The sequence below is a fragment of the Gemella sp. GL1 genome, assembly GCF_013415365.1.
GTDB lineage: Bacteria > Bacillota > Bacilli > Staphylococcales > Gemellaceae > Gemelliphila.
In genome coordinates this window covers 1-57671 of the sequence record NZ_JACBYB010000009.1, presented here as the reverse complement: position 1 = coordinate 57671, position 57671 = coordinate 1, and the positions used below count along the sequence as shown (strand labels likewise).

Below are 57671 nucleotides of genomic sequence, written 5' to 3'. Positions count from 1 at the left end.
TCAAGAATTATTGAATATGGGTGGAAGATACAATAAAATGTATAGGACACAAACAAATTCATAATAGATATTGTTTAAGTTTTTGATGAGATAGTGCTTAAGATCTGTAGATATTTTAATGAAGACTAAGATAAGCCAGCTTATCTGAAAACATAAGATAAAATAAAGAGAGTGGATTACTCTCTTTTATTTTGTTTATATATGCCAGTATATGTTAAAATATACTAGTTATATTATATTTTAAATAGGTGTTTTATGAATGGAAATAAAGAGTTAAAAGAACTTCTAGAAATCCAAGAAGTTAAAGTGTATTATGAAAAAATAAAAAAAAGAAAAATATCTTTAATTGCTAAGAAAATATTTGATAAATTTTTAGCATTTTTTATGTTACTACTAGTCAGTCCTATATTTGTTTTTATCGCAATTTGGATAAAATTAGATAGTAAGGGTCCAGTATTTTATAGACAGCCAAGGATAACGCTTTATGGAAAAGAATTTAAAATATTTAAATTTAGAACCATGGTAGAAAATGCAGATAAACTAGGGACAGCAGTAACTTTACAAGATGATCCTAGAATCTCTAGGGTAGGTAGAAAACTTAGAAAGTTAAGATTAGATGAACTGCCACAATTAATAAATATTTTATTAGGAGACATGTCTTTTGTAGGAACAAGACCGGAGATTGCTAAGTATGTAGATAAATATTATCCGGAAATGTATGCAACTTTACTATTACCTGCTGGAGTGACATCGAAAGCAAGTATCAAGTATAAGGATGAAGATCAAGTCTTAGAAAAATGGATTAGCCAAGGTATGGATGCGGATCAGGCCTATATAGAAAAAGTTTTACCAAATAAGATGAAATATAACTTAGAATATTTGGAAAATTTTTCATTTATAGAAGATATCAAAATAATGATAGCTACATTCTTTGGAGTTTTAAAGTAGGAGGAAGAATGACAAAATTAACTATACCATTTTCACCGCCTGATATAAGTCAAGCTGAAATAGATGAAGTAATAGCGAGCTTAAAATCAGGCTGGATTACAACAGGACCAAGAGTAAAAGAACTTGAAAAAAAATTATCAAACTACAGCAACACAAGTAAAACAGTATGTTTAAATTCAGCAACAGCAGCTTTAGAGATGATACTTAGACTATTAGGAATTACTTCAGGAGATGAAGTAATTGTTCCGGCAATGACTTATACTGCATCTTGTTCAGTAGTTTATCATGTTGGAGCAAATCCAATAATGATAGATATAGAAAAAAATTCTTTTGAGATGGATTATGATAAATTAGCTGATGCAATTACTGAGAGAACCAAGGCAATTATAGCAGTAGATCTAGCTGGTATTCCTTGTGATTATGACAAATTATTTCAAATAGTAGAAAAGAAAAGATCCTTATTTAAAGCGAAAAGTGAATATCAAGAAAAATTAGGAAGACTAGCAATCATTGCAGATGCAGCCCATGCTTTGGGTTCTGTATATAAGGGGCAAAAAGTAGGATCTATTGCAGACTTTACTGCTTTTTCATTTCATGCTGTTAAAAATTTTACTACAGCAGAAGGAGGGGCAGTAACTTGGAAAGAAAATTCTAATTTTGATGATAATAAATTATACAAGGACTTTCAAATCTATTCTTTACATGGACAAACAAAAGATGCTTTAGCCAAAACAAAAACAGGATCTTGGGAGTATGATATTTTAATTCCAGCCTATAAATGTAATATGACAGATATAGCTGCTGCTATCGGACTTGTACAATTCGAGAGATACCCAAGTTTGTTGCAAAGACGTTATGATATTGTAGACAAGTATGACACTTTACTTGCAGGAACAAATATTGAATTTTTAAAACACAAGGGAGAAAACTATTTATCATCTCATCATTTATATATTACCCATGTGAGAGGTGCTAATTTAGAACAAAGGAACAAAATTATTACTTTAATGGCAGAAAGAGGTATAGCTACCAACGTTCATTATAAACCACTTCCTTTATTAACAGCTTATAAAGATAAAGGTTTTGACATAGTAGACTATCCAAATGCCTATAGATACTTTGAAAATGAGATTACTTTACCACTTCACACGAAATTAAAAGATGAAGATATAGAATATATTGTTGATAATTATAAAGAAGTAGTTATGCAAGTACTAGGAAAACAAGATGGACTTAATTAGTGTTATAGTTCCAGTTTATAAGGTTGAAGACTATCTAGAGAAATCTGTAAATTCAATAATAAATCAAACTTATAAAAATTTAGAAATAATTTTAGTGGACGATGGTTCACCCGATAGGTCCGGTCAGATTTGTGACCAATTAGCAAAGAAAGATGATAGAATAGTAGTTTATCATAAGGAGAATGGTGGAGTTTCAGCGGCTAGGAATTTTGCCTTAGAGAAAGCTAGGGGAGCTTATATTAGCTTTGTAGATTCAGATGATTATCTTGAGTTGAATATGCTAGAAGAGCTTTATAATATTGCTATTAAAGAAGATGCAGATTTTGTAGAATCTAATTTTAATTTAATTTTGAGAAGTAAAAAAAGAAAGTATACAGAAGAAAATTACTATTTGAGATTAGATAAGAAAGAATATTTGAAAGAATATTTATTGATGGATAAATTATTTGGTGCATCATGGGGGAAAATAATAAAAGCAGATTTGGCCAAGTCTATTTTATTTCCTATAGACCAACCCATATATGAGGATATGGAATATCAATATCAATTGATAAAAAAATCTAATAAGATAATTTTAACTAGTCAGCAATATTATAATTATGTTGTGAGAAAAGATAGTGAAACAAATTCGGATTTTAAGGAGAAAAATATGTATTTATTGGATATCTTGAATGAGATAAAAGACTATACCCTATCAAATTATCCAGATTTAGAAAATGAAGTGAGATCTAGAGAAATGTATGCATATTTTGGAATTTTTAATCAGATTATTATGCTAGATAATTACAAAGAAAATAAATATTACTATCAAGTAAAAAATTATCTTAAAAAAAATTTAATTTATATTTTAAAAAATCCTTGTATTAAAAGAAACAGAAAGATATCAACTTTATTATTAGTAGTCAGCACTAGATTATATAAAGTAGTCTTAAAAACATATGGAAGGTTGAATTGATATGTCTGAGTTAATTAGTATAATCGTCCCTGTATATAAGGTGGAAAAATACCTAGAGCGTTGCGTAAATTCGATATTAGAACAAAGTTATACTGAACTTGAAATAATATTAGTCAATGATGGATCTCTAGATAATTCGGCAATAATTGCCCAAGAATTGGCGACTAAAGACGATCGTATAGTGCTTTATCACAAAGAAAATGGTGGTTTGTCAGATGCCCGTAATTACGGAGTATCCAAAGCCAAGGGGGCTTATATAGGTTTTGTAGATTCTGATGATTATATCCATGAAGATATGTATAAAAATCTTTATGAATTAATAAAATCAGAAGATACGCAAGTTGCAGAATCAAATGTAGTGAGAATATATGGAAATCAGGAAAGACCACATTATTTAGGAAAAGATTATAGAAAGACTATATCCTCTAAGGAATATCTGAGAGAATATCTTACTATGGAAAAAGTCTATGGTTCTGTATGGTGTAAATTAATAGATGCTAATTTAGCCAAGGAATTGACTTTTCCTAAAGGTAAATATTATGAAGATATTTATTATAATTATGACCTAGTTCAAAAAGTAGATAAGATAAGTATTACAAGTGAGCCATATTATTACTATTACATTAGAGAAAATTCAATAACGACTGAAAAATATAGTCCTAAGCAATTAGACCTTATTGAAATAGTTGAAAAATTGGATATGTATGTAGGAGAAAACTATCCTGAATATAAAGAAGAAAGTTTTATAAGGCTGGTCTATGCATATTTGTCTACATTCAATCATATGATTGTGGAGGATAATTATGAATCCATAGAAAGTTTTGATAAAATTTATAATTTTTTTAAAACTAATAAATCTAAAATTTGGTCAAGTAATAAAGCAGAGAAAGCATTAAAATTATCGGTGCTATTATTAAGTATAAATCTTAGTCTTTATAAATTTTTATTTAAAAAATATAAGGCAAGAAGGATTTTGAATTTATAGTGAAATACAAGTTCTAGCTATAATTGAAAAATATTTTAGACTAAAAATTAATAGATCATAATAGTAGTAATTAAAGTAGCAGAAGTTATTTTATTAGAAACTTATTTTTCTAAAGAGGAATTGATATTTGAGAAAAAATAGGAGGTGAAAGTGTGCTGAAAGTAATCAATAATAATTTTAACAATATTGTAAGAGTTTATCTAGCGGTCAGTATTTTTGCATATTTAATATATTTGATAGCTCCTTTAGTGTCCTTGATTATGAATACGCAGTTATATAGCTTTCAGAGATATCTGGCTGTAGCTGGAATAGGGATAATAGTCTATGATTTATTGTTTTTTAGAAGTGGATTTAAGACTAAGTATGCAATCTTTCTATATGGACTGCTTGTATCTGCTGGGATATCTTCAGTTATGGCTATTGAATATGGTATTAAGGAGAATTTATTTGATATTATTTGGCTGTTGATTTATATTTACATATACTATTCCTATGCTGAAAGAGTGGGTCTAGAGCAGGTAAGAAAAGATATAGACTTTATGTATAAGCATTTTCTTATAATTTGGTTTATAGCTGTAGCTTTTTCTATATCTACTTATCTTTTCAATACATCATTTAGAATTTCAGCCAATCCTTATAACAGCTATCTTACAAGGCAAGGTTTTATGGAAAATAGATTATTTGGTATCTTTATGCCCTTAATCATATCTGCTATGCTATCAGGAATTTTAATAATATATGGAAGTATGAGATATCCCAAGAAAAAGTTGATAATTTTTGTTAACTTAGTATTTTTCATACATATAATATTGACAGGATCAAGGGCAGCTTTACTCTCTTTAATGACGGTATTTGCTTTATTGATTTTTTATAAGGTTTTTACAAAATATTTCCTAGGAAAAAAAACTATATATAAAATATTTATGTCTTCTATAATATCCCTTGCTCTGCTAGGGGGCTTGTTTTTAGGGACACAAATTTTAAAAACAACTTTGTCTTATTTACCAACATTTACAGTATTTAAGGATAATTCTATGTCTTTTAAATCATTATTAAGTAAGCAGCCGAATCTTATAGTAGATGGTTTAGAAAATGAAGGTTCAGAGAGTTTGAAATCTCATGTAAATGCAGAAGAATTGCTAGATAGAAAAGATATTGATAAATCTAATATCTCTAATGGAAGATTGAGTATTTGGGGAGACTATATTAATATGTATAAAGATATTTCTATTTTCGGATTATCTCCAAGTAATTATTCAAAATATATTCATGAACACTATCAAGATTTATTTATAGTTCAGTTTATTAAATCTAATCATCAAGATACTTATAATGTTGGAGGGGTCTATCATCCACACAACACCTATTTAATGGCTTATGTGACGAGTGGTTTAGTAGGTTTAGTATGTTTTACTCTAGTATTGTTATTAATGGTAAGAGATACACTTGCTAGATTATTTAAAAAAGAAAATGCTTATTTATTATTAGTTACAAGTATACTTGTATTTTGCCTTTTAAATGGTCTATTTGATTCTATAATATTATTTTCTAATGAAATAGTAACAGCCATAAGCTGGATATTTTTAGGTCTATTGGCACATATATTAAAAGAAGCTAAGTAATAAATAAAACTACTTAACTTCTTTTTAATTTATTCTTTATAGTCTTTAGTATTTCTTTAATAATAGAATCTCTAATAAAGTATAAAGATAAGAAGTAGGTTAGACTAGATAGTAATATTTTAGAAGAAACATTCAAGATATATTTTAAAGATAGATTAATATCTACAACTATAAGCTGGTCAATTAAGAAAGAAATTAGTATAAAACTGATAGAAATAAGCAAATATTTGTATAAGTTATGGAAAATAGGTTTTATATTTGCTAGTTTTTTTCTTTTTATGAATATAATATAAAAAATTAATACCAAGCTTTCTGAGATAAATGTAGTTCCAATATAATATTCTGCTGAAAAAATAGATGATTTGTATAGAAATATTTTTAGCAATAGATTGAGGAGTCCGGCAATAGAAACAAAGATGGTTATATATTTTTCATATCCTTTTATAAAAATTATGTGCACACCTAGTATATTATATAAGGCTAGCATAATAGATCTCAGAGAGAAAATTGCTATTACAATTCCTGCACTCAGAAATTTTTCACCACCATATATAAGTGCAATATCATCTGATAGAATAAATATTCCCATTGTCAGTGGTACAGTGAAAAATAGGAAAACTTGAGCTCCTTTATAAAGAAGTTTCTCGTATTCAATGTTATTGTTTTCTCCAAGATAGTAAGATAATCTGGGGATATTGACAGAAATAGCTCCAGTAATAATACCGGTTATAATCATAACTATATTTTGAGCCATTACATAATCAGCTATATAGATACTAGATTCAGCCTTGGATAAAAATAACCTATCTAGAGTAGAAAATAAGATGCTAATATTGGCTAATATAAGCATAGGTAATAAGATATAGAATAGTTTTTTTAATCTTGAAAATGGAACTTTAACAAGTTTAACATCTCGCTTTATCCATATAAATGATAATAGTAGATTTAAAACTTCGGCAAGAGTCATTACAAAAGCATATGCAAGTAAATCGTCAGGATTTCTAATCATGATGAAGGTCAGAGAAAACATAGTTATCCTTACTATAATCGTCTTATAGAGAATAAAGCTATAGTTTTCAAATGCTTCATTAAGCCATTCTATAGATAAGAATTGACAAAATAACTGAAAACCTAAAATATAGTAAGTATAAAGCAAACTAGTATAATCAATATTGCTAAAAAAATTGATGTAGATAAGATAAAAAGAAGACATCAAAAAAGTAGCAATAGAAGATACATAAAATAACTCAGAGAATAGTTGGTTTATATGTGATTTATCATTTTTAACTTTACTTATATTTCTTATACCATAGTTATAGACTCCTAAAGTAGCTAGGGGTACTAAAAGTTGAACTAATATATTTGCAGAGTCAAAGTAACCAATATTTTCTTTAGATAAAGTTCTAGCTATATAAGGCCCAGTTATTAAAGGGAATACTATATTTAAAATTCTAACCATTATTGCAGCTAGAGCGTTAAGTTTTAGACTTTTCATACAAACTCCTAATTTTTATTATTAAAATTATATCATAAAAGTTAAATATGATATAATTAATAGATGATATAGATAAGTAATAAATACAGTGAGGGGGAAGTAGATGGAAAAAATTGATATAGTTGTTACTTGGGTTGATGGTACAGATCCTAAATGGCTAAAAGAAAAATCTAAATATGTTGCAGAAAAAAGTTATTCAGAGGCAGATAGTAAGAATCGTTATAGTCCATCTGATTTGTTTAAGTATTGGTTTAGAGGAATAGAAAATAATATGCCTTGGATTAATAAGGTATTTTTTATTACTTATGGGCATATACCAGGATGGCTTAACAAGAATCATCCTAAATTAAAAATAGTAAGACATGCAGACTATATACCTAATGAATATTTGCCTACCTATAATTCTAATATTATAGAACTGCACCTACATAGAATTAGAGAATTGAGTGAGAAGTTTATCTTATTTAATGATGATGTGTATGTAATTGCTAAGCTGGAGAAAGAGGATTTTTTTGTGGGAGATAGGGTAAGGGATTTAGCCATTTATAAACCCATAATTCCTTACGGAAGTTTTAGTCATACGCAAATTAATAATACAATTATTATGAATAAATATTTTAGTAGTAAAAATGAACTTAAGAAAAATCCATTGAAATTTTTTAGATGGGGAAATGGAAAACATAATATAAATAATTTAGTAGCCTTGTTATATCCAGGTATAATAGGTTATATGGCTTCTCATATAGCACAGCCTCATCTTAAATCAACTTTCAAGAAAGTGTTTGAGTTAGAGAAAGATATACTACCAGAAGCGGAAAAATCAAGATTTAGAACGGAAAAAGATATATCACATTATCTAATGTCCCATTGGAATATAGAAACAGGTAAATTTCTCCCTAGAGATTCAAATTTTGGAAGATTCTTTTTAAACAGCGAATTAGAAGATATAAAATTAGCATTAAAGAATAAGAAGTATAAGATTATTTGTATAAATGATGATTTAGAAATGGATGCTCGAAAGAGTGATAAGGAATTAGAAGAAAGTTTTTCTAAATTGTTTCCTAATAAGTCGGAGTTTGAGTTATAATTGATTTCTTGAATGTCTATGATAGAATGAAAAATTGAAAGAGTCGGCTTGTAGCTAGGCCCAAGTAGAATAGGGTTTAGATAATAGTTTTGAACATATGTATAAGAATTCCGTCATTTTTTAAACAAAAGTTTAGACGGTTTTTTGTTATGTATAGTACAATATAAAATACCAAGTAGTTAGTGTAAGGTATCTGTATAGCAAAATATAGATAAACTCTATTTTATTGATTATTATGAACAAAATTTAGATGTTTTCTTGGATGCCTATCTATAAGGTTACCCTAGGCTCAAATAACATTAAAAACTTTTATTCTACGAGTAGATTAGAAAATATTAGAATTTAAAATAAGAGAGTATAATTATAGAAATATTTAAAAAACATTGAAATAAAGGTGAATAGATGGAAAAGTATGGAATAAGTGTTCTTCTTTCGGTCTATAAAAAAGAGAATGCAGAGTATTTAAGAGGGGCTATATATAGTATAGCTAGACAGACTAGAATTGTGGATGAAATAGTCATAGTAGAAGATGGTCCACTTACTGATACCTTATATGCAGAGCTTGAATATTTAGAAGAAAGATTTGGAAGATTAATAAAAAGATATCCTTTAAAATCAAATGTGGGATTAGGCCTTGCTTTGAAGTATGGAGTAGAAAGATGTGCTAATGAACTTATTGCTAGGATGGATACTGATGATATAGCAATAAGTAATCGTATAGAAGTTCAAGAGAAGGCTTTCCTAGAAGATCCCTTTTTAGATATAGTTGGAGGGCATATTGAAGAATTTGATACAGATCCAGAAAATCCTCATTCTAAAAGATTGGTTCCCTTAAGTCATGCAGAAATAGTGAAATATCAAAAGAAGAGAAGTGCTTTTAACCACATGACAGTAATGTTTAGAAAATCAGCAGTATTAAGAGCAGGAAATTATGAAGATGGACTTTATATGGAAGATGATTTACTATGGCATAATATGATAGCGACTTTTTCAAAAACTAAGAATATAGATATGATTTTATGTAAAGTGAGAGTCGGAAACGGAATGTATGAAAGAAGAGGTGGATTAGACTATTTTGAGTATTATAAAGAAGCTAGAGAAAAGATGTTGGCTAGAAAGCAAATTTCTTATAAAGATTATATCCTAAGTCTAGCTATTCAGCTAGGAGTGGCGATAGTACCTAACAATGCAAGGGAATTTATCTTTAAGAAGTTACTTAGAAAATAGAATTGTAATAAAGAAGACCTTTAGAAGTTTATACTACTGGAGTTTTTTTATTTGGGAAGAGTGAGATTAAAGCTACAGAAATATAATTTAAGTTATTCTTAAATCTAGGTATCATAGAAATTAAAAAATATGTACTAAAAAATAGATGTTTATAAATGTGTATAAACAAGTTGTTGAAAATTAATAAAATCTAACTGTCCGAAAATTTACTTTAAATAGATTGGAGAAAAGATCGGTGAAATTATTGATATATTGATGCCAGAGTGATATAATTAGTTGGGTTATTATATGGAAAAATTAGGAGGAAAAAATGGATTACAAAATAACCAAAAGAGTTCTAAGTATAGTACTAAGTGTTCTATTGATAATCATTACGTCACCTATTATGCTTGTTACCTATTTGCTAATTCAAATTTCAGGTGGAAATGCAGTTTATACACAAGATAGAGTAGGGATTAATGGAGAAAAATTTAAAATATATAAATTTAGAAGTATGGTTAAAAACTCAGATTCAATCTTAGAAAAAAGAATATCTAGTGGGGAAGTCGATGTGCTTGGAGTAAAGGATAAAAATGATGATAGAATAACTAAAATTGGAAAAATTATTCGTACTACATCAATAGATGAATTGCCACAGCTTTTCAATATTTTAAAAGGAGATATGGCAATTGTGGGTCCAAGACCATTAAATGAAAATGAGACTGAAAGAATTAGTAAATTTTTAGATATAGAGAAGAAAAACTCAATTAGACCAGGACTTGTTTGTTATTGGCAAGTAACGAAGAATAAAAATGACATGCTGTTTGAAGAGAGAATGGCTTTAGATATGAAATATATTGATGAAGTAAGTCCTATAGTTGATATTAAAATATTTATACAAGCTATAAGAGTAGTACTTTCATTAGGAAATCATTAGGAGAAAATTTTAATGGATGTGAAAATCTTAGTGGGAGCCCACAAAGAAGTGGACGTGCCTAAATCAGATATTTATTTACCTATACAAGTAGGAGCAGGGCTAAATAATATAGTGACAGAATATCAGAAAGATAATGAAGGAGATAATATCTCTGCAGATAATCCTTATTTTAGTGAACTAACAGCTTTATATTGGGCTTGGAAAAATTTAGATATTGACTATATAGGTCTAGTTCACTATAGAAGGTATTTATCTACAAGAAAACACAAGTATAGTCCGAATAAAAAATTAGAAGAACTTATTGTTAGGAAAGAAGATTTAATTTCATTGCTAGGTGAGGATAATATCATAGTTCCGGCAAAAAGAAAATATTACATTGAGTCTTTATATAGCCATTATGCTAATACTTTTGATGCTAAGCATTTAGATAAAACAAGAGATATTATAAGTGAAACTTGTTCAGATTACTTAGCTAACTTTGATAAGGTTATGAAACAAAATCATGGATATATGTTTAATATGTTCATAGCTAACAAAAAATTAGCAGATCAATATTGTGAATGGTTATTCCCAATTCTATTTGAACTACAAAAGAGAGTGAGTGTTGAAGGTCTAACTCCATTCGAAGCAAGGCTATTTGGTAGAGTTAGTGAGAGATTATTCAATGTTTGGTTAGATAAAAATAATATCAGAACAACAGAACTACCTTTATATGACCACTTTAAAGTAAATTGGCTAAAAAAAGGCTCGGCATTCCTAACAGCTAAGATATTTAAGAAAAAATATGAAAAGAGTTTTTAGGGGTACAAAATGATAAGAATAGATATAAATAAATTACTGTTCACGATAGGATATGTAGTAATTCTTATTAAAATTTTTATAGATTCATCGACAATCCAAGCAATCCCTTTTTTTGAACTAATAAAAAATAACTATACTGCACCAGCTACGATAATATTAATAATTTTATCATTATTTAAAATTAATTATATAAGAAATATAAGTTTAAAAAATCTTATAGGGCTAATTTTAGTATTTTCTTCATTGCTTCTAAGTATTTATTTTTCTCAATCATCTTCTTTGCGATATCTTATGTTTTTAATATTTCTAGCTTTCAATATAGAGTTAAGATACATTGTAAAAACATTTTTAATAATTAAGCTACCAATTGTTGTATTATTAATAAGCCTAAGTTTATCGGGAGTAATAGAAAATTTTGAGTTTATTGACAAAAATAGAGGTGCTAGATATGCCTTTGGAGCTATATATGCAACTGATTTTGCTGCTTCTATATTCTATCTTCAAATGGCCTACTACTATTTGAGAAAGAATATAAATATATTGGAAGTATTAGTAAGTAGTGTGATTACATATTTAGTATATATATATACAGGAGCAAGGGTAAGTGTTATATTGATGACATTAGCTATAACAATTTTTTATTTGGCTGGAACAAGGTTTTCTTGGATAGTTAAGTCTATTTTTAAAAATAAAATTATGTCCTTCATTTTTGTAATTGGCTTTGCAATTTCAACAATATTAAGTTATACATATTCTTATACTGATAAGACAATGGTATTATTAGATGAATTCTTATCAGGACGTCTAAGATTGGGGAATTTAGCTTTTAATAATTATGATATAAAACTTTTTGGGCAAAAAATAATATTGCAAGGAAACGGATGGACACAGCATGAATGGGATTCTAGCATAGGATACAATTTTATAGATGCTTCATATTTACAGTGGTTATTTATCTATGGAATAGCAGTAACTGTTATATTATTAGTTCTATTAGTTTTAGTATATAAAAAGGGAGTAGAAGTAAATAATTTACCTTTAATTATGATTTTAAGTTTGATAGCAATTTCAGGTGTGATTGATCATCATTTACTAAATTTGGGAATGAATCCATTTATTTTTGCATTGGCAGTAATTATTTTTAACAGGGATAAGGTTGATAAATTATGGGCTTAAAATCACTAAAACTTAATTTTATTATGAATATGATATTAACGGTTTCTAATTTCTTATTTCCTTTAGTGACATTCCCTTATATTTCTAGAGTTTTACAAGCAGAAGGTGTAGGTAAGGTAACTTTTATTGCTTCTGTTATCGCTTATTTTGCACTTTTCGCACAATTAGGTATACCAACATATGGAATTAGAGCCTCTGCAAAAGTAAGAAATAATAAAGAAAAATTAGCAAAAACGGTTCAAGAAATATTTTTGATTAATTTAATCATGACAATTTTAGTGTATACTATATTAGCTGTTGTTTATTTAAAAGTAGATAGAATAAGTCAAGATGGTACTTTGTTTGTAATAACAAGTTTGACTTTGCTATTTAACTTAATTGGAATGGAATGGCTATACAAGGGGCTAGAGGAGTATGCTTATATAACTATTCGTTCAATTATATTCAAACTTCTTGCAGTTATATTTATGTTTCTATTCGTTCACGATATAGAAGATTATGTAATTTATGGTGCCATAACTATTTTTGCTGCGTCAGCATCGAGCATATTAAATTTTATTAATATTAGAAAACATGTATCTTTCTATTCAATAAGAAAAGATTACAATTTAAAGCAGCATATGAGGCCAATTTTAATATTCTTTACCTTGTCTTGTGCGACAACTATATATACAAATTTGGACACGGTGATGCTAGGTTTTATGCACAATGATATTGCAGTTGGTTATTACACTACATCAATCAAAATAAAATATATTTTATTGAGTATTGTTACTTCATTAGGAGTAGTATTACTCCCAAGATTATCATTTTATATTCAAAATGGTGATAAAGATAAATTTATGGAATTGTCTAATAAATCCTTCCAATTTCTAACGATTATTGGATTTTCCATAACATTATATTTTATAATTTATGCAAAAGAAGCTGTATATTTCTTAGCGGGAGAAAGTTTTAAGGAATCAATACTCCCCATGCAAATAATACTACCTACAGTAATTTTGATTGGTATTACAAACTTATTTGGTATTCAAATATTAGTACCATTAGGAAAGGAAAAGTTGGTAGTTTACTCTGTTATAGCGGGAGCAATTATTAACTTAATATTGAATATTTGGTTAATTCCTCAATATTCATATTTAGGGACAGCTTTTGCTAACTTGATAGCAGAATCTGTTGTGCTTTTAGTACAGATGTATTTTATACGTGACATGATAAAAGATATAGTTAGTGGAAATAATTATATATCAATTATTTTTTCTCTAATATTGGCATCTATAACGTCAATAATGAGTGTTAGCTTTATAGATAGTGATTTTTCTATTCTAATTGTATCAGCTGTGACATTCTTTGTGACTTATTATGTAATTTTACGAATGATGAAAAATAAGTTCGTATTAGATATTGAAAAACAAATTTTTAGAAGATTTTAAAGGAGGTATTCATTATGTATGATTATTTAGTAGTAGGAGCTGGTCCTTACGGAGCGGTCTTCGCACATGAGGCAACAAAAAAAGGAAAGAAGGTTTTAGTAGTAGAGAAGAGAGACCATATTGCTGGTAATATTTATACAGAGAGGGTAGAAGGGATTAATGTTCATAAGTATGGTGCACACATATTCCACACGTCTGACAAAGAAATTTGGGATTATGTAAATAGTTTTGTAGAATTTAATAATTATATAAATGCACCTGTTGCAAGATATAAAGATGAACTATATAACTTACCTTTCAATATGAATACATTCTCAAAAATGTGGAATATTAAAACACCGAAAGAAGCTAAAGATATCATTGAGAAGCAAAAACAAGAGATTACGGGAGAGCCACAGAACTTAGAGGAGCAGGCTATTTCCCTAGTAGGTCGTGATATTTATGAAAAATTAATCAAAGGATATACTGAAAAGCAGTGGGAAAGAGATTGCACGCAAATACCGGCCTTTATTATTAAGAGATTACCAGTACGTTTCACATTTGACAATAATTATTTCCGTGATAGATATCAAGGTATTCCAGTGAATGGATATACAGAGTTAGTTGAAAAATTATTAGAAGGAATTGAAGTGAGAACAGGTGTAGATTTCTTAGAAAATAGAGAAGAATTAAGAAAACTTGCTAAGAAAGTAATTTATACTGGACCAATTGATGCTTACTTTAATTATGAATTAGGAGAATTAGCATATAGGTCTATTCATTTCGAAAACGAAATCTTAGATACTGATAATTTCCAAGGGAATGCAGTAGTAAATTATACGGAAAGAGAAGTTCCTTATACAAGGATCATTGAGCACAAGCATTTTGAATTTGGTGAGCAAGAAAAAACTGTAATTAGTAAAGAATATTCAAGAGAATGGAAATTAGGAGATGAACCATACTATCCAATAAATGACGCTAAGAATAATGAGTTATATCAACAATATAAAGCGTTAGCAGATAAAGAGGAAAATATCGAATTTGGTGGACGCTTAGGAGAGTACAAGTACTACGATATGGATAAAGTAATTCGTTCATCATTAGATTTTTGTAAAAAAGAATTAAAATAATGTTATGAAAATATTAGATATTAATGGATAGATTATTCGAAAGTCTAAATGATAGAACTAGTAGTATATGTTCTTCTAAGCTATATAAATTGAATGAATTCCAGTCTGATAGTAGATGGGTATGGATTTTAGTATAGTTACTGTATACAATCCATATATCTATATTTTTACCCTATTTGGGCTATTTTTAAACCTTTAAATTTATTTTCTTGGCAGATATATATAAGGAACTTTTAGATATATCTATATATGTATAAGGGATTTTTTCATTAATAGGATTTATGTTCATTTTTGTAAAGAATAATTATTAGTAATAACATCTATGTAAATAATTGTGTTATACAGAATTAAACTAAAATAAAGAGTTAAGGAGAACAAATATGAAATTGTACCAAATTGTTGATACGATTGATAATAGAATGCACGCCGGAACTAAAGCGGTATCAGATGTAGTTAATATTCTAGAGAAGATTAACTTTGATTCGATTTTTATCTCTAGAGGACAGGAAGAATTAGATATTTTTTCAAAGATAAAGAGACAGATTGGGTTTTATAAACAGTGGAAAGGTGTGTATAAAAAAATTGAAAATGATTCTTTGTTACTTATTCAACACCCCAATAACACTATGCAATTTGGAAAAAGACAAATACTTGATAAGTTAAAAAAGGAAAAAAATGTAAAAATTGTATTTATTATTCATGATATAGAAACTTTACGTTTTAAATTAGATTTCTATGCGCGTGAATATAAGGATATGGTAGATTTTGCAGATATTATTATTGCACATAATCCTGTCATGAAGTCATGGTTAATCGGACAAGGAATAGATAAGGAAAAAATTGTCTCATTAGAAATTTTTGATTACCTAATACATAAATTTGATAAAAGCGAAACAATTTTTTCGAAAAGAGTTACTATAGCAGGAAACTTGGATGTTGAGAAGAGCCCTTATGTTTATAAATTAGCAGATTTGAAAAATATTCAATTTGACTTATTAGGTGTTAATTATAAGCAAAAGAATCAAATTAGTAATATAAATTATAAAGGTTCTTTTCCACCTGATGATGTACCAAATCAATTAGTTTCAGGATTTGGATTGGTTTGGGATGGAGATTCATTGGAAACTTGTTCGGGAGTTACAGGTAACTATTTACGTTACAATAACCCACACAAATTGTCTTTATATCTTGCATCTAAAATGCCAGTAATTGTTTGGGCTGAATCAGCAGAAGCAGCTTTTGTAAAAGAACATAATCTCGGTATCAGTGTTCATTCTTTAAAAGAGTTAGAGGACATTTTAGGTAATATGACAGAAAAAGAATATAAAAATTATGTTAATAGTGTTGAAGAAGTGTCTAAGAAAATTCGAGCGGGACATTACTTAACTCAGGCTATATATAATTCCATAGAAAAACTATTAAAGAAGACACAGTTCTAAGGGTTATCTCTTAGAACTTTTTTATATTAAGTTTAAATGAAACTATATAATTTATAGAAATATAATCGATATAATGGTATAATTAAAAGATATAATGTGCAATTTTATGAATAGTAAGAAAAAATATTTTTAAAATATGAGGAGTAATATAATGAATAAAGCTCTAATTTCAGTAATAATTCCTGTGTACAATGTAAAAGATTATTTAGAGGACTCTGTAAAATCAGTTAGAAATCAAACTTTAAAAAATATAGAAATAATTCTTGTTGACGACGGTTCAACAGATGGTTCTTCTGAATTATGTGATAGGCTTGCTAATGAGGATGCTAGAATAAAAGTTATTCATAAAGAAAATGGTGGAGTGAGTGATGCCAGAAATGTAGGAATGGAAGGATCAAATGCAGAATATATAGGTTTTGTAGATTCAGATGATTTTATAGAGCCAAATATGTATGAAATTTTATATAGAGAAATTGAAGATAGTAAAGCAGATCTGGCTTATTGTGATTATCAAAATGTAGAAAATATCACGGATAAACCTAAATATAGTGAAAAAAAAGAAAAGTTTGTTTACAGTGGAGAAGAAATTATAAAAAATGTATTGTATTCTAATAATATTACAATGCACCTATGGACAAAATTATATAAGAAAGAAATTGCCTTAAAGCATAAGTTTCCTGTTGGAAAAACATATGAGGATGCTTTTTTTACGATTCCTTATTTTCTGGATTGTAAAAAGGCAGTAGAAATAAGACAACCATTATATAGATATGTAAAAAGACAAGGAAGTATTGTCAATTCTCCGTATACTAAGTCGGATTTAGCTGTTCTTGAGGCGCATAAGATTAATTATAATCTTTTAAAAAATAATCCCAAATTTTTAGAAGGAGCAGAATATAGATTATATTGGAGTAATTTTTATATTTTAGATAGAATGTTAAAGACTGACAACTTTGATGATTTAGAAAATAAGGAAAAGGTTATAAAATTTTTAAAGGGAAGGTATATTGATATTTTAAAAAACAAGTATGTTAAAAATCCTAGAAAATTGGCTATGACAATGCTTATGATAAATGAAAATTTATATAAATTATTATTGAAGCTTAAGTAATTTAATTTAGAAGGTATGTGTAATGGATAGTATAAAAACAATACAAAAAAAAGAAGTAGGAATACTTTTGGAGTTTATAAGAATTTGCGAAAAACATAATTTAAGATATTATGCTCTTGGTGGGACTTTATTAGGAGCTGTAAGACATAAGGGGTTTATTCCTTGGGATGATGATATTGATTTAGGAATGCCTAGAGAAGATTATGAAATTTTGATGAATTTACCCGAAACAGAATTTAAGAATCCTTATAAATGTATATCTGAAAAAAATACACCATCATTTACAAAAGCTTTCATAAATATTCAAGATACAAGTACAAAGATTAAAATGACTTATAGTAACGTAGCTCATCTACAAAGCATATGGATAGATATATTTCCAATAGATGGGATGCCGGAAGGTAAGTTTTCTAGGTTTATTCATGAGAAGACGTACTTGTTTTCTAGAATGTTGGTTCAATTGTCACAGTTTGATAAAATTGTTAATCAGAACAAAGATGATAGACCTTTTATTGAAAGAGCTTTGATTAAATTTGCTGAAGTAACCAAGATAGAAAAGATACTACCTTATGAAAAGTGTCAAAAATATTATATAAAGACATTGTCAAAATATAATATGACAGAAAAGTACTCGGGTAACTTATCGGGTGCTTATAAGTTAAAGGAAATAGTACCTACATCACATTTTGGAAAGGGGTCTTATCTAGATTTTGAGACTGTTAAGATAAGGGTACCTGAGAAATATGATTTGTATTTAAGTGCTATATATGGTCCTAACTATATGGAGCTTCCACCAGTAGAAAAGAGAGTACCACATCAATATGATATAATTGATTTAGGAGAATAAAATACAATTTAGGAGAATTTTATGAATATAGCAATAATAATAGCGGGTGGTTCGGGGTCTAGAATGGGCCAAGATATACCAAAACAATTTATAAATGTATATGATAAACCAGTAATAATTTATACATTAGAATCATTCCAAAGAAATCCCTTAATAGATGCAATAGAAGTTGTGTGTATTGATGGTTGGCATGATGTATTATGGGCTTATGCAAAGCAGTTCAATATTGATAAACTTAAATGGGTTATTTCTGGTGGAGAAACAGGGCAGGAATCAATTAGAAACGGGGTATATAATTTAAAAGATACAGTTTCTGAAGATGATATTGTAATTATTCATGACGGAATAAGACCTTTAGTGGACGACAGTGTATTAGAAGATGTAATTGCTAAAGCTAAAAAATATGGAAATGGAGTAACCTCATTACCTTATAATGAACAAATTTTTGTAATAGATGAAGATGATGAAAATACTACTCAAAAATATGTTGTAAGAGAAACCTTAAGACGTGTAGCAACGCCACAAGCATATAATTATAATTTATTATATACTAAGTATCAGGAAGCATTTGATAAAAAGATAGGGATTTATGGTTCATCATATACTAATACTATGATGGTAGATTTAGGAGAGAAGTTATATTTTGCCAAGGGATCTGATAAAAATATTAAGCTAACTACAAAAGATGATTTAGAAATGTTTAAGGCATATCTAAAATTAGATAAAGATAAGTGGCTTAAATAGGAGAAGATTATGGGGATTTTTAAACATAAATTATATTTAGATGATGTTAACTATGTAGCAAACTTAGACCTGGATTGGTCTAAGTTTCAAGACTCATCTATTTTAATATCTGGAGCAACAGGTCTTTTAGGTTCATTTTTAGTAGATGTTATAGCTGAAAGAAATGAGAAAACAGGACTTAATTGCAAAATATATGCATTAGGAAGAAATGCAGATAAAGCTAGAGAAAGATTTTCTTATTTTGATAAAAAATATTTTGAGTTTATACCTTATGATATTAATGAGCCACTTAATTTTAAGGCTGAAAATTTAGGATATGTAGTTCACCTAGCCTCTAATACGCATCCATTACAATATGCCAGTGATCCAATAGGAACAATAACTACTAATATTATTGGTCTAAAGAATATGTTAGATTTATGTGTAGATTTTAAGGTTAAAAGATTTGCTTTTGCATCTACGAATGAAATCTACGGAGAAAATAGAGGTGATGTAGAACTTTTCGATGAAGATTACTGCGGTTATATAAATTCTAATACCTTAAGAGCAGGATATCCAGAATCAAAAAGAGCTGGAGAAGCACTGTGTCAAGCTTATAAAGAACAAAAAGGCTTAGATATAGTAATACCTAGATTTACACGTTCTTACGGACCAACTATTTTGTCAACAGACAGTAAGGCAATAAGTCAATTTATCTTTAAAGCCATAAATAATCAAGATATAGTACTTAAAAGCGAGGGTAATCAATATTACTCTTACACCTATGTAGCGGATGCTATATCAGGATTATTAACAATTCTTACAAAGGGAGAATCTGGAGAAGCATATAATATTGCAGATAAATCATCGGACATCACCTTAAAAGATTTAGCAAACTTAATAGCAAAACAAGTAGGAAAAGAAGTTATTTTTGAATTACCTGATGAAATAGAAAGCAAGGGATTTAGTAAAGCAACTAAGGCTAGATTAAATGGACATAAACTTTCCTCTATAGGTTGGAAACCTAGATACACTATAGTAGAAGGTATACAAAGAACTATAGAATTGTTAAAATAGAAATTATTTTATACTCTCTTATCATATGTACATTTATGCTTGTACAGTGTATAGTTATTGACCAACAATTCAATTTTGTTAATCCTCTTGTTGGTTGTAAAGCCATATTAAATATTTTCCAAATAAAACATCTCAATATTTGAGGTGTTTTTTATTAATAATTTACATTTCATAAATTCAGGAATGAAGTAAATTATTAATTATCTTGGTGAATTTTTTATAGATGTATAAAAATAAAAAAAGCCCGAAACGGGACTCATATAAAAATATTTGATTACGGTCTAGCCTTATTTTAACACGTTATGTTATTTGGAATATTTCCAATAACTATATTATAGCATAAAAAAATTAAAAGTCAAATGAAATTTATAAAAATGCTTACAAAAAATAGCCTAGTATGTGCTATAATATAATTAATTATAGTAACATAACAAAGGAGAGAGTTATATGATGGTAAAAGAAAAATCATATTCAATAGGATTAGATATTGGTACAAGTTCGGTTGGTTGGGCTGTTCTTGATCAAGATAATAAACTAATAAGTAAGAGATTTACTGTTAGAGGAAATACTGATAAAAAAAGTATTAAGAAAAATTTAATAGGTACTTTATTATTTGATTCTGCTAATACAGCAGAAGATAGGAGGATAAATAGAACTGCTAAGAGAAGATTAGAGAGAAGAAGAAAGAGAATTATCTGGTTACAAGAACTTTTCCTTAAGGAAATGTCAAAAGTTGATGAAAATTTCTTTGTTCGTTTAAATGAAAGTTTTTATGTTCCAAAAGACAAAAAGTATGATAAGTATCCTATTTTTCAAACTAAGAAAGAAGAAGTTGAGTATTATAAAAAATATCCGACAATTTATCATTTAAGAGATGATTTGGTTAATTCAAAAGAAAAGAAAGATTTAAGATTGGTCTATCTTGCTCTTGTCCACATTATTAAATATAGAGGGCATTTCTTACTAGAAGGAGATATTGACTTAGATTCTTCATCTGTAAATGAAACTTTTGTAAACTTCATTAATGAATATAATAGTGTCTTTAGTGAAAGAGATGATTTTAAATCAATAGAACTAGCTCAAGTTGTGGATGTTGAGGCTATACTTAAGGAAAAATTATCTTCAACTAGAAAGCAAGAAAAAATTGTAGCTACTCTATCATTAAATAAAAAGAATGATAAGTTATTAATCTCCTTCTTGAAACTTATTACAGGACTAGAAGTAAATTTCAAGACAGATTTTTCTTTAGAAGAAGATTTTAAATTTAAGATTGCATCAGATGAATATGATATGAAGTTAGAAGAATTGTTAGGGAAAATAGGTGATGAATATTCAGACTTATTTGCTTTAGCTAAATCTGTTCATGATGGGGGAATTTTGTCAAATATTATTTCAGGTGCGAATAAAAAATCTAAGGCGAAAGTTTCATCTGCCATGATTGATAGATACAATACTCACAAAAATGATCTAAGATTATTAAAAAAATTCTTTAGGAAGAATTTTGAAGAAATTTATGTAGAGTATTTCAAAGATGAAAGTAAAAATGGATATGCTGCTTATATTAACGGAAAAATAAGTGAGTTAGAATTTCAGGCATATACAAAAAAGTTTCTTCAAAAATCGGAATCTGCAGACTATTTTTTAACAAAAATAGAGCAAGGAGATTTTTTAAGAAAACAAAGAACTTATGATAATGGAGTAATTCCTCATCAATTACATCATAAGGAATTAGAAACTATACTAAAAAACCAATCTAAGCATTATCCATTTTTAGAAACAGAGTTTGATAAAATTAAGAAGTTACATACCTTTAGAATACCTTATTATGTAGGACCATTGGCACAAAAGGATAATAAAGGAAATTTTGCTTGGATAGAGAGAAAATCTGATGAAAAGATTAGACCTTGGAACTTTGAAAAAGTAGTAGATACTACAGCTTCAGCAGAAAAATTTATTACTAGAATGACAAGTTTTTGTCAATATCTACCAGAAGAAAAAGTTTTACCTAAAAAAAGTTTAATTTATGAAAAATATATGGTTTTTAATGAATTAACTAAGGTCAAATATGAAAGAGATGGAAGAGTCAACAATTTAACAAGTAAGCAAAAATCAGAAATATTTAATAATATCTTTAAACAAAAAGTGAAAGTTAAGGAAAAAGATATAGAGAATTTCTTGTTAAGTGAATATAATCTTGATGATATTAAAATTATAGGTTTAGATAATGGTAAATTTAATTCTTCTTTTGCAACATATCATGATTTAAGAAAGATTGAATCATTGGCCAATATTATTGATAATGCCGAATATGAAGAAGTGATAGAGGATATTATAAAAACTTTAACTGTTTTTGAAGATTCTTCAATTATTAAATCACAATTAGATAAGTATAAATCACTTATTTCTGATAAGGATATTAACACTTTATCTAAGAAGAAATATACAGGATGGGGAAGATTGTCAAAAAAATTATTAGTAGGTTTATATGACAGGGAAAGTGGTAAGAATATTTTAGACTTCTTAATAGATAATCAACCTGATAATCGCAATTTGATGCAGTTAATTAATAGTGATGACTTGGATTTTAAGAATGAGATTACTAAAAATCAAAAGCTAGAATATCAGAAAAACTTCTCAGAAATAGTTGCTAAACTACCAGGGTCACCAGCTATTAAAAAGGGTATCTTGAATGCTCTAAAAATAGTAGAAGAAATTATTCAAGTTATGGGAGGACAAGCGCCTAAGGATATTGTTATAGAAATGGCTAGAGAAGTTCAAAATAGCAGTAATAGAGCCCCTCAAAGATTAGAAAAATTAAAAAAAGGTATTGATGAGTTGGGAAGTGATATACTTAAAGAATATCCAGTTACTAACGCTGAATTGCAAAAAGAAAAATTATATTTATATTACTTACAAAATGCCAAAGATATGTATACAGGGGATCCTATTGACTATAATGATTTTAATAGTTATGATATAGACCATATTATACCTCAATCATATATTAAAGATAATTCTATTGATAATAAAGTATTAACTTCTTCAAAAGAAAATAGAGGTAAAACTGATGATGTTCCTAGTAAGGAAGTAGTGACCAGAATGAAATCTACTTGGGAAAGGCTACAAAAAGCAGGGCTTATTAGCGAAAGAAAATTCTTAAACTTAACTAAAACTGAAAGAGGAGGAATAAGTAAAGAAGATAAGGAAGGATTTATTAATAGGCAGCTAGTAGAAACGAGACAAATTACTAAATATGTAGCAAGTATATTGGATAATAAGTTTAATTCTGCTCATTATAAGGATAAATCCAATGATAGATTGGTAAATATAATTACCTTGAAGTCGGAAATGATATCTAGATTTAGGAGATCTTTTGGGTTTTATAAGGTAAGAAGTCTGAATGATTTTCATCATGCTCATGATGCATATTTGGCTGTTTTAGTGGCATCTAGTCTTTTAACTGCCTATCCAAAATTAAAATCTAGGCTCCTTTATGGTGATTACAATGCTTATAGAAGTTATGGACGTAATAAAGCAGATTACGAGAGAAAATTCTTGGATAATATTTTAAAATTCTTTGAAATAGATCCTAAGAAAGAAGCAATATCGGAAGGGAAAAAATATAATATAAGTTTCAATAAGTATGTAGAAAAAGTATTGTACAATAGTCAAATTAATATTGTTAAGAAAGTAGAAAAACAAAAGGGTTCTTTCTCAAAAGAAACTATACTTTCTGCTGGAGATTCAGATAAGTTAATAGCAAGAAAAACACGTGATTTTTATTTATCGCCAAGCAAATATGGGGGTGTTAATACTCCTGTAATAGCCTATACACTAGCTCTAGTTGGGTACAAAAAAGATAAATCTAAAAATCTCGTGAAAGAATTATTGGGTATTAGTGTTATGGATAGGACTAAATTTGAAAAAAATCCTATCGAGTATTTGAAAGATAGAGGATATTCGGAAATCAAAGAATATATAATTCTTCCTAAGTATAGTCTTTTTGAGTTAGATAATGGTAGAAGAAGAATGTTAGCTAGTAGTAAGGAACTTCAGAAAGGAAATCAATTTAGATTGAATAAAGATTTAGTTGAATTATTATATCTTTCTGAGAATTACTCTAGGATAAGTGATAAAGCAGTACTTGAAAAGGTAGAAAAATCTCGAAATATGTACGAGGATTTACTAGAAGAAGTTATAAAATTTGAAAATAAAAATATCCTAGCAGATACTAATATGGAGAAAATAAAAACTACTTTTGAAAAAAATAAAGATGGAGATATATCTTTATATGCTGAATCTTTTGCTAATTTATTGAAGTTGACATCTATGGGAGCGCCGTCTGCTTTTAAATTTTTTGGAGAGAGTATAGGTAGAAGAAGATATACAACTACAAAAGATATAAAAGAATGTCTGGGGGCTACCTTAATAAACCAATCAATAACAGGTTTATATGAAACAAGGATTGATATGTCTAAATTAGGTGAGGATAAGTAAAGTGGGATGGAGAACTTTGTTGGTTAATACACATTCTAAATTAGCATATCAGAATAATCATTTAATATTTAAATCTGTTGATAAGACGGAGATGATACATCTATCAGAAATAGATACTCTTGTCCTTGAGACGACAGATATTTCTATTACCACTATGCTTATTAAAAGGCTTATGGATGAAAAGGTATTAGTAATTTTTTGTGACGATAAAAGATTACCTATTGCTAATATATCTCCATTTTATGCAAGACACGACTCTAGTTTACAGATTTCTAAACAATTGAGTTGGACTAATGAAAGAAAATCTATTGTTTGGACTAAGATTATAGCTAATAAAATATCTAATCAGGCCGAATTTTTAAGAATTAATGATTTTGAAGAAAAAGCTAAGTCCTTAGATAGATTATATGATGAATTAGAAGTCTTTGATCCTACAAACAGGGAGGGACATGCAGCTAGAATTTATTTTAATACTTTATTTGGGAATGATTTTTCAAGGCAAGATAATTGTGATATAAATATTGCTTTAGATTATGGATACTCATTACTACTATCTCTTTTCTCTAGAGAGATAGTAGTAACAGGTTGTTTAACTCAATTAGGCTTAAAGCATTCCAATCAATTTAATCAATTTAATTTAGCATCGGACTTAATGGAAGCATTTAGACCTATAGTGGATGAAATAGTATATGAGAATAGGCATTTGAGCTTTATTGATATGAAGCCAAGATTATTAAAAATATTTGTGAGAACTTTTAGATTTAATAATAAAGATATGTACTTATCTAATATGGTTTCGGAATATGTAAAAAAAGTAGTAAAAAATTTAAATAGTGAAAAGATAAGAGAGTTACCAGAATTTAGGATATGAGTTACAGGTTTATGAGAATGATACTTATGTTTGATATGCCTACAGAAACTGCTTTAGAAAAAAAAGCATATCGTCAATTTAGAAAATTTTTAATAAATGAAGGATTTATAATGCATCAATTTTCTATTTATAGTAAATTGCTTTTAAATTCTTCTGCATCTAACCTTATGTTGGAAAGATTGAAAGAGAATAATCCTAAAAAAGGGGATATTAGTATATTAATAGTTACAGAAAAACAATTTGCTAGGATGATATATTTATCTGGTGATAGAAATACATGTTTGGCAAATACTGATTCAAGATTGTTGTTTTTAGGAGAGGATTATAGTGAAAAAGATTAGTATTAATTTTCCAGTACTTGATAAAAAAATTAGTTTTGAGGACACTAATATACTAGTAGTTGAATCCAGAGAGCTTTTTTCAAAGTTAAGTCAATGCTTGTATATGTTTGATGAGCAAGAATATTTGAAAATATTTGATGAATCTTATAAAAAATTAAAGTCTAGTAATTTTTTATGGATAAGTGATATTTATTCATTTGATATTAATTCTGCTCAGATATTAAAATCTATCTATGCAAGTATAGAGTATAATTTAAACGAGAAGTTAGATGTTAAAACAAGAGTTGAAAAATTAGCCTCGGAGATAACGAATATACTATCTTATGAATTTCTAGAACAAGATTTAGATCTGGAGTATGATGAAATTACTATTTTAGAATTGATTAAAGTATTAGGTGTAAAAGTAGAAGTGTGTACAGATTCTCCTTTGGATAGACTTTTTGAAATAATGAAAGTTTATAAATTTATATCTAGAAAGCAACTTTTAATTTTTCAAAATATTGGTGTATATTTTAGCAAGAAAGAGATTGAATCAATTTTAGAATATGCAAGATTATCCAATATTAATCTACTTGTGTTAGAAGCAAGAAAATTGTATGACTTTAAACAATATGTGTTAGATGAAGATTATTTTCTAACTTTATCAGAATGAGTACAATACTTGTTATATCAAGGTTTGATTATTGCTGATAAATATAAAATTTGCTATAATTAAGTTAATGAATATTAAAGTGAACTATTCAAAATTGTATCCTGTTAAGCGAGTAACGTGATTACGAAATTTTGTAGAATTTTAAGCTACGAGGTTTTAGAGTTATGTTATTTTGAATGGTTCCAAAACTCGCTGAATTTGGCATTCGGCACCTAATGGGTTTTAGAGTTATGTTATTTTGAATGGTTCCAAAACTAATTTATCCCGATTCAGCGCCAGCCGATTGTTTTAGAGTTATGTTATTTTGAATGGTTCCAAAACTGGATTACTTAACTTTACAATTAACGCGTGGTTTTAGAGTTATGTTATTTTGAATGGTTCCAAAACAAGTTTATAGTGTACAGACACCCGATGTATGTTATAGGATCAGTAAATAACTACATATACTATTTTATGTAGAAAAAACGAGAGTAAAATTTACGCTCGTTTTTATCTTTTATTTTTTCCAATTTTCCATTGTGCATATATTACAATGCAAGCACCTAGAAGAACAGGTAAATAGTAGACTACTATTTGATTTACTAAGGCTGCATTGTTGATTAGTTCCTTAGAAACTAATATTGAGAAGAAAGTTATATATAGAAATTCACTAATTCCAACTCCACCTGGAATAGGAAGAGATGACACACAAAATAGTATTAAAGCTTGAATTGTTATGAATTTTATTATGCTTGCGGAGTTTAAATTCATTGCTAAGCTTACTATATAGGTAATTGAAAATCGTATAGTAAGCTGTAGTATATAAATTCCTATAATAATAGTTAGAAGTTTAGGGCTATTTTTGAATAGATTGGAACATCTGTGATAATCTTCTATTACTTCATCTACCTTAGCACGTTTTTCTTTTTTCTTTTTAACAAATTTAATTTTATTTATTATTTTTTTGAATATAAAATCTATGATTTTAGGGAAAAATCTCTTTGAAAATACAGCTCCTAGTATGAACCCTAGTAAAATAAGGTTACTTATTAGAGCAAGTATAAATAAAAACTTTACCTTAGCAGTCTGTTCTAATAATAAATTGTAATTTAATATAGAGGATATTGTTGTTAAAATTATCAAAGCAATTTGGTAGCCCATTAAACAAAGTACGATAGATAGGGAGGATTTTGAGATCTCAATTTTATCTTTTTTCATAAAATACATCTGCATAGGTTGGCCTCCAGATGATGATGGAGTTATAGCAGAAAAATAAAAACCTATAAATGAATATTTTATTAATTGTAGAAATTTTGTTTTTTGTCCAAGTCTTTTAAAGATTATTTTAAAGGCCATACTTTCACATATTATGTAGATAAAAGCTAGAATAGAACCCAGAATTAAGTAGCTATAATTTAGCTTGGAAATTAGCCCATATAATTGACCAGGACTATAATCCTTCAATAATAAATAAAAAGTTATTGATATAAGGGCTAGAAATATGATAATATACTGTAATTTTTTCCCTTTACTTAACATGTACTAACTCCTTAATTTTTTCTACATAGTTAGTATCTAAATTATTTTTAATTTTTTTCATATTTTTTGACATTTCTTTTAATTCATTGTTTTCTATAATAGAATTTATTAAATCATAAGGATCTTTAGGATTATCCCACATTATTTTTGCTGAAGCCATTTTTTCTAAATATTTGGCATTATTTGCTTCTTGTGGTAGGAAAGGAACATAGGTAAGAATAGGAAGTTCTGCAAATATTGCTTCGAAACTTGTAATTCCACCGGTTTTGGTGATTAATAGATCTGCTTTTCTAAAGTAGTCATCTACTGTATCAGTAAATGTTATAGAATTAATTTTTGGATGATTATTTTTTAAATATTGATATAATTTTTTATTTTTTGCACATAATACGGTGGTTTCTATATCAGCTCTAGATTCTATTTTTTTATAAAATTCTTTGTCAATAGGTATGTTCCCAAGTCCCCCACCCATAAGAAGGAGTTGGAATTTATCAGTTATAATTTTTTCAAATTTATAAAAGGATTCTTTAACAGGAATACCAGATACTAAAATTTTATCCTGATCAATACCAGAGTTAATTAAATAATTTTTAACTTCTTGAATAGGAGCTAACACTAAATCGCTAGCAGGGCAAACCCACTCGTAGAAATAAGATATATCAGTAATACAAGTTACCAATTTAGTTTTTGTTTTATAATTTTCCTTATATAGGGCAAAGGCTTTTGATATTTCGGGTAAGGTGGATATTACAATATCACAAGCTTCTTCCTTAATAATTTTATCTAATTTTTTAGACATTGTGTATGATGCAAGTGGGGTAGACTTATTATTTGCTACTATTGGATAAAATTTAGCAAATAGTTTTGGAATTTTTGTTGTTAATAATTTGAAAGAAGTGTATAAAAATTTATGACTGATAGGAAAGGAGTACTCTACAAAGTCTAGTACTTTAATTTTTTCTATATCATCATCTTTCATTAATTGTTCTTCTATAGCTTTGGCAGCCATAAAATGCCCCATACCATACTTTCCACATAGTATTAGAATTTTCATATAATCACCATCCTGATAAAAATTATAGCATAATAGTCAAGTGATTTCTAATATATTACAAGCTATATTTTAATAGAATTTATTGAATTCACATCTTGTTTTTAATTCTTTTATGTGGTATAATAATCACTGTAGTATCTCGCCAGTATGGCGGAATTGGCAGACGCACTGGACTCAAAATCCAGCGAGCTTAGCTCGTGCCGGTTCGACCCCGGCTACTGGTATTACAAAGGCCACTTTAGTGGTCTTTTTTTATAGAATATACATTAAATTTGAAATATATATTCCAAATATTATTAAAATTTACTATAAATATTAGACATATTTTTAAAATACTGTATTGCCAAAAACTTTAGAGTGTAGTATAATGAGGAATAGTATAAGATAATATATTTGTTTATATAGGGAGTGTGATTGCTAGTGGTAGTTACGTTATTTACATCCCCTAGTTGCACGTCTTGTAGAAAAGCAAAAGCATGGCTAGTGGAGAATAATATAGAATTTAAAGAAAGAAATATTTTTTCTGAACCACTTACTATTGAAGAAATACGTAATATTCTATCTATAACAGAAGAGGGAACTGAAGATATCATATCCTTCAGATCTAAAACTTTTCAAAAATTAGATATAGATATTGATTCTTTATCTATGAATGAATTGTATAAAATAATACAAGATAATCCTGGAATGCTTAGGAGACCTATTCTAGTTGATGAGAAAAGATTGCAGGTAGGGTATAATGTTGATGAAATAAGGAGATTTTTACCTAAAGAAGTTAGGGAGAATCAATTAAGACAAATTAAAGAAGGTTATTAAGTAGTGATACTTACATACTGCTTTAGTACAATTTTTAGAGGTTGATGTTTGTATCAACCTTTTCTTTATGTGATTATTAAAAATAAGGGAGGATTTTTATGGAAAAAGAAAATAAATTTTTAACTGGGGAAGCCCACTTTATAAAACTTATTGAGAAGAATACGTCTTCTTTACTATTTGAGACGGAAGATGGTCAGGGTGTAGTTTGTAATGAATCTGATGTCGAATCAATAGATAATTATGAGCTAGGTGAGGAGTATTCGATGTTTATTTACCCGTCTAGATCGGGAAAATTGTTCGCATCACCTTATTTACCAGAAGTTATGGTCGGAACTTATGGCTTTGCTAAAGTTGTAAAGGTTACTGATGAGGGAGCTGGATTAGATATTGGTATTTCAAGAGAAATTTTACTTGTTGCAGAAGATTTACCAAAGCTTAGATCAGTATGGCCAGTCGAAGGAGATGAGTTATTTGTTACTTTAAGACGTGATTATTCTGGGCAATTATTTGCTAGATTGGCTACGGAAACAATTGTAGAATCTATGTATTCTAAAGGAGAAAAATCTCTATTTAATACAGAAATAGTGGCTTATCCTTATAGACTTATGAAAGTAGGGACATTTTTACTTTCTAAAGAGGGTTATAAGATATTTGTTCATGAATCTGAGCGTAAAAAAGAGCCTAGATTAGGTCAAGAAGTATCTGTTAGGATTATTGGAATTAAGGATGATGGATCTATGAATGCTTCTTTCTTACCTCGTGCCCATGAAAGAATTGACGATGATAGCCAAGCAATTCTTGATTACATTGAAAATAATAATGGCTATTGTGAATATAGTGATAAATCTAAACCAGAAGATATCAAGGCAGTTTTCGGTATGAGCAAGGGAAGTTTTAAGAAAGCTGCAGGTAGATTATTTAAAAATAAAAAAATAACTATTGAGGAAGATGGATTATATAAAAGAAAGGGTAGATAGTAAAAATTACTAGCTATTTGTTTGGGAAATGAGACTTACATTTTTAGGGACTGGTGCAGGTTTACCCTCTAAGAATAGACACACACAGTCTATGGTTTTCAACTTTATGCAAGAGCTTAAGGAATGTTGGATGTTCGATTGTGGTGAAGCTAGTCAGCACCAGATTATGAATACGACTATAAGACCAGGAAAGATAAAAAAAATATTTATTAGTCATATGCATGGTGATCATATTTTAGGGCTTATTGGTTTTTTAACATCTAGAACATTTTTGCTTAGAGAAGATGGATCTAATTTGCAAATTTTTGGACCAGTAGGAATTAAGGAGTATGTGGAGTCTAATCTTAGAATGATAAAAGCATATCTTTCTTATGATATTGACTATGTTGAATTTGATTCTCAGCAACAGCAAGTGATTTATGAGGATGATAAGGTAAAAGTTGAAACTTTTCTCTTAGACCATACTATTGAGTCCTATGCTTTTAAGATTTCTTTTGAGAGAAAAAAAGGAAATTTGTTGGTAGATAAACTTAAAGATTTAGGTATTACGCCAGGGCTTATATATAGAGAAATTAAGCAACATGAAACTTTTGAGTTTGCTGGTAAATTTTATAATTCTAGCGATTTTATGACACCGGATTCTAAAGGTAAAGTTATAACAATTTTATCTGATACGGCTTACTTTGATAGATTAAATGATTTTTTATCTGGAACGGATATTTTGGTTACGGAATCAACTTACTTATCTGCTCTTGATAAGGATCTTGCTTTAAAGCATAAGCATATGTCAATCGAAGATATTTATGAATTTAGAAAATATAATAGATTTGATCAAATTTACTTAACTCATATAAGTTCTAGATATATGTATGATTTTTTAAAAGAATTACAGGAAGAACTTGATGAGAAGAATATGTATATAGTTAGTGATTTAAAAGAATTTAATATTTAAGGAGATTTTTATGCTGAATTTTGAAGAGAAAACTATAAATAAAAAAGTTATTTTTGATGGTAAAGTTTTAAAGTTAGAAGTGCATAATGTAGAACTTACTAATGGAGAGCAATCTGTTAGGGAATTGATTTATCATAAGGGAGCTGTTGCTATATTAGCAGTTACAGATAAGGATGAGGTTTTACTAGTTGAACAATATCGTAAGGCTGTAGAGCAAATGACACTGGAAATTCCTGCAGGAAAACTCGATCCTGATGAGGAAAGAATTACTTGTGCAATAAGAGAACTAAAGGAAGAAACAGGTTATCTTGCTAAAGAAGAGGATGTAATTAAAATATATGATACTCACCTAGCAATAGGTTATTCTTCTGAACTCATTACTTTATTTGCTGTAGAAAACTTATCTGATAAAGATAAGGGAGAACTTTCTTTAGATGAAGATGAGTTTATTAATGTTAGGAAGTACAAATTAGAAGATGCTTTTAAATTAATAGATGACAATGTAATAACTGATAGTAAAACTTTGTTAGCTTTAGGATGGCTTAGAAATAAGAGAAGAGCATAGAATATGGAATTAAAAAAGAGTGAAAAGTTTCTATTATTGATAGCTAATATTGTTTTTGTTTTATATATTGCTTTTGTACTTATTTGGATAAAAGACTTTAAGGAATATGCGAGTAAGGATTATTTAAGTGCTAAGATGGTTGATCAGATTAGGCAGCAAACTCAGCTTACAATGGATTCTGCTAATATATCTAGTAAAGATTTATCCTATGTTTTAGAAATAATGGGACAATTAGCTTATGTTTATTTGGCTGTGTTTTTATTGTTATTTATACTGGTTATTTTGGGACAATTAAAATTAAGTAATCATTATATATTTGGATCTATTTTACTAGTTTGGTCCATATTTTTAACAGTTTTTAGTTTGGGTATATTATTTATTACATGTTTAATATATTTCTTTGTAGGTATGAAAATAATTATAGAAAGATCCTCTAGGATTAAAGGAGATAGGTTGTAAGACCTATCTTTTTGTTTTAGGACAAGATAATGTTAATTATTGACCTTATATTTTATAAATATTATAATAATAGTAATTTAGATTATAAAAGGAGGAACTGTTAATGAAAAAAAGATTTATTTTAATAAGTCTATGTTTATCTATGTTTCTTTCATTAAGTTCTAATCACAGGCAAATTTTTGCTAATGAACAAGCTAGCGCTACAGTTTCTCACACAAAAGAAGAATTTAGAAGTAGGCTTACCATTAAGGAAGATAATAAGGTGGTTTATAGTGGACAAGTGAACAGTGAAGTAGATTCTAATGGAAGTCAAGTTGTGTTAGATTATGCTAATTTAAAAAAGTATACAGTTGATAGGTTTTATAGTTATGATAATGCCAAAATCCGGGTTGATGGTAAAAGTATTGCTTTAGAAGATGGTAAGCTAAGATTAGATAAGACTGCTAAAGAAATTAGTATTCAACTCGCTAAAAGAAGTGATTTGTGGAATAAGGTAAATCTTATTTATCCACAAGAAATTGATAAAGTTAAACGAGAAATAGATGTAAAAACATATTCTTCTTTTGAAGACTTTAGATTAAATAATCAAGCTATTCTTAATAAATTACCTAGTCCTAAGGAAAATTATAGTTTCTCTCACTATGATGTTAATGGAAATAATCTGGCTACTTATAATGGTATTATTACTAGTGATTTGAATATAAAGGGAATATATAATACAAAAATAATTTTTAAAACCTATAATGATAAATTAGATGATTATGAGTTTAAAACAGGAGAGAAAATAGATGTTAATTTAGCTAGATATGATAGAAATGATTATGACACAGTTTCCTATGATATTATAAATAATGCTAGTAGCAAATTAGTTAAGAATATTAGTAGAGAAGAACTCGAAAATATGGTAGTTGAAGATAGTATTACTGTTATTCCTAAGTATGAGCCGAAAAAGTATAAGGTAATGGTTAGGCAGGATAATTATAATAAGCGCTTTGGTAAGATTGATGAATCTTTGGAGAACTATGATATAGAGTGGCAAGCTAATATGCCTTTATCAGGATTGCTTAGTGAATTAAGAAGTAAGATAAAACCAAACGATGGCTATGAACTACAGTTTAGGATTAATAAAAAAGAGGTAGATCCTGGGCAATTTCTTCAAGAAGAAACGCTTTTAGAAATATATTTTAAAAAGAAAGAAGGTTCCTGGGTAAATGTTAAATTTACCGGTGAGGGAATAGATAAATTTTTATCAGATGGTCAAGAAGTTCTTGCAGGTAATAGAATAGATACTATTAACTTACCAACCAGTCAAGGTTCCAATAAAGAATTTGTCGGTTGGACGGCAAATAGAGAATATAAATATCAAATAAAAAATAAGACAATACTTAAAGAAAAAGATTCAGTAATAAAGACAGTAGATTTACCCCATGTTGTAGCTACTAAGGATCAAAATTTAGTTTTTAAAGCTAAATATCTTGAGAATTATAAGGTAAGACTTACATCCAATGGTTTAGGGAATGTTTTGTTAACAAATTCTGATAATGTTTTTAATGTTAAAGAGGGAACTTTAATTAAGAATAGCATTGGAAATAAGAAATTGCTTATGCTTCCTAATGCACATTTCCAATTTTCTCATTTAACTGCTGATCATGCAGTCATGATTAGGAATGAGAGTGGTGCTGTGAAATTAGTGGCTGCGGGGGAGAAATTTTCACAACAGGATTTTTATAATATAGTAGGATATAGAGATCTTAATATTAAGTCTCACTTTAGTCTCTATAAGGGAGAGCTTTCACTAGATAATTCATTAATTAGTAATGATGATAGTAATTTATTATCGTTAGAATTTGATAAAAATTATAATAGTACTTTAGAAGATGCTTTGGGTCCTCTAAATTATTTACGCTAAGGAGTATAATATGGAAAATTATTTAGATCAGGTATTAAAAGATAAAGCAGCTAATTATTTTATGACGGTAATTGATACAGTATTAGAATATAAAGAAATGATGCTTGCTTACGATTGTGCGATTAGAGAAATAAAAACTAAGTTTGATATTTTAAACTCGGAATTTAAGATTAGGCATAAAAGAAATCCTATTGCATCGGTAAACACTAGGTTAAAGAGTAATTCTTCTTTAATGGAAAAGGTAAATAGACGTGGTCTTAGTACAGATGTGGCAACTATAGAGGAACATATTGAAGATATCGCAGGGGTAAGAATAATTTGTAATTATATAGATGATATTTATAAAATTGCAGATGCTTTTACCTCTCAGAATGATGTAGAATTGCTTAAAAAGAAAGATTACATTGCAAATCCTAAGGAAAATGGATATAGGAGTCTGCATCTAATAGTTAGAATCCCAGTTTTCTTTGCTGAAGAAATTAGGAAAGTAAAGGTTGAGGTTCAAATTAGAACTATTGCTATGGATTTCTGGGCTAGTTTAGAACATCAAATGAAATATAAAAAATCTAACTTGGAGTCATTTACTGAAATTTCCGCTAGACTTAAAGAATGTGCTGAAAATATTGCTAAAACTGATAAAGAGATGCAAGAAATAAGACGTTCTATAGAAGGGATTACGCTAAAAAAATCTGAGGAAGAAATTTTTGTGGAAAAACTTAAAAAATTAGATATTTCATTAAATTAAAAAGACGGGATTAATACCCGTCTTTTTAATTTACATCTTTTTGATTTTTACTTTACTTACCATTAGGTAGGATAAAATAATCATAATAGCGGTAAGTATGAGTGTATTTACTGAAAAATAACTAATTGACAGGAATGCTAGAAGGCAACCAGCTGCTGTAATTGGAACTCCTGAAAAAAATCCATTCTCCATACTTGTGATATTGAATCTTCCTAGTCTATATGCTCCGCAAGATACGTAGATAGCGGCAACTAAAGCTATAAGCATTAGAAGAAGAAAACTATAATTTGCCGTTTGAGCTTTAGAATATACTAAAAATGCTGGTGCAATTCCAAATGAAATTAAATCACATAGAGAATCTAGTTGTTTTCCTATTTCTGATTCAACGCCTAATTTTCTTGCGACAATTCCATCGTATCTATCGGCAGTAACTGATAAAATAATGAAAACAATGGCGGAATCAAATAATTTATTTGATGTCATAATTATAGATAAAAACCCAAAAATTCCATTGCTCATAGTCAAAGAATTGGGGATCCACTCTTTATTCATACTATAACTCCTTAAGTTAGTTAGTTATATTATAGTACAAATTTTTTCTAATGTCTAAGGAATTCATTAAGATAATTTTGTAAATTCTAGTTCTGAACTAATTGTAATATAGAGATTATAGCTATGTATACGCGCTCACAAAAATTAATCATTTTAAAAGGTTAGGGACTACATATGCTTATTAAAATTATTCCTTGTTTTTTATTTTAATGTAAGCAAGGTATAAATGTTAATAAAAAATGGAGGTGTTTGTAATAATATCACATTAGAAATAAGCTCTTATTGTTTTTAATAAGATAAATTGTTATAATATATATTAATTGTAAGTTGGAGGAAGGTATATGTTAAAGAAGATTAATTATAAGGAATTTATAAAAAAGTTACTTTTGATTTCATTGGGATCTGCTATTTATGCTTTCGCCTTCACTCATTTTATTATACCAAGTAGGATGGCTGAGGGGGGAGGAACAGGGATAGCTTTATTAATTTATTATATAACTGGATTGCAGACTTCAATAGGAACATTGTTAGTTAATATTCCCTTATTTATTTTAGGTTATAAATTAATTGATAAGAAGACAATGTTATTTACTTTGTATGGAATTGTTATGCTTACCTTATGGATAGGATTTTTTGAGCAATATCAAATTATTATTGATCTAGGGGGAGATAGACTTCTAGCGGCTTTATTTGGAGGTATTGTGGCAGGGGCAGGTCTTGCTATTGTATTTTTGAATGGTGGATCGACTGGAGGAATAGATATTTTAGCTATTATAATTAATAAATATTATAATATACCCATAGGAAAGGTTATATATATTTTAGATGCTATTATTATACTTGGAACATTGTTAGTAGTAAGAGAATTTCCACCAATCTTATATACTTTAATATATATATATATTTTAGCTAAAATATTGGATCATTTACTAGAAGGAGGTTTACCTGGAAAAGCTGTTATGATTATTTCTCCTAATATTGAAGAAATTTCTCAGGAAATATCTTCTAACATGGAGAGAGGGATGACTTTTCTAAAAGGAGAAGGATCTTATTCAAGAAAGGGTATAAATATAGGTTATTGTGTAGTATCTGTTAAGGAAATTAAGGCTATAAAAGAGATTATTTACAAAATAGACAAGGAAGCATTTGTTACAATAAACAATGTTCAAGATATTATGGGAGAGGGTTTCTCATTCAAACCTAAAGGAAGATAGTGTAAAAAATAAGTCACAACTAATTTTTTAAGTTGTGGCTTATTTATTATAGTGATAATTTATAAATTTTTTCACAATCTTCTATAGTAAGAATTTCCATTCTTCCTAACTCTTTGTGAATAGCTTGTAGTATTGTTTTAATATCGGATTCTTTAATATTTTTTTCTGCTAATGTGATTGGAGCACCGATTGATTTCCAGAAATTTTGTAGTTTATTAATACCTTCTAAAGCTATGGTTTCATCAGTCTTTTCTTCAACTTTTACATCAAATACATTTACAGCGAATTTTTTGAATTTTGCTGAGTGTTTAGGCATTATGTATTTCATCCAGTTAGGCATGATAATTGCTAATCCTTCAGCATGAGCAATATCGAATACGGCAGAAAGTGCGTGTTCTAACCCATGACTTGCCCAGTCTCCTATATAGCCCCATCTCATCTGTCCATTTAGAGCTATTGTTCCAGACATCATAATATTGGCACGTGCTGTATAGTCTTCTGGATTTTCTAATACAATTGGGCCATAGTGTATTATTTGTCTTAAAAGACCCTCCATCATAGCATCGTGGACATCAGAGTTATCAGCTTCGTTGAAGTATTGTTCTATAATGTGGCTCATCATATCAACAATACCATTAACTGTTTGATTTTTAGGTAGTGTATATGTATACACAGGATCTAATATAGAGAAAGTTGGATAAACCAGACTTGATCCCCATCCAATTTTTTGTTGGCTTTCTAGGTTCGTTATAACTGATCCTGAGTTCATTTCTGATCCTGTTGCTGCGATAGTAAGAATTGTTCCAAAAGGAGTAGCTTTAGTGGGTATATGTTTACCTATAACTATATCCCAAGCAGGTCCATCATAGTGTGCAGCAACAACGATTAGTTTTGCGCAGTCAATAACAGAGCCACCACCTACGGCTAGAACGAAATCTATATTATTTCTTTTGATTAAGTCAGCACCTTTTTGAGCAGTAGTAACACGTGGATTAGGCTCAACTCCGTCAAGTTCAAAAATTTTAAAATCTTTTAGTTCATCTATAATTTTTTTATAAAGGCCGTTTTTTTTGATAGAACCACCACCGTAAACTAGTAATATATTTTTAGCATTTTTAGCTGCAATTTCCGATGACAGGTTTTTTATTTGGTCTTTACCAAAAATTAATTTTGTAGGATTATGAAAAACAAAGTTATTCATGGTAAAATCTCCTTATTGATATTTATTTTTTAAAAATTCTATCATATATTATTAGAGAATTCAATTAAATCTTTTTTTAATTGAATTAGAGAAAGGAATCTATAAATGAAAGTTGTAAAATTGAATGGGGATATTGACATACATATAATTAGAAAAAGAAATAGTAAGAGGATTATTGTTAGGGTAGATAAGCGATCTAGGGTGGTAGGTACTTCCCCTACACATGTTACTTATAGGGAAATATTAAATTTTTCTTTAACAAATATTGAAAAAATAAAAGAAATGTTGAAAGATAGTGAGGCTAGAAATAAGGAATATAATTTAAAATATCTTGATAATGAAATTCATTATGTTTGGGGGAAGGCATATAGATTAAAACTTATTTCAGCGAATTATAATAAGATTGTGTTAGATAGTGAGTTAGTGGTTTATAGTAAATCTTTTGATAGAGAATATATAAAGAAATTACTAGACAAATTTTATAAAAATGAAATTGAAATAATGATTGATTCTTGCAGAGGTAATGCAGAAAGTGAGCTAGGTGTTAAGGTAGCAAAGTATAGAATTCGTGATATGATTTCTAGGTGGGGAACTTGTAATATTAACAAGAAAATAATTACACTTAATTTGCAACTTGCTAAAAAAGATCCTGCTTGTTTGGAGGCTGTCTTCTACCATGAACTTGTACATCTTTTGGAAAGGAATCATACGAAAAGATTTTATGATTTAATGGACGATTATTATCCAAATTGGAGAAATATCGAAAAACGATTACATTCAAGCCCTTATAATGAAAAATAAAGAATAAATTTGACAAAATTTGGAATATAATATAAAATAATTTGTGAGTAATTAATTTATAATTAAATTTTAATTTAGGAGAAATTTTATAATGAAAAAAGTAAGAAAAGCCATTATACCAGCAGCTGGATACGGAACTAGATTCTTACCAGCAACAAAGGCTATACCGAAAGAAATGTTACCAATTATCAACAAACCTACTTTACAATATATAGTAGAAGAGGCTGTTGCAGCAGGAATTGAAGATATTATTATTGTGACTGGGAAGCAAAAACGTGCTATCGAAGATCATTTTGATAAAAACTTTGAATTGGAGTATGAACTAAATAAAAAGGAAAAATTTAATTTACTAGAAAAAGTTAAGCAACCATCAGAATTAGCGAATATTCATTATGTCCGTCAAAAAGAAATGGCTGGACTAGGAGATGCTATTTTGACAGCTAAATCATTTATTGGAGATGAGCCATTTGTAGTATTATTAGGGGATGATATAGTAGTAAATGAACTAGGCGATCCGGCAACTAAACAGTTGGTAGATCAATATGAAAAGACAAATTCTTCAGTAATCGGTGTTCAAACTGTTGCTGATAATGCAACACATCGTTACGGTATTATTGATCCTGCATCACAAGACGATAGATTATATGAGGTTACTAGATTTGTAGAAAAACCTGCACCGGGGACTGCTCCGTCCAATCTGGCTATTTTAGGACGTTATTTATTGACACCTGGAATTTTTAAACATTTAGAGAAAAAATATGTAGGTGCAGGAGGAGAAATCCAATTAACTGATGCTATTCAAATGTTAAATGAAGAAGAAAAAGTTTATGCTTATGATTTTAAAGGTAATCGTTATGATGTTGGAGAAACAGATGGTTTTATTAAAACGACAATTGATTTTGCTTTAAAATCAGAATTAAGAGATGATATTTTGGCTTACATGAAAGAAAAAATTGATGAAAACGAAAAATAATTGATCAGGAGGGAAACCTCCTATTTTTTGTTTTTATATAATTTTTCTAAGATGTATGGTATAATTAAGTATTAAAAAAATTAAGAGGTTTTACATATATGAGACAAAGAAAGACTTTTATCCCAACAACTAGGGAAGTACCAGCAAGTGCTGAGGCTATCAGTCATAAGCTTCTTGTAAAAGCTGGTATGGTTAAGCAAGTATCAGCAGGTGTTTACACTTACTTGCCACTAGCTAATAGAGTAATAGAAAAAATTAAAAAAATAATTAGAGAAGAACATGAAGCCATAGATGCAGCAGAGTTGACATTACCTATTCTTCAAGCTCAGGAATACTGGGAGCAATCAGGACGTTGGAATAAAATGGGTGATGAATTGATGCGTATCAAAGATAGAAAGGGAGGAGCTTACGCCTTACAGCCTACTGCTGAGGAGTTAATCTGTCAAACAGTTGCCAACATGGTAACTTCATATAAGCAATTACCACTATCTTTATACCAAATACAAACTAAATTCCGTGATGAAGTACGTCCCCGTTTAGGTTTATTGCGCTGTAAAGAATTTATTATGAAAGATGCTTACTCATTCCACGACACTTCGGAATCATTAAGAGAAGCTTATAAGACTTATTACAATGCCTACTCAAGAATTTTTGATAGAATGGATCTTAAATATAGGGCTGTTCAAGCAGATTCAGGTAATATTGGAGGATCTTATACTCATGAATTTCAAGCATTAGCAGAAGTTGGTGAAGATACTATTGTTTACACTGATAATTCTGATTATGCAGCTAACATAGAAACAGCAAAAGTTCCGGAAGAGAACTACTCATTAGTAGAATTTGAGAAGAAAGAGAAAGAATTGGTAGAAACACCGAATACAGGAACTATTGATGCAGTTGCAGAATTCTTCGGATTAGAAGTTAATCGTTGTTTGAAAGCTTTAGCTCTTAAAGCAGATGGAGAATTATATCTAGTATTAATGCGTGGTAACGACCAACTGAATGATATTAAATTTATGAAAGCAACAGGAACTTCTGAAATTGAAATGGCAAGTGAAGAAGAAATTGACTATATGGGTGGAGTTGCTGGATACATGGGACCATTAGAAATTAAGAACTGTAAAGTAGTAGCAGATACAGCAGTTAAATACATGTATAACTATACAGCTGGGGCTAATAAGCTGGGTTACCATTATGCTAACATAAATACAGGAGATTATGAAGTTGATGCTTATTATGATTTAAGAATGATTGAAGAAGGTGATTTAGCTGAAGACTTATCGGGACCAGTTAAATTTGCTAAAGGTATAGAAGTAGGGCAAGTGTTTGAGCTTGGTAGAGCTTACTCGGAATCTATGGATATCAAATTCTTAGACTCTAATGGTAAAGCCCAATATTTCTATATGGGATGTTATGGAATAGGGGTGTCACGTCTACTATCAGCAATTATTGAACAACATAATGACGATAAAGGTATTATTTGGCCTAAATCAGTGGCACCATACCAAGTGCACTTACTATGTGTAGATGTTAAGAAAGCAGATCAAGTAGCTTTAGCAGAAAAATTATATGAAGAGTTAAAAGCTAGCAAGATTGAAGTACTATTTGATGACAGACCGGAGCGAGCAGGAGTTAAATTTAATGATGCTGATTTAATAGGAATTCCGCTTCAAGTTGTGGTTGGTAAAAAGACATCTGAAGATATTGTAGAAATAAAAGTAAGAGAAAATAATGAAAAAGTAGAGTATGCAAGTAGCCAAGTTATAGACTTAGTAAAAGAATTCTACAAATAAAAATGTATGACTCACGGCTAGTACGTGAGTTTATTTAATGAATTTATATCTAGTAAGGAGATACTTATGAGTAGAGAACATTTTACTCTCTTGTTAAAGAATTCTAATTTAGAAGATTTGATAGAAGCGGAAGATTTTTCCAATATGGAGTTAGTTTCTATTAAAAAAAATACAGCAGATAAAGAGTGGGTATTTAATTTTAAAACCGATAATTTACCAAATATTAGTAATTTCATGTCACTTATAAATAATATGAGAAAATCTTTTTTTGAAGATTATAAATTGAACTATTCCTTTGAATTGAATTATGAACTTAATGATGAAAAAGTAATAGAATACTGGCCTTTTGTCTTATCAGAAGTTTTTATAGGTAAGGAAAATATAATAAATCGTATACTTTCTAATGAAGTTGAAATAGAGAAGAATCAGATAAAGTTAGAGATTAATACCCCTAGTATTTGGCAAACTAATATAGAGCCTAATAAAAAAGCAATTTTGCATATCTACAAACATTTGGGATCTAACATTATAGATATAAAGCCAAATTATAAGCAAAATAACTCCTTAGCTGATTTTGAAGAAGAGATTGTAAAAGAGTTGGCTAAGTTAGAAGAAATGGCATCATTACAACAATCGAAGAAAAAAGAAACAGTTGTATCTACAAAATCTTATCCAACTAGAAGATCATCTTCTATTACCAGTATTAATGACTCTAATATTAGTGAAATTAAAGATCTTGCTGGACATACTGGACAGACTACTATATTTGCACAAATTTTTGAATCAGAAAAGCAAGACTATAGAACGGGGTCAAGCCAATACAGACTTAAAGTAACTGACTATACGGATTCTATAATTGTTAGGGTATTTTCTAATGGAGACAATGCTAAGTTTAAGACTAGTCCTAAGAAACAAGAGTTAATTGACCAAATATCAGGTTTGAAGAAGGGCCAATGGATAAAGCTCGTTGGAGACTTAGTCTATGATAATTTCTTAAATGATACGGTATTAGAGCCAACTATATTAGAAGTAGCAGATAAGAAAGAAAGACAAGATATCTATGATGGAAAGAAACGTATAGAACTTAATGTGCACACTCAAATGTCACCACTTGATGGAATAAACTCTGCATCGGATTATTTAAAAAGAGCAGAACTTTGGGGACATGAAGCTATAGCATTTACAGATTCTTATGGAGTTCAAGCTTATCCAGAAATTTGTAATTCATCAAAAGGAAAAGATATTAAGCCCATATACGGTTTGAATGCTTTTTTACTAGATGATTCGGTTACAGTAACTACTAATCCTAGAGATATATTTTTAAAGAATGCAACTTATGTAGTATTTGACGTTGAAACAACTGGTCTTTCTGCAGAGAGGGATACTATAATAGAGATTGCTGCTATTAAGGTTAGGAATGGAAAAGAAGTGGACTCTTTTGAGTCATATATTAATCCACAAATAAAAATATCAGAGCTTATAACTAATATAACTAGTATCACTAATGATGATGTAAAAGATGCACCCTTAGAAGAAGAGGTAATGAGAGATTTTTACAATTGGTTAGATGATGGAGATATACTGGTAGCCCATAATGCTGCTTTCGATCTAGGTATGATTGGTAAATCTTTTGAAAGATTAGGAATAATGAGTGAGCTTAATTATTCAAGTATAGATACTCTAGTATTATCGCGTGCTATTAATAAAGAAACATCAAGACATGGTTTATCAGCCTTATCAAAATTTTACAAAGTTAGACTTGTTCAACATCACCGAGCTATCTATGATACTAGAGCAACGGTGGAAGTATTTTTTAAAATGCTTGATCAACTAGCTGCTATGGGAATAGAAAAGCATGATCAAATAGATGATAATATTGATTTGAAACTTGCTCATAAGAGAGCAAGACCTTTCCCAGCCTCAATACTTGTTAAAAATGCTCAAGGATTGAAGGATTTATTTAGATTAGTTTCATATTCTTCAACTGAATACTTATCAGGAAATAAGCCGACAATACCTAAGTCTTTATTGGCTAAGTATAGAGAACATCTATTAGTAGGAACTGGTAATAAAGATAATGAAGTATTTGAAGAATTACTTAACTCAAGAGAAGAGAAGTTAATTAAAACTTTGGAATTTTATGATTATGTGGAAATTCAGCCTAGACAACACTATAATAGATTTATTAGTATGGAAAGGCTGTCTGATAATGATGAATTAGAAAATGAGCTTAAGAGGCTTATAAAAATTGCTAAAGAAGCGGATAAATTGGTAGTAGCAACGGGAGATGTCTACTATCTAGATGAATATCAGCATGTGTACAGGCAGATACTAAGGCTGTCTGTTAAGAATAATCCAGCTGCAAGGGACATAATGCCAATGGCTAATTTTCTAACAACAAGAGAAATGCTTAATGAATTTGCTTATCTTGGTGATGCTGAATTAATAGAAGAGATAGTAATAGACAATACGCATAAGATTAATGATATGATTGAACTTGTAGTACCTCTTAAGAAAGATTTATATACTCCGAAAATTCCTGGTGCTGAAGATGAAGTAAGGAATATGTCTTATGAAAAAGCTCGTAAAATCTATGGAGATAAATTACCTGATATAGTTGAGAAGAGGTTAGAAAAAGAGCTAGATTCAATTATTGGAAATGGTTTTTCTGTAGTATATTTGATTTCATCAAAACTTGTTAAGAAATCCTTATCAGATGGTTATCTAGTAGGTTCTAGGGGTTCTGTTGGATCTTCCCTAGTAGCTACTATGATGGATATTACAGAGGTTAATCCGCTTGTTCCCCACTATGTTTGTCCATCTTGTCAGCACTCTGAATTTTTCTTAAAAGGAGAGTATGCATCAGGTTTTGATTTACCGAATAAGGATTGCCCATCATGTTCAGTTAGAATGAAAAAAGATGGACAAGACATTCCTTTTGAAACCTTCTTAGGATTTAAGGGAGACAAGGTTCCGGATATAGATCTTAACTTTTCTGGGGAATATCAGCCGATAGCCCACAACTTTACTAAAGAGATTTTTGGAGAAGATTATGTATATAGGGCAGGAACTATTTCTACCGTAGCCCAAAAAACAGCATATGCATTTACTAGAGATTATTTTGAAAAAAATGAAATTGATAAAAGAAATATTGACTTAGAACGTATAGCTTCAGGTTGTGAAGGGGTTAAACGTACAACAGGTCAGCATCCAGGAGGGATCCTAGTTGTACCCAATGATATGGAAATCTTTGATTTTACTCCTTATCAATTTCCAGCAGATGATGCAACATCATCTTGGAGAACAACTCATTTCGACTTTCATTCGATTCACGATAATATTCTTAAATTTGATATACTTGGTCATGATGATCCAACTATGATTAGGAAGTTACAAGACCTATCGGGAATTGATCCAACTGAAATTGATGTATCAGATCTTGATGTTATGAAGATATTTTCATCTCCAGATATACTAGGAGTTTCTAGTGAAGATCTTGGTTGTGCTACAGGAACATTGGGTATACCAGAGTTTGGTACTAATTTTGTTATCCAGATGCTTAAGGATACCAAACCAACGACTTATTCAGAATTGGTTCAGATTTCTGGACTTTCACATGGTACAGACGTATGGTTAGGTAATGCACAAGAATTAATAAAAAAAGGGATCTGTACACTAAAAGATGTTATTGGATGTCGTGACGATATTATGGTTTACTTGATTTATGCTGGTTTGGAAGAAAGTTTAGCCTTTACTATTATGGAATCTGTTCGTAAAGGTAAAGGATTGAATGATGATTGGGAAAAAGTGATGAAAGAAAATAATGTACCAGATTGGTACATTGATTCTTGTAAAAAAATTAAGTATATGTTCCCTAAAGCTCACGCATCAGCCTATGTATTAATGGCATTACGTATTGCCTGGTTTAAAGTTCATAAACCACTTATCTACTATTGTGCTTATTTTTCTGTCAGAGCAAATGATTATGATATAAAAACAGTAGTTATGGGAAAAGACTTTTTAGGTAAAAAAATAAAAGAGATTAAGGAAAGGGATAAAAGTGAAGTATCTGGTAAGGATTTATCTTCATTAGTATCTTATGAAATAGCTTTTGAGATGTTACATAGAGGATTTACTTTTTCAAAAATTGATTTAGAAAAGTCTCAGGCCTTTTCTTATGTAATAGAGGGAGATACACTTATACCACCATTTTCAATAGTTCCGTCATTAGGAGAGAACGTTGCACTTAAGATAGTACAAGCTAGGGAGGAAAAAGCCTTCTTATCAGTAGAGGATTTCTCTAAGAGAGGAGGCGTATCTTCAACAATTGTAGAATATTTACGTGATTTAGGAAGTCTTAAAGGGCTACCTGAAAAAGCACAATTATCATTTTTTGATGATTTGTTTTAATAAAATTAAATTGGACTTGTTTTTAATACAAGCATAAAAAGATGATAGAAACTAGTTTCTATCATCTTTTTTATTCCTAGAATAGTAGAGGGAATATGAATGTTGCAACTAAAGCTGCGATAACTCCATATGTTAGCATAGGGATAGCTGTTTTTTTCATAATTGCTCCTTCTTGATTGGTAACGTTAGAAACTGAACAAGCAGCTATAATGTTATTGATACATGTCATATTACCCATAGCTCCTCCTACTGATTGAACGGCAAGGATTGTTCCTGCAGAAAGCCCAGTAGTTTCAGCGATTGATAACTGAACTCCACCGAAGATTAGGTTAGAGATTGTATTAGATCCTGAGAAGAAAGCTCCAATAGATCCTAGGTAAGAGGCGAATAGTGTCCAGTTAGAACCGGTTGCATCTGCTAATGCAAGACCGATAATTTTAACCATTGCTTTATCTCCACCGATAAGCATGAATTTAACCATGATAACTCCCCCTAATAGAGCTAAAAATGGAAGTTTAATTTGATCAAATGTATCTTTAAGCATAAGTGATACATTTCCTTTCATCTTAGGATAAAAGGCTAATAGTAAGAATACAGTTAAGAAGAATGGAATCAATGCTGGTGCGTATAGTAATTCATATCCTTCAGCTTCTTTTGTTCCTAATACGTTAGTTAATGAAACTTTAATTGCTTTGGTTACTGATAATGTAGCAAAGCCTAAGTCTGTTTCAAATAATATTTCTTTAGTTCTAAGTGCTCCTTTAATTCCTAATTGTTGAATACGAGTAAGAACTAGAATAACAATTAATGTAAGGATTGGTAGAAGTGCCATAAATACTTGATTAAATGGAATCTGTTTAGTTTCTATTGTTTGCCCTTCTAAATGATTAATATCTTTATTAGAAAGTCCGATTCCCAACTTAGCAGCTATAACTGATAGTAAGAATCCGATAGTACCACCAACTAGTGATGGAAATTCATAAGAAACGGTTGCCAATAGTGTCATTGGTACTGCACAAGAAAATGTAGCCAAGTATGCGAAAGCTAAGTTTCTTCTAACTGTCTTCCAGTCGAAAACAAATAATAAGGCCATAATAGGTATCACAAACCCAGCAATCATGTGAACAGTTGCTGCTTTAAGTCCAATTTCTGTAATCATTGCTTCTGATAGTCCTAATGAACCAAATCCGAACCAAGTTGGAGTTCCTACAGCACCAAATGAAACGGGAATAGAGTTGAAGATTAATACGGCAACTACTACTTTAATTGCCGGATAACCAAGTCCGATAAGGATTGGAGCTGCGATGGCAGCTGGTGTACCAAAACCTGAAGCTCCTTCGATAATGAATGCGAATGCGTATCCTATTAACATGAACTGAGCAACTGGATTTTTAGTAATAGATTCTAACCATTTATTAATTGTTTCTTGTGAACCTGATAATTGCATGAATCTATTGAATAATACTGCACCTGCAATAACTGTAATTGGTGTTAGTACTGCAAGTGATCCAGTAATAAGACCAGAGTTTAATAGTGCAAAGTCAGTCTTGAACCAGAATAGGTGTACTAGATATACTAGTAAAGCTGTTGCTGGTAAGGCTATGTATGATGGGATAGCGTTTTTTTTTGTCATCATCCATATTAATAAAACTATGGGAATAATACTTAATAATACATCCATAATAGTATCTCCTTTAATTGTAAAATTTATTTAGATTACTATTTACTAAAAAAACAAACAATGAATACATTTTCAGTAAATGCTTACATTAATATAATAATGTAAAAATATGAGTTTGTCAATAAAAAAAATTAAATATTATAAAATTTATGATATAAAAGATTTACTTTTATGTTTTTCTTAATTATAATTGAAGTAGTAATAGAGGTGGTATCATGATAAAAGAAAAGAAAAATTTATACATATATGAAAATGAAATAGTGAAATTTATATTTACAAAAAGAGATGTGGATGCCAAAGATTTTCAGCAAATGGATAAACTTTTGAGAGAAAATAATTTCAATTATAAAAATTTGTCCTACGTAAAGCAGGTTCATGGTTGTGAAGTGGTCTCTATAAAGGATAGATTATCTGATTTTTCTATAGAATCTGATGCTTTGGTAACTAATGAAATTAAGAAGCCTTTAATGATTTTTACAGCTGATTGTGTACCATTGGTTTTTTATGATGAAAACAAAAAAGTTATAGCTTTAGCGCATGCTGGTTGGAAGGGGACTTATTCAGAAATAGCAAAGAATACTTTGGAACTTATGGTCGATAAGTACACTTCTGATGTAAAAGATATAAAAGTTATTATTGGGCCGCATATTTTAGTAGATAATTACAAGGTATCTGAAGAATTGATTGAAAAATTTTCTTCTTTAAAAGTTGATAAATATTATAAAGAAAAAAATGGAGAATTTTATTTAAATCTTGAAACTATTAATAAGCAAATATTAATTCGTAATGGTATTTTAGAAGAAAATATAATATCAACAGGTTTATGTACTGTAGCAGATAATGATAAATTCCTATCTTATAGAAAAGATAAGGGAACTGATAAAAGAATCGCAACGGTTATAGAATTGAAGTAAGGGGTAAGTATGTCAGACATAAAATTAGTAGAGCAAATATCATCTTTTAAAAAGGTAGCAGTAGGGGATAGTAGATGGAGACTAGCTTTTTATAATATTGCTAAGGAGTTTTGGAATATGCCGGAGCACTATATAGTTGTCGATAGAGAGTCTTATGAAGTGGGACTTAGCTTACCCTTAATGAGAGAATATAAAGAGACAGTTGCTATGCAATTTTTCAGCTCTTATTCTAAGGCTCAAGATTTTGTTGAAAGACAAGGAGAAGATTTTATTGTTGACGGCAAGAAGTTAATTTATAGATTAAGGCAAGGAGCTTTTAGACAGGTTTTTGCTCCTTTTTTAGCCCAGCAAAATTTTAATTATTTAATTAATGATCCAGACTTACACTTTTTAGATACTTTTGAAAGATTGATTGCTGTGATGGAAGCAGATAGTCAGTATATAGTAGATGATGAACAAAGAAAATTATTACAAGAGGGGGATATTAAAGCTTTCTTTGTAGATATTTGTGAAAAATATTTAGTTTATGTAGGGTAAAGGGGAGGTTGCTAGCTTATAGTCTAGCAACTTCTTTATTTTATAGTGGTAAGTTATATGGTATAATTATTTTAGAAAATTTGCAAAGGATTGAGAAAATTTGAAATATATAGTATGTAATAGTGAACAAGCTGTCTACAACAGGGTTTATGATGAGTTGGAAAGATTTATAGAGGATGGTGCTGTATTTTCTTTTTCAGATAAGATAATTAATAGTCAGTTTACTAAAAGAATAATTAATGAATATGTTAGCGGTAAGTACAGCTATAAGCATGTTATTTTTTTAGGACAAAAGGAAATAGCAGGTATTTATAAGGAAGAAGACAAGTCTATTTATCGCTCTATGAAGAAAAATGTATATGATAAACTTCGTGTTGAATACAATAATTTATATTATCCGGAAAATACGACTAATGAATGTGTATCTAGGTATAAAGAAGTTTTAGAAAATTACCCTATAGATGTTGCTTTAGTTTTTATGGATTCTTCTGGATATATCTTGAATTATAATAAAATAAGCGAAGATAATAGAAATGTGCATACATATAAGGTATCGGCCAGGGAAAAAAATGAAATAAGAAAAAGACATGCAATTGATGTAAAGAGTGATTCTATAATAAGTATTGGTTTTGATGATATTATGTCTGCTAGAAATATTTTTTTAATAGCTTTAGGTAGAGATAAGAAGGAACATGTGGCAGGAATTTTTAGTGATGAAGAGAATGATAGTGTTATTGCTTATTTAAAAAAACACCCTAATTTAGTTGTATTTGTAGATAAAGAGGCAGGATTTAAGTCTGAAGATGAAGTTGCTAAGATCATTAAGAGTAAAAATAGTAAAAAAAGAAAAGCAGAATTAGAAAGACAAAAAAGATTGAAGGAAGTGACTAAGGAAGAAGAAAAATAATTGTTATTTGATTGGAGTTCAGTATGATAGGCTATCAAAGTTTTGATGATTTATATAAGAGTAAGACTACCAAGGAACTTACTTTAATAGCTAAGGAAATAGGCTTGACTAGATATTCAAGTTTGAATAAGAAGGAACTAGTTTTAGCTATTTTAGAAAAAGAAATGGAAAAGGATGGTAATTATTATTTAACGGGAGTTTTAGATGATATTCACCCAGAACAGGGTTTTGGTTTTCTAAGAACAGTTAATTATAATAAAGGCGAGTCTGATATTTATATATCTGCTTCTCAAATTCGTAGATTTGAACTAAAAAAGGGAGATGAAGTAAGAGGAAAAGTAAGAAAGCCTAAGGAAAATGAGAAGTATTACGGCTTGTTGCAAGTTGATTTTATTAATGGTCTTAATGCAGAAGAAGTTAAGTCAAGACCACATTTTCAAGCTTTAACTCCTATTTACCCAGATAAGAAGATAAGATTGGAAACTGTTAAGGAAAAATTGGCGACACGTTTTATAGATTTAGTTGCTCCGATTGGATTTGGGCAAAGGGGGCTTATTGTAGCGCCACCTAAGGTTGGAAAGACAAGTCTTATAAAGGAAATTGCTAATTCTATTAGAAAAAACTATCCAGATAAAAAGTTAATAATTTTGTTAATTGATGAAAGACCAGAAGAAGTTACAGATATGGAAAGGTCTGTTCAAGGTGCTGATGTAGTGTCATCGACTTTTGATGAAAGACCAGAAAATCACATTAAGGTGGCAGAACTTGCTATTGAACATGCTAAGCGTAGAGTTGAGATAGGGCAGGATGTTATTGTACTTATGGATTCTATAACAAGGTTGGCACGCGCTTATAATATTGTATCACCTAGTTCAGGTAAGGTTTTATCTGGAGGGGTTGATCCTTACAGTTTACATAAACCTAAGTCCATATTTGGTTCTGCTAGAAATGTTGAAGGTGCAGGAAGTCTTACTATTATAGCAACTGCTTTAGTAGACACTGGTTCAAGAATGGATGATTTAATTTTTGAAGAATTTAAAGGAACTGGTAATATGGAGTTGGTATTATCTCCAGAACTTGCTAGAAAAAGAATTTATCCGGCTATAGATTTTTCTAACTCCTCCACTAGAAGGGACGACTTGCTATTAAGTGAAGATGAGGTAAAGGTATTAACTAATACAAGGCTTAAATTGTCTGATGTTACCGAACCTACTATAGGTGTTTTAAATTATTTATCTAAGCATAAATCTAATGATGATTATGTTAAAGAAATGATGAAATTTATTGATAAAAATTAGGAGGAACTATGAGATTATTAGACGAGATTTTGGATTATAATAGAAAGTTTGTAGATAATGAAGAATATGTTAGGTATCAAACAGAGGATAAATATCCAGCTAAAAAGGTAGTAATGGTAACTTGTATGGATACTAGGCTTGTAGAGTTATCTACAAAATCTTTAAACCTTTCAAGTGGAGATGTTAAGGTAATCAAGAATGCAGGAGCTATCTTAAGCCATCCTTATGGTTCTATTATGCGTAGCCTTATCGTTGCAATTTATGTGCTAAAAGCAGAGGAGATAATTGTAATGGGGCATTATGATTGCGGTATGCAAAGTGTTAATACTAACTCTATGATTAAGGAGATGTGGAAACGTGGAGTATCTAATGAAACATTCAAAATTTTAAAATATTCTGGAATTGATTTGCAAGAATGGCTACAAGGATTTGAGGATGTTAAGGACAGTGTAAAGCATGATATTAACATGATTGTAAACCATCCTCTAATTCCTAAAAATGTTTATGTACATGGTTTGGTTATTGACCCAAGTACAGGAAAAGTGGACTTAATTGAGAATGGTTATGATAGAAAAATGGAGGATGCTCGACCTAATTTTTAAGTTTTCGTAGTTACTTGAAAAGTATGGCTCGGAGAAATTATAGTGAGATTAGTTAGGCTAGTTTTGAGGTTGTCTGAGCATACTACATAAATAAATATGTAGAGAGATAATAAAATATTAACTATTTTGTATAGGATAAAAGGAATAAGATTTAGAAATAATAATCTTATCCTTTTTTATTTGTAAAAATATTCTATAATCAATTAATTTATAAATCCAACTAGAAGATCATACTAGGTCTTTTAAGATATAGTATTTCTATTTAACAATTTAATTTCGATTGAAAATCAGCGACAAATCTCATAAAAAATGAAAACTTTTGAAAACAAACTAACACTTTACAAACATTTACAATTGGTGTATAATTTAGTGAAATATATTTTTATGAAAAGGATGTGAATTAAATGGCACAGCAAGGAATGAAGAGAAATCTTCAATCTAGGCATATCACTATGTTAGCAATAGGAGGTTCTATAGGGACAGGTCTGTTCATGGGATCAGGAGCAGTTGTTAGCCAAGGAGGATCTTATCAAGCTGTATTATCTTATATTTTAATTGGAGTACTTATTTATTTTTTAATGTCGGCTCTAGGGGAGATGGCTAGTTTTTATCCAGTATCTGGATCTATTTCAGCTTATTCTGGAAGATTTGTTGATGAATCATTAGGATATGCAGTGGGTTGGCTATATTATGTTATGTGGATTTTAGTAGCGGGTATTGATATTATAACAATGTCCAAGTTATTGCAATTTTGGGAATATTTTCAGCAATTTTCTACTTTAACTTTATCATTCTTCTTTTTAGCGGTTTTATATTTAATAAATATGTTAAGTGTTAAAATTTTTGGTGAGGTTGAGTACTGGTTAACTATTGTGAAAGTATTAACGGTTATAGTATTTAGTTTGACAGGTTTTGCTCTTATTTTTGGTATTTTTGGGAAACAAGCACATGGGCTTTCTACATTTGTAGCGAATGGTCAAGTTCAGGGATTCTCATTTTTAGGATTATTTGCTATTTTATCGACTGCAGCTTTTTCATTTGGAGGAACAGAAGCAGTTGTTGTTACCGCAGGAGAGTCTAATGAACCAGCTAAAACAATGCCTAAGGCAGTAAATCAAGTCTTTTGGAGAATTTTAATTTTCTATGTTGCCACAATGTTTATTATTTCAGCTGTTATTTCTATAAACGATCCGAGATTAATTGGTGGGAAAGGTGTTACAGCTTCGCCGTTTACATTGGTGCTGGAGCAAGCAGGTTTAGGTTTAGCAGCAACTTTAATGAATGCTGTAATTGTTTCTTCTGTATTTTCAGCAGGGAACTCTGCCGTTTATTACTCTAGTCGACAATTATATTCTTTAGCTGAAAAAGGATACGCACCTAAATCATTTGCTAAATTAAGTTCTAAATCTAGCCCTCAATTAGCTGTAGTAGTTAGTATTGCAATAATTGCTCTATCGTTCTTATTTGAATACTTCAACAAGGATGGCTACTATATGTTATTATCTCTCGTAGGAGTTATTGTGGTATGTGTTTGGATTGTAGCTGTTTATTCTCAAATAAGATTAAGAAAAGCTATTAAGGTTCAAAATAAATCGATTTACGATGTTCTGCCCTACCAAGCTAAGTTTGGTGTGGTAGGTTCTTATATTGCTTTAGTATTATTTGTAGCCTTAATTATTTTTCAAGCGTATGCAGATTATACATCGGGTGGAATGGCTAAAGCCATTTCTGATATTTTACCACCAATGATTTTATTGACAGTATATTTTGGTCATAAATTAGCTACAAAAACAAAAACAATTAGTCTAACAGAAATGGATATATCTAAATATAAAGGATAGTGTTTTGAAAAAAGGTTAGGATTTTTCCTAACCTTTTTTACTCAAATGTAAAATTCTAAAAAGTTGTTTAAAAAACTTTACATCTGTGTGATAAAAGTGTACAATTACTAGGTAAAAATTTTAATAAAGGATGTTATTTTTATGTCAAAGCAGGGAATGGAGAGAAACCTGAAGGCAAGACACATCACTATGCTTGCTATAGGTGGTTCTATTGGAACAGGACTGTTTATGGGATCAGGAGCTGTTGTTAGTCAAGGTGGATCCTATAAAGCTGTACTATCATATATTTTAATTGGAGTACTTATTTATTTTTTAATGTCAGCTCTAGGGGAGATGGCTAGTTTTTATCCAGTATCTGGATCTATATCTGCATATTCGGAGAGATTTGTTGATTCTTCCTTAGCAAATGCAGTAGGTTGGTTATATTATATTATGTGGATTTTAGTAGCCGGTATAGATGTAATAACCATGGCTAAGTTGCTACAGTTTTGGGAATTCTTTCAACAGTTTTCTACTGTGGGGATGTCTATTTTTTTCATTATAATATTATATCTTATTAATATGTTGAGCGTTAAAGTTTTTGGGGAAGTCGAGTTTTGGCTTACTATTATTAAGGTATTGACAGTTGTAGTTTTTATAATAACTGGATTTGCTCTAATGTTTGGTTTGTTAGGAAATAAAGTTCATGGTTTATCAACTTTTATTTCTAATGGGCAAGGTGAAGGTACATCATTCTTAGTTTTCTTTGGTATTTTAGCTATTGCAGCTTTCTCTTTTGGTGGTGTTGAAGCAGTTGTTATTACTGCGGGAGAATCTGAAGAACCAGCTAAAACAATGCCTAAAGCAGTTAATCAAGTTTTTTGGAGAATTTTAATTTTCTATATTGCCACCATGTTTATTATTTCAGCAGTTATTTCTATTAATGATCCAAGATTATCGGGGAAATCTGGAATTTTAGCATCACCATTTACTTTGGTTTTTGAGCAAGCAGGTCTAGGAATAGCTGCAGCTCTAATGAATGCTGTAATCATTTCATCGGTATTTTCAGCTGGTAATTCTTGTGTTTATTATGCAAGTCGTCAGCTATATTCTTTAGCGGAAAACGGTTATGCACCTAAGATATTTAATAAATTAAATTCTAAATCTACACCTAACAGAGCAGTTTTAATAACGGTTGTTTCAGTAATTTTGTGTGTATTTTTTGAAAAATATAATAAGGCTGGATATGGTTTGCTATTATCTCTTGTAGGAATTTTGACTATCTGTATTTGGTTAGTTGCCTTATATGCCCATATTAGATTAAGAAGAGCGATTAAGATACAAAATAAAAATGAGGCAGAAGTTTTACCTTATAGAGCTAAATTTGGGGTTTTTGGTTCCTATTTATCCTTAGTTGCTTTTGTATTATTAATAATTTTACAAACTTATGCTGACTTTGTAAGTGGAGGCTTAATGAGTGCATTCTATACTATACTATCAGTTATTATATTGGCAGTTGTATATTATGTTTACAAGTTGATGAAAGGGATAAAAACAATTAAGTTAAAAGATATTGATTTATCAAAATATGAAAAATAAGTCTAAAAAGTTAGTTTTATAATTATAAAACTAACTTTTTTGTTAAACTGAATATAGGTTAAATTTATAGTTGAGGAGCTGATTTTAAAGCATTATTGACTATAAATCTAGTAATGAGTTCAATAGTTTTCTTATGAATTTAGACTGGGAGAAAATCTATCACGCTCTTTCGCTTATCTATCAATATAGCTTAAGTTTTACGAGTATAAATTAAAGTATCTTTTAGCAGGAATAAAAATATAAAGTTTACTCTCTATCAATAAAAATTTAAGTCTTCTATATAATAGTTGATTGAATATTAAAGTTTGTGAAGTAGAGGCCTTAGATAATTATTTATTTTCTTGCATATATATGATAAAATTAGATATAAAATACAATGTTTAGGAGTAATAAAATGACTACTTTACCAAATTGTCCAGAGTGCAATTCAGAATATACTTATGAAGATGGGAATATGTTAGTATGTCCTATGTGTGCTTATGAATGGTCAGCAAACGATTTCTCTAATGAAGAGGAAGTTAAAGTTTACCGTGATGCTAACAGGAATATATTACAAGACGGAGATACTGTTACAGTAATCAAAGATCTAAAAGTAAAAGGAGCATCATCAGTTTTAAAACAAGGAACACGTGTTAAAAATATAAGATTAGTAGACGGAGATCACGATATTGACTGTAAAATTGATGGTTTTGGAGCAATGAAATTGAAATCGGAATTTGTAAAGAAAATATAGACCGTAAATTTATTTAAAGAGTTATCTAGTGAATTTTTTAAAAAAATATGGATAACTAAAATATTTTTCAAATTTGTGTAAACCTCTGACTAGGTTCTTTCTTGCGTTTTTTATACATAAAAATTTTAGAAGTACGTTTATAAAGTAAAAAAAAGTGGCGATAGCAAAGAGGATACACCTGTACCCATACCGAACACAGAAGTTAAGCTCTTTAGCGTCGACTGTAGTTGGTCTTACGACCTGCGAGATTAGAACGTTGCCAGGCAATAGTAGAACCCTTAGGGGTTCTTTTTTTAATTTTTTAAGAAGTAATATATTAATTTTTTAAAAAAAATCAAAAAAAGTATTGACAGTAGGAGAGTAGTAGTATATAATAGAAAAAGTCTTGAGAGAGACAGAAAAGAATATAAAGAAATAAGCGGGTGTAGTTTAGTGGTAAAACCTCAGTCTTCCAAACTGATGTTGTGAGTTCGATTCTCATCACCCGCTCCAGATTTGAACATTGAAAACTAAAAGAATTAAGTCAACGTTAATTCCAAAAGGACAGTCTTAAAAGAAAGACTATAAAGAACTTTAAGAGCTAATCAAGCTAACAAAAATAATTTTGGAGAGTTTGATCCTGGCTCAGGACGAACGCTGGCGGCGTGCCTAATACATGCAAGTCGAGCGAAGTTTAAGAGATGCTTGCATCACTTGAACTTAGCGGCGAACGGGTGAGTAACACGTAAAGAACCTGCCTCATAGACTGGGACAACTACTGGAAACGGTAGCTAATACCGGATAATATATTTCTTTGCATGAAGGAATATTGAAAGTCGGTCAAGCTGACACTATGAGATGGCTTTGCGGTGCATTAGCTAGTTGGTAGGGTAAAGGCCTACCAAGGCGACGATGCATAGCCGACCTGAGAGGGTGATCGGCCACACTGGGACTGAGACACGGCCCAGACTCCTACGGGAGGCAGCAGTAGGGAATCTTCCGCAATGGACGAAAGTCTGACGGAGCAACGCCGCGTGAGTGAAGAAGGATTTCGGTTTGTAAAACTCTGTTGTTAGGGAAGAATGATTGTATAGTAACTATATACAGTA

At 29.5% G+C, this 57671-nt stretch carries 48 protein-coding genes, 2 tRNA genes and 2 rRNA genes (1 of these 52 running past the window's edge); 46 read left to right on the top strand and 6 right to left on the bottom strand.

Annotated elements, in window-relative coordinates:
* The 6 genes from HZY82_RS01380 to HZY82_RS01355 form a co-directional block, all read left to right on the top strand.
* Nucleotides 1-64: the final stretch of an ABC transporter ATP-binding protein gene (locus tag HZY82_RS01380; protein ID WP_179938463.1), read on the top strand. Its footprint begins 1682 nt before the window's first position; the window shows 64 of its 1746 coding nt (coding positions 1683-1746); its start codon lies off the left edge, out of view; its stop codon occupies nt 62-64.
* 191 nt (nt 65-255) lie between these two features.
* On the top strand, nt 256-948 hold the full coding sequence (locus HZY82_RS01375) for a sugar transferase (RefSeq protein ID WP_135156469.1): 693 nt from the start codon (nt 256-258) through the stop codon (nt 946-948).
* 8 nt (nt 949-956) lie between these two features.
* Nucleotides 957-2189 (top strand): DegT/DnrJ/EryC1/StrS family aminotransferase, encoded by a 1233-nt coding sequence (locus HZY82_RS01370; protein WP_179938461.1) that lies wholly within the window; start codon nt 957-959, stop codon nt 2187-2189.
* Nucleotides 2176-3144 carry a glycosyltransferase family 2 protein gene (locus HZY82_RS01365; RefSeq protein ID WP_135156471.1) on the top strand — a complete coding sequence of 323 codons (969 nt, stop codon included), beginning with the start codon at nt 2176-2178 and terminating at the stop codon, nt 3142-3144. Before HZY82_RS01370 ends, HZY82_RS01365 begins: the two co-directional genes overlap by 14 nt.
* Before the next feature lies 1 nt (nt 3145).
* Nucleotides 3146-4129, top strand: coding sequence for a glycosyltransferase (locus HZY82_RS01360; RefSeq protein ID WP_135156472.1), 984 nt, complete (start codon nt 3146-3148; stop codon nt 4127-4129).
* 152 nt (nt 4130-4281) lie between these two features.
* On the top strand, nt 4282-5751 hold the full coding sequence (locus tag HZY82_RS01355; protein WP_179938459.1) for an O-antigen ligase family protein: 1470 nt from the start codon (nt 4282-4284) through the stop codon (nt 5749-5751).
* 13 nt (nt 5752-5764) lie between these two features.
* Here the strand turns inward: HZY82_RS01355 and HZY82_RS01350 are convergent, their stop codons facing one another.
* Nucleotides 5765-7246 carry an oligosaccharide flippase family protein gene (locus tag HZY82_RS01350; protein ID WP_135156474.1) on the bottom strand — a complete coding sequence of 494 codons (1482 nt, stop codon included), beginning with the start codon at nt 7244-7246 and terminating at the stop codon, nt 5765-5767.
* 103 nt (nt 7247-7349) lie between these two features.
* Here HZY82_RS01350 and HZY82_RS01345 point away from each other — a divergent pair, with 103 nt between their 5' ends.
* From HZY82_RS01345 to csn2, 16 genes are all read left to right on the top strand, one after another.
* Nucleotides 7350-8333, top strand: coding sequence for a stealth family protein (locus tag HZY82_RS01345; protein ID WP_135156475.1), 984 nt, complete (start codon nt 7350-7352; stop codon nt 8331-8333).
* A gap of 402 nt (nt 8334-8735) precedes the next feature.
* Nucleotides 8736-9560 (top strand): glycosyltransferase, encoded by an 825-nt coding sequence (locus HZY82_RS01340; protein WP_179938457.1) that lies wholly within the window; start codon nt 8736-8738, stop codon nt 9558-9560.
* A gap of 310 nt (nt 9561-9870) precedes the next feature.
* Nucleotides 9871-10476 carry a sugar transferase gene (locus HZY82_RS01335; RefSeq protein ID WP_179938455.1) on the top strand — a complete coding sequence of 202 codons (606 nt, stop codon included), beginning with the start codon at nt 9871-9873 and terminating at the stop codon, nt 10474-10476.
* Between the two features lie 12 nt (nt 10477-10488).
* Nucleotides 10489-11277, top strand: a complete 789-nt coding sequence (locus HZY82_RS01330) for a DUF4422 domain-containing protein (protein WP_179938453.1) — start codon at nt 10489-10491, stop codon at nt 11275-11277.
* 9 nt (nt 11278-11286) lie between these two features.
* The gene (locus HZY82_RS01325) at nt 11287-12453 is read left to right on the top strand and encodes a hypothetical protein (RefSeq protein WP_135156479.1); all 1167 of its coding nucleotides are present in this window, start codon (nt 11287-11289) and stop codon (nt 12451-12453) included.
* On the top strand, nt 12444-13886 hold the full coding sequence (locus HZY82_RS01320) for a flippase (RefSeq protein ID WP_135156480.1): 1443 nt from the start codon (nt 12444-12446) through the stop codon (nt 13884-13886). Before HZY82_RS01325 ends, HZY82_RS01320 begins: the two co-directional genes overlap by 10 nt.
* 14 nt (nt 13887-13900) lie before the next feature.
* Nucleotides 13901-14995, top strand: coding sequence for a UDP-galactopyranose mutase (glf, locus tag HZY82_RS01315; protein ID WP_209304980.1), 1095 nt, complete (start codon nt 13901-13903; stop codon nt 14993-14995).
* 380 nt (nt 14996-15375) lie between these two features.
* Nucleotides 15376-16434 (top strand): sugar transferase, encoded by a 1059-nt coding sequence (locus HZY82_RS01310; RefSeq protein ID WP_179938451.1) that lies wholly within the window; start codon nt 15376-15378, stop codon nt 16432-16434.
* A gap of 151 nt (nt 16435-16585) precedes the next feature.
* On the top strand, nt 16586-17545 hold the full coding sequence (locus HZY82_RS01305) for a glycosyltransferase family 2 protein (protein ID WP_167753227.1): 960 nt from the start codon (nt 16586-16588) through the stop codon (nt 17543-17545).
* A 22-nt stretch (nt 17546-17567) separates the two neighbouring features.
* On the top strand, nt 17568-18392 hold the full coding sequence (locus tag HZY82_RS01300) for a LicD family protein (RefSeq protein ID WP_135156484.1): 825 nt from the start codon (nt 17568-17570) through the stop codon (nt 18390-18392).
* A gap of 21 nt (nt 18393-18413) precedes the next feature.
* Complete coding sequence (locus HZY82_RS01295) at nt 18414-19136, top strand: IspD/TarI family cytidylyltransferase (protein WP_135156485.1); 723 nt, start codon at nt 18414-18416, stop codon at nt 19134-19136.
* Nucleotides 19137-19145: 9 nt separating this feature from the next.
* A complete protein-coding gene (locus HZY82_RS01290) occupies nt 19146-20192 on the top strand; it encodes an NAD-dependent epimerase/dehydratase family protein (protein ID WP_135156486.1) in 1047 nt (348 codons plus the stop codon).
* A 447-nt stretch (nt 20193-20639) separates the two neighbouring features.
* Nucleotides 20640-24689, top strand: coding sequence for a type II CRISPR RNA-guided endonuclease Cas9 (cas9, locus tag HZY82_RS01285; protein ID WP_218925225.1), 4050 nt, complete (start codon nt 20640-20642; stop codon nt 24687-24689).
* Between the two features lie 19 nt (nt 24690-24708).
* Nucleotides 24709-25560, top strand: coding sequence for a type II CRISPR-associated endonuclease Cas1 (gene cas1, locus HZY82_RS01280; protein WP_228098204.1), 852 nt, complete (start codon nt 24709-24711; stop codon nt 25558-25560).
* Nucleotides 25561-25571: 11 nt separating this feature from the next.
* The gene (gene cas2 / locus HZY82_RS01275; protein WP_305040833.1) at nt 25572-25901 is read left to right on the top strand and encodes a CRISPR-associated endonuclease Cas2; all 330 of its coding nucleotides are present in this window, start codon (nt 25572-25574) and stop codon (nt 25899-25901) included.
* On the top strand, nt 25888-26553 hold the full coding sequence (gene csn2, locus HZY82_RS01270; RefSeq protein WP_209304981.1) for a type II-A CRISPR-associated protein Csn2: 666 nt from the start codon (nt 25888-25890) through the stop codon (nt 26551-26553). The genes cas2 and csn2 overlap by 14 nt, the downstream gene beginning before the upstream one ends.
* Before the next feature lie 489 nt (nt 26554-27042).
* Here the strand turns inward: csn2 and HZY82_RS01265 are convergent, their stop codons facing one another.
* Together HZY82_RS01265 and HZY82_RS01260 are read right to left on the bottom strand one after the other, a co-directional pair.
* Nucleotides 27043-28071 (bottom strand): lysylphosphatidylglycerol synthase transmembrane domain-containing protein, encoded by a 1029-nt coding sequence (locus tag HZY82_RS01265; protein WP_135156489.1) that lies wholly within the window; start codon nt 28069-28071, stop codon nt 27043-27045.
* Complete coding sequence (locus tag HZY82_RS01260) at nt 28061-29125, bottom strand: MGDG synthase family glycosyltransferase (RefSeq protein WP_135156490.1); 1065 nt, start codon at nt 29123-29125, stop codon at nt 28061-28063. The genes HZY82_RS01265 and HZY82_RS01260 overlap by 11 nt, the downstream gene beginning before the upstream one ends.
* 141 nt (nt 29126-29266) lie before the next feature.
* Between HZY82_RS01260 and HZY82_RS01255 the strand changes: the two genes are divergently transcribed.
* The 8 genes from HZY82_RS01255 to HZY82_RS01220 all read left to right on the top strand — a co-directional run bounded on the left by HZY82_RS01255 (nt 29267) and on the right by HZY82_RS01220 (nt 35548).
* Nucleotides 29267-29349, top strand: a tRNA-Leu gene (locus HZY82_RS01255).
* A 196-nt stretch (nt 29350-29545) separates the two neighbouring features.
* Nucleotides 29546-29941: a transcriptional regulator SpxA gene (gene spxA, locus HZY82_RS01250; RefSeq protein ID WP_179938449.1), complete on the top strand. Its 396-nt coding sequence runs from the start codon at nt 29546-29548 to the stop codon at nt 29939-29941.
* 98 nt (nt 29942-30039) lie between these two features.
* Complete coding sequence (locus HZY82_RS01245) at nt 30040-30918, top strand: CvfB family protein (RefSeq protein ID WP_135156495.1); 879 nt, start codon at nt 30040-30042, stop codon at nt 30916-30918.
* A gap of 28 nt (nt 30919-30946) precedes the next feature.
* Nucleotides 30947-31870, top strand: coding sequence for a ribonuclease Z (rnz, locus tag HZY82_RS01240; protein ID WP_135156497.1), 924 nt, complete (start codon nt 30947-30949; stop codon nt 31868-31870).
* A gap of 10 nt (nt 31871-31880) precedes the next feature.
* Complete coding sequence (locus HZY82_RS01235; RefSeq protein WP_179938447.1) at nt 31881-32435, top strand: NUDIX hydrolase; 555 nt, start codon at nt 31881-31883, stop codon at nt 32433-32435.
* A gap of 3 nt (nt 32436-32438) precedes the next feature.
* Entirely contained in the window at nt 32439-32894 is a 456-nt protein-coding gene (locus HZY82_RS01230) for a DUF4064 domain-containing protein (protein ID WP_135156499.1), read from the top strand.
* 103 nt (nt 32895-32997) lie between these two features.
* Nucleotides 32998-34803, top strand: coding sequence for a hypothetical protein (locus tag HZY82_RS01225; protein WP_135156501.1), 1806 nt, complete (start codon nt 32998-33000; stop codon nt 34801-34803).
* Nucleotides 34804-34813: 10 nt separating this feature from the next.
* Nucleotides 34814-35548 (top strand): GTP pyrophosphokinase, encoded by a 735-nt coding sequence (locus HZY82_RS01220; protein WP_135156503.1) that lies wholly within the window; start codon nt 34814-34816, stop codon nt 35546-35548.
* 30 nt (nt 35549-35578) lie between these two features.
* Here the strand turns inward: HZY82_RS01220 and pssA are convergent, their stop codons facing one another.
* Nucleotides 35579-36100 carry a CDP-diacylglycerol--serine O-phosphatidyltransferase gene (gene pssA / locus HZY82_RS01215; RefSeq protein ID WP_135156505.1) on the bottom strand — a complete coding sequence of 174 codons (522 nt, stop codon included), beginning with the start codon at nt 36098-36100 and terminating at the stop codon, nt 35579-35581.
* 341 nt (nt 36101-36441) lie between these two features.
* On the opposite strand from pssA, the gene HZY82_RS01210 reads away from it, so the two are divergent.
* Nucleotides 36442-37314 (top strand): YitT family protein, encoded by an 873-nt coding sequence (locus HZY82_RS01210; protein WP_135156507.1) that lies wholly within the window; start codon nt 36442-36444, stop codon nt 37312-37314.
* Between the two features lie 46 nt (nt 37315-37360).
* On the opposite strand, the gene HZY82_RS01205 is transcribed toward HZY82_RS01210, so the two are convergent.
* Nucleotides 37361-38515 (bottom strand): iron-containing alcohol dehydrogenase, encoded by a 1155-nt coding sequence (locus tag HZY82_RS01205; RefSeq protein WP_179938445.1) that lies wholly within the window; start codon nt 38513-38515, stop codon nt 37361-37363.
* Nucleotides 38516-38620: 105 nt separating this feature from the next.
* Here HZY82_RS01205 and HZY82_RS01200 point away from each other — a divergent pair, with 105 nt between their 5' ends.
* The 4 genes from HZY82_RS01200 (at nt 38621) to HZY82_RS01185 (ending at nt 46492) form a co-directional block, all read left to right on the top strand.
* Nucleotides 38621-39316, top strand: a complete 696-nt coding sequence (locus HZY82_RS01200; protein WP_179938443.1) for a M48 family metallopeptidase — start codon at nt 38621-38623, stop codon at nt 39314-39316.
* A gap of 91 nt (nt 39317-39407) precedes the next feature.
* On the top strand, nt 39408-40289 hold the full coding sequence (gene galU / locus HZY82_RS01195) for a UTP--glucose-1-phosphate uridylyltransferase GalU (protein ID WP_135156512.1): 882 nt from the start codon (nt 39408-39410) through the stop codon (nt 40287-40289).
* 98 nt (nt 40290-40387) lie between these two features.
* Entirely contained in the window at nt 40388-42082 is a 1695-nt protein-coding gene (locus HZY82_RS01190) for a proline--tRNA ligase (RefSeq protein WP_179938441.1), read from the top strand.
* Nucleotides 42083-42148: 66 nt separating this feature from the next.
* Nucleotides 42149-46492 (top strand): PolC-type DNA polymerase III, encoded by a 4344-nt coding sequence (locus HZY82_RS01185; RefSeq protein ID WP_179938439.1) that lies wholly within the window; start codon nt 42149-42151, stop codon nt 46490-46492.
* A gap of 76 nt (nt 46493-46568) precedes the next feature.
* On the opposite strand, the gene HZY82_RS01180 is transcribed toward HZY82_RS01185, so the two are convergent.
* Nucleotides 46569-48173 carry an L-lactate permease gene (locus HZY82_RS01180; RefSeq protein ID WP_179938437.1) on the bottom strand — a complete coding sequence of 535 codons (1605 nt, stop codon included), beginning with the start codon at nt 48171-48173 and terminating at the stop codon, nt 46569-46571.
* Nucleotides 48174-48388: 215 nt separating this feature from the next.
* Between HZY82_RS01180 and pgeF the strand changes: the two genes are divergently transcribed.
* The 11 genes from pgeF to HZY82_RS01125 form a co-directional block, all read left to right on the top strand.
* Nucleotides 48389-49087 (top strand): peptidoglycan editing factor PgeF, encoded by a 699-nt coding sequence (gene pgeF, locus HZY82_RS01175; RefSeq protein ID WP_218925224.1) that lies wholly within the window; start codon nt 48389-48391, stop codon nt 49085-49087.
* Between the two features lie 9 nt (nt 49088-49096).
* Nucleotides 49097-49624, top strand: coding sequence for a hypothetical protein (locus HZY82_RS01170; protein WP_135156520.1), 528 nt, complete (start codon nt 49097-49099; stop codon nt 49622-49624).
* Between the two features lie 100 nt (nt 49625-49724).
* Nucleotides 49725-50531 carry a 6-phosphogluconolactonase gene (locus HZY82_RS01165; RefSeq protein ID WP_135156522.1) on the top strand — a complete coding sequence of 269 codons (807 nt, stop codon included), beginning with the start codon at nt 49725-49727 and terminating at the stop codon, nt 50529-50531.
* Nucleotides 50532-50554: 23 nt separating this feature from the next.
* The gene (rho, locus tag HZY82_RS01160) at nt 50555-51829 is read left to right on the top strand and encodes a transcription termination factor Rho (RefSeq protein WP_179938435.1); all 1275 of its coding nucleotides are present in this window, start codon (nt 50555-50557) and stop codon (nt 51827-51829) included.
* A gap of 8 nt (nt 51830-51837) precedes the next feature.
* Nucleotides 51838-52431 (top strand): beta-class carbonic anhydrase, encoded by a 594-nt coding sequence (locus HZY82_RS01155; protein WP_179938433.1) that lies wholly within the window; start codon nt 51838-51840, stop codon nt 52429-52431.
* A 404-nt stretch (nt 52432-52835) separates the two neighbouring features.
* On the top strand, nt 52836-54272 hold the full coding sequence (locus HZY82_RS01150) for an amino acid permease (RefSeq protein ID WP_135156528.1): 1437 nt from the start codon (nt 52836-52838) through the stop codon (nt 54270-54272).
* 141 nt (nt 54273-54413) lie between these two features.
* A complete protein-coding gene (locus HZY82_RS01145; RefSeq protein WP_179938431.1) occupies nt 54414-55850 on the top strand; it encodes an amino acid permease in 1437 nt (478 codons plus the stop codon).
* A gap of 394 nt (nt 55851-56244) precedes the next feature.
* Entirely contained in the window at nt 56245-56583 is a 339-nt protein-coding gene (locus tag HZY82_RS01140; protein WP_179938429.1) for a zinc ribbon domain-containing protein YjdM, read from the top strand.
* Between the two features lie 150 nt (nt 56584-56733).
* A 5S ribosomal RNA gene (gene rrf, locus HZY82_RS01135) occupies nt 56734-56848 on the top strand.
* A 153-nt stretch (nt 56849-57001) separates the two neighbouring features.
* A tRNA-Gly gene (locus tag HZY82_RS01130) sits at nt 57002-57075 on the top strand.
* Between the two features lie 109 nt (nt 57076-57184).
* Nucleotides 57185-57671: ribosomal RNA gene (locus tag HZY82_RS01125) — 16S ribosomal RNA — on the top strand; the annotation flags it as partial.

Coding starts and splice junctions, on each gene's coding strand:
- cas9 (WP_218925225.1), top strand. CDS start 20,640: ATGATGGTAAAAGAAAAATCATATTCAATAGGATTAGATATTGGTACA.
- HZY82_RS01230 (WP_135156499.1), top strand. CDS start 32,439: ATGGAATTAAAAAAGAGTGAAAAGTTTCTATTATTGATAGCTAATATT.
- pssA (WP_135156505.1), bottom strand. CDS start 36,100: ATGAATAAAGAGTGGATCCCCAATTCTTTGACTATGAGCAATGGAATT.
- HZY82_RS01365 (WP_135156471.1), top strand. CDS start 2,176: ATGGACTTAATTAGTGTTATAGTTCCAGTTTATAAGGTTGAAGACTAT.
- HZY82_RS01375 (WP_135156469.1), top strand. CDS start 256: ATGAATGGAAATAAAGAGTTAAAAGAACTTCTAGAAATCCAAGAAGTT.
- HZY82_RS01150 (WP_135156528.1), top strand. CDS start 52,836: ATGGCACAGCAAGGAATGAAGAGAAATCTTCAATCTAGGCATATCACT.
- HZY82_RS01210 (WP_135156507.1), top strand. CDS start 36,442: ATGTTAAAGAAGATTAATTATAAGGAATTTATAAAAAAGTTACTTTTG.
- HZY82_RS01260 (WP_135156490.1), bottom strand. CDS start 29,125: ATGAAAATTCTAATACTATGTGGAAAGTATGGTATGGGGCATTTTATG.
- HZY82_RS01245 (WP_135156495.1), top strand. CDS start 30,040: ATGGAAAAAGAAAATAAATTTTTAACTGGGGAAGCCCACTTTATAAAA.
- HZY82_RS01180 (WP_179938437.1), bottom strand. CDS start 48,173: ATGGATGTATTATTAAGTATTATTCCCATAGTTTTATTAATATGGATG.
- HZY82_RS01325 (WP_135156479.1), top strand. CDS start 11,287: ATGATAAGAATAGATATAAATAAATTACTGTTCACGATAGGATATGTA.
- HZY82_RS01265 (WP_135156489.1), bottom strand. CDS start 28,071: ATGTTAAGTAAAGGGAAAAAATTACAGTATATTATCATATTTCTAGCC.
- HZY82_RS01330 (WP_179938453.1), top strand. CDS start 10,489: ATGGATGTGAAAATCTTAGTGGGAGCCCACAAAGAAGTGGACGTGCCT.
- HZY82_RS01155 (WP_179938433.1), top strand. CDS start 51,838: ATGAGATTATTAGACGAGATTTTGGATTATAATAGAAAGTTTGTAGAT.
- glf (WP_209304980.1), top strand. CDS start 13,901: ATGTATGATTATTTAGTAGTAGGAGCTGGTCCTTACGGAGCGGTCTTC.
- cas2 (WP_305040833.1), top strand. CDS start 25,572: ATGAGAATGATACTTATGTTTGATATGCCTACAGAAACTGCTTTAGAA.
- HZY82_RS01305 (WP_167753227.1), top strand. CDS start 16,586: ATGAATAAAGCTCTAATTTCAGTAATAATTCCTGTGTACAATGTAAAA.
- HZY82_RS01145 (WP_179938431.1), top strand. CDS start 54,414: ATGTCAAAGCAGGGAATGGAGAGAAACCTGAAGGCAAGACACATCACT.
- rho (WP_179938435.1), top strand. CDS start 50,555: ATGATAGGCTATCAAAGTTTTGATGATTTATATAAGAGTAAGACTACC.
- HZY82_RS01360 (WP_135156472.1), top strand. CDS start 3,146: ATGTCTGAGTTAATTAGTATAATCGTCCCTGTATATAAGGTGGAAAAA.
- HZY82_RS01370 (WP_179938461.1), top strand. CDS start 957: ATGACAAAATTAACTATACCATTTTCACCGCCTGATATAAGTCAAGCT.
- pgeF (WP_218925224.1), top strand. CDS start 48,389: ATGATAAAAGAAAAGAAAAATTTATACATATATGAAAATGAAATAGTG.
- HZY82_RS01190 (WP_179938441.1), top strand. CDS start 40,388: ATGAGACAAAGAAAGACTTTTATCCCAACAACTAGGGAAGTACCAGCA.
- HZY82_RS01235 (WP_179938447.1), top strand. CDS start 31,881: ATGCTGAATTTTGAAGAGAAAACTATAAATAAAAAAGTTATTTTTGAT.
- HZY82_RS01335 (WP_179938455.1), top strand. CDS start 9,871: ATGGATTACAAAATAACCAAAAGAGTTCTAAGTATAGTACTAAGTGTT.
- HZY82_RS01170 (WP_135156520.1), top strand. CDS start 49,097: ATGTCAGACATAAAATTAGTAGAGCAAATATCATCTTTTAAAAAGGTA.
- HZY82_RS01350 (WP_135156474.1), bottom strand. CDS start 7,246: ATGAAAAGTCTAAAACTTAACGCTCTAGCTGCAATAATGGTTAGAATT.
- HZY82_RS01320 (WP_135156480.1), top strand. CDS start 12,444: ATGGGCTTAAAATCACTAAAACTTAATTTTATTATGAATATGATATTA.
- HZY82_RS01185 (WP_179938439.1), top strand. CDS start 42,149: ATGAGTAGAGAACATTTTACTCTCTTGTTAAAGAATTCTAATTTAGAA.
- HZY82_RS01200 (WP_179938443.1), top strand. CDS start 38,621: ATGAAAGTTGTAAAATTGAATGGGGATATTGACATACATATAATTAGA.
- galU (WP_135156512.1), top strand. CDS start 39,408: ATGAAAAAAGTAAGAAAAGCCATTATACCAGCAGCTGGATACGGAACT.
- HZY82_RS01340 (WP_179938457.1), top strand. CDS start 8,736: ATGGAAAAGTATGGAATAAGTGTTCTTCTTTCGGTCTATAAAAAAGAG.
- HZY82_RS01295 (WP_135156485.1), top strand. CDS start 18,414: ATGAATATAGCAATAATAATAGCGGGTGGTTCGGGGTCTAGAATGGGC.
- HZY82_RS01220 (WP_135156503.1), top strand. CDS start 34,814: ATGGAAAATTATTTAGATCAGGTATTAAAAGATAAAGCAGCTAATTAT.
- HZY82_RS01345 (WP_135156475.1), top strand. CDS start 7,350: ATGGAAAAAATTGATATAGTTGTTACTTGGGTTGATGGTACAGATCCT.
- HZY82_RS01310 (WP_179938451.1), top strand. CDS start 15,376: ATGAAATTGTACCAAATTGTTGATACGATTGATAATAGAATGCACGCC.
- HZY82_RS01225 (WP_135156501.1), top strand. CDS start 32,998: ATGAAAAAAAGATTTATTTTAATAAGTCTATGTTTATCTATGTTTCTT.
- HZY82_RS01140 (WP_179938429.1), top strand. CDS start 56,245: ATGACTACTTTACCAAATTGTCCAGAGTGCAATTCAGAATATACTTAT.
- HZY82_RS01300 (WP_135156484.1), top strand. CDS start 17,568: ATGGATAGTATAAAAACAATACAAAAAAAAGAAGTAGGAATACTTTTG.
- rnz (WP_135156497.1), top strand. CDS start 30,947: ATGAGACTTACATTTTTAGGGACTGGTGCAGGTTTACCCTCTAAGAAT.
- HZY82_RS01205 (WP_179938445.1), bottom strand. CDS start 38,515: ATGAATAACTTTGTTTTTCATAATCCTACAAAATTAATTTTTGGTAAA.
- HZY82_RS01290 (WP_135156486.1), top strand. CDS start 19,146: ATGGGGATTTTTAAACATAAATTATATTTAGATGATGTTAACTATGTA.